General features: G+C 50.5%; 54 protein-coding genes and 1 tRNA gene (2 of these 55 cut by a window edge). 20 read left to right on the top strand and 35 right to left on the bottom strand.

Going from position 1 to position 57,263, the window contains the following annotated elements:
• A protein-coding gene (fdhD, locus tag LVQ76_RS12475; RefSeq protein ID WP_232921767.1) for a formate dehydrogenase accessory sulfurtransferase FdhD crosses the window boundary here: on the bottom strand, positions 1-670 show its 5' portion. 155 nt of this gene lie to the left of the window's left edge; only the first 670 of its 825 coding nucleotides appear in the window; its start codon is at positions 668-670; its stop codon lies off the left edge, out of view.
• Between the two features lie 172 nt (positions 671-842).
• Between fdhD and fdnG the strand changes: the two genes are divergently transcribed.
• The 4 genes from fdnG to fdhE are packed head-to-tail and all read left to right on the top strand — an operon-like array spanning position 843 to position 6,369.
• Complete coding sequence (gene fdnG, locus LVQ76_RS12470) at positions 843-3,893, top strand: formate dehydrogenase-N subunit alpha (RefSeq protein WP_232921766.1); 3,051 nt, start codon at positions 843-845, stop codon at positions 3,891-3,893.
• Between the two features lie 12 nt (positions 3,894-3,905).
• The gene (gene fdxH / locus LVQ76_RS12465; protein ID WP_232863826.1) at positions 3,906-4,811 is read left to right on the top strand and encodes a formate dehydrogenase subunit beta; all 906 of its coding nucleotides are present in this window, start codon (positions 3,906-3,908) and stop codon (positions 4,809-4,811) included.
• Positions 4,808-5,443, top strand: coding sequence for a formate dehydrogenase cytochrome b556 subunit (gene fdoI / locus LVQ76_RS12460; protein WP_232863825.1), 636 nt, complete (start codon positions 4,808-4,810; stop codon positions 5,441-5,443). The genes fdxH and fdoI overlap by 4 nt, the downstream gene beginning before the upstream one ends.
• Positions 5,440-6,369, top strand: a complete 930-nt coding sequence (fdhE, locus tag LVQ76_RS12455) for a formate dehydrogenase accessory protein FdhE (protein ID WP_232904825.1) — start codon at positions 5,440-5,442, stop codon at positions 6,367-6,369. Before fdoI ends, fdhE begins: the two co-directional genes overlap by 4 nt.
• 32 nt (positions 6,370-6,401) lie before the next feature.
• Here fdhE and LVQ76_RS12450 read toward each other — a convergent pair whose 3' ends face one another.
• Entirely contained in the window at positions 6,402-6,734 is a 333-nt protein-coding gene (locus LVQ76_RS12450) for a type II toxin-antitoxin system PemK/MazF family toxin (protein WP_232921765.1), read from the bottom strand.
• Positions 6,735-6,989, bottom strand: a complete 255-nt coding sequence (locus LVQ76_RS12445) for an AbrB/MazE/SpoVT family DNA-binding domain-containing protein (protein WP_083963253.1) — start codon at positions 6,987-6,989, stop codon at positions 6,735-6,737.
• A gap of 282 nt (positions 6,990-7,271) precedes the next feature.
• On the opposite strand from LVQ76_RS12445, the gene LVQ76_RS12440 reads away from it, so the two are divergent.
• Entirely contained in the window at positions 7,272-8,180 is a 909-nt protein-coding gene (locus LVQ76_RS12440; protein ID WP_232921764.1) for an alpha/beta hydrolase, read from the top strand.
• A gap of 87 nt (positions 8,181-8,267) precedes the next feature.
• On the opposite strand, the gene LVQ76_RS12435 is transcribed toward LVQ76_RS12440, so the two are convergent.
• The 8 genes from LVQ76_RS12435 to LVQ76_RS12400 all read right to left on the bottom strand — a co-directional run bounded on the left by LVQ76_RS12435 (position 8,268) and on the right by LVQ76_RS12400 (position 12,293).
• Positions 8,268-8,828 carry an RNA polymerase sigma factor gene (locus LVQ76_RS12435; protein ID WP_232921839.1) on the bottom strand — a complete coding sequence of 187 codons (561 nt, stop codon included), beginning with the start codon at positions 8,826-8,828 and terminating at the stop codon, positions 8,268-8,270.
• Positions 8,829-8,833: 5 nt separating this feature from the next.
• Positions 8,834-9,310, bottom strand: coding sequence for a hypothetical protein (locus LVQ76_RS12430; RefSeq protein WP_232921763.1), 477 nt, complete (start codon positions 9,308-9,310; stop codon positions 8,834-8,836).
• A 147-nt stretch (positions 9,311-9,457) separates the two neighbouring features.
• Entirely contained in the window at positions 9,458-9,835 is a 378-nt protein-coding gene (locus LVQ76_RS12425) for a type II toxin-antitoxin system VapC family toxin (RefSeq protein ID WP_370640077.1), read from the bottom strand.
• Positions 9,836-9,837: 2 nt separating this feature from the next.
• Positions 9,838-10,080, bottom strand: a complete 243-nt coding sequence (locus tag LVQ76_RS12420; RefSeq protein WP_232863819.1) for a ribbon-helix-helix domain-containing protein — start codon at positions 10,078-10,080, stop codon at positions 9,838-9,840.
• A 219-nt stretch (positions 10,081-10,299) separates the two neighbouring features.
• Complete coding sequence (locus tag LVQ76_RS12415) at positions 10,300-10,521, bottom strand: YgdI/YgdR family lipoprotein (RefSeq protein WP_232863818.1); 222 nt, start codon at positions 10,519-10,521, stop codon at positions 10,300-10,302.
• Between the two features lie 172 nt (positions 10,522-10,693).
• Positions 10,694-11,053, bottom strand: coding sequence for a hypothetical protein (locus LVQ76_RS12410; RefSeq protein WP_232921761.1), 360 nt, complete (start codon positions 11,051-11,053; stop codon positions 10,694-10,696).
• A 274-nt stretch (positions 11,054-11,327) separates the two neighbouring features.
• The gene (locus LVQ76_RS12405) at positions 11,328-11,672 is read right to left on the bottom strand and encodes a type II toxin-antitoxin system HicB family antitoxin (protein ID WP_232921760.1); all 345 of its coding nucleotides are present in this window, start codon (positions 11,670-11,672) and stop codon (positions 11,328-11,330) included.
• A 90-nt stretch (positions 11,673-11,762) separates the two neighbouring features.
• Positions 11,763-12,293: a hypothetical protein gene (locus LVQ76_RS12400; protein ID WP_232921759.1), complete on the bottom strand. Its 531-nt coding sequence runs from the start codon at positions 12,291-12,293 to the stop codon at positions 11,763-11,765.
• A 132-nt stretch (positions 12,294-12,425) separates the two neighbouring features.
• On the opposite strand from LVQ76_RS12400, the gene LVQ76_RS12395 reads away from it, so the two are divergent.
• Entirely contained in the window at positions 12,426-12,620 is a 195-nt protein-coding gene (locus LVQ76_RS12395; protein WP_232921758.1) for a toxin-antitoxin system HicB family antitoxin, read from the top strand.
• Positions 12,621-12,643: 23 nt separating this feature from the next.
• Here the strand turns inward: LVQ76_RS12395 and LVQ76_RS12390 are convergent, their stop codons facing one another.
• From LVQ76_RS12390 to LVQ76_RS12350, 9 genes are all read right to left on the bottom strand, one after another.
• Positions 12,644-13,468 (bottom strand): DUF2971 domain-containing protein, encoded by an 825-nt coding sequence (locus LVQ76_RS12390; RefSeq protein WP_232921757.1) that lies wholly within the window; start codon positions 13,466-13,468, stop codon positions 12,644-12,646.
• Positions 13,469-13,641: 173 nt separating this feature from the next.
• On the bottom strand, positions 13,642-14,454 hold the full coding sequence (locus LVQ76_RS12385; protein ID WP_232921756.1) for a hypothetical protein: 813 nt from the start codon (positions 14,452-14,454) through the stop codon (positions 13,642-13,644).
• Positions 14,455-14,966: 512 nt separating this feature from the next.
• Positions 14,967-17,297 (bottom strand): primase-helicase zinc-binding domain-containing protein, encoded by a 2,331-nt coding sequence (locus LVQ76_RS12380; RefSeq protein WP_232921755.1) that lies wholly within the window; start codon positions 17,295-17,297, stop codon positions 14,967-14,969.
• An 11-nt stretch (positions 17,298-17,308) separates the two neighbouring features.
• Complete coding sequence (locus LVQ76_RS12375; RefSeq protein WP_232921754.1) at positions 17,309-17,632, bottom strand: DUF5375 family protein; 324 nt, start codon at positions 17,630-17,632, stop codon at positions 17,309-17,311.
• Positions 17,629-17,886, bottom strand: coding sequence for a hypothetical protein (locus LVQ76_RS12370; protein WP_232921753.1), 258 nt, complete (start codon positions 17,884-17,886; stop codon positions 17,629-17,631). Before LVQ76_RS12370 ends, LVQ76_RS12375 begins: the two co-directional genes overlap by 4 nt.
• Before the next feature lie 67 nt (positions 17,887-17,953).
• Positions 17,954-18,391: a hypothetical protein gene (locus LVQ76_RS12365; RefSeq protein WP_232921752.1), complete on the bottom strand. Its 438-nt coding sequence runs from the start codon at positions 18,389-18,391 to the stop codon at positions 17,954-17,956.
• Between the two features lie 3 nt (positions 18,392-18,394).
• Positions 18,395-18,694, bottom strand: a complete 300-nt coding sequence (locus LVQ76_RS12360) for a derepression protein (protein ID WP_232921751.1) — start codon at positions 18,692-18,694, stop codon at positions 18,395-18,397.
• On the bottom strand, positions 18,687-19,241 hold the full coding sequence (locus LVQ76_RS12355; RefSeq protein WP_232921750.1) for a host cell division inhibitor Icd-like protein: 555 nt from the start codon (positions 19,239-19,241) through the stop codon (positions 18,687-18,689). The genes LVQ76_RS12360 and LVQ76_RS12355 overlap by 8 nt, the downstream gene beginning before the upstream one ends.
• The gene (locus LVQ76_RS12350) at positions 19,238-19,504 is read right to left on the bottom strand and encodes a helix-turn-helix transcriptional regulator (protein WP_232921749.1); all 267 of its coding nucleotides are present in this window, start codon (positions 19,502-19,504) and stop codon (positions 19,238-19,240) included. Before LVQ76_RS12350 ends, LVQ76_RS12355 begins: the two co-directional genes overlap by 4 nt.
• A 559-nt stretch (positions 19,505-20,063) precedes the next feature.
• Here LVQ76_RS12350 and sid point away from each other — a divergent pair.
• The 3 genes from sid to LVQ76_RS12335 are packed head-to-tail and all read left to right on the top strand — an operon-like array spanning position 20,064 to position 21,631.
• Positions 20,064-20,801: a capsid size-determining scaffold Sid gene (sid, locus tag LVQ76_RS12345; RefSeq protein ID WP_232921748.1), complete on the top strand. Its 738-nt coding sequence runs from the start codon at positions 20,064-20,066 to the stop codon at positions 20,799-20,801.
• Positions 20,798-21,037 carry an ogr/Delta-like zinc finger family protein gene (locus LVQ76_RS12340; RefSeq protein WP_064544248.1) on the top strand — a complete coding sequence of 80 codons (240 nt, stop codon included), beginning with the start codon at positions 20,798-20,800 and terminating at the stop codon, positions 21,035-21,037. Before sid ends, LVQ76_RS12340 begins: the two co-directional genes overlap by 4 nt.
• A gap of 18 nt (positions 21,038-21,055) precedes the next feature.
• Complete coding sequence (locus tag LVQ76_RS12335; RefSeq protein ID WP_232921747.1) at positions 21,056-21,631, top strand: phage polarity suppression protein; 576 nt, start codon at positions 21,056-21,058, stop codon at positions 21,629-21,631.
• Positions 21,632-21,915: 284 nt separating this feature from the next.
• On the opposite strand, the gene LVQ76_RS12330 is transcribed toward LVQ76_RS12335, so the two are convergent.
• From LVQ76_RS12330 to LVQ76_RS12315, 4 genes are all read right to left on the bottom strand, one after another.
• A complete protein-coding gene (locus tag LVQ76_RS12330; protein ID WP_232921746.1) occupies positions 21,916-23,607 on the bottom strand; it encodes an ORC-CDC6 family AAA ATPase in 1,692 nt (563 codons plus the stop codon).
• Position 23,608: 1 nt separating this feature from the next.
• Positions 23,609-24,775: a tyrosine-type recombinase/integrase gene (locus LVQ76_RS12325; protein ID WP_232921745.1), complete on the bottom strand. Its 1,167-nt coding sequence runs from the start codon at positions 24,773-24,775 to the stop codon at positions 23,609-23,611.
• Between the two features lie 162 nt (positions 24,776-24,937).
• Positions 24,938-25,032, bottom strand: a tRNA-Sec gene (locus LVQ76_RS12320).
• 239 nt (positions 25,033-25,271) lie between these two features.
• Positions 25,272-26,087, bottom strand: a complete 816-nt coding sequence (locus tag LVQ76_RS12315; protein ID WP_232864021.1) for a helix-turn-helix transcriptional regulator — start codon at positions 26,085-26,087, stop codon at positions 25,272-25,274.
• Between the two features lie 166 nt (positions 26,088-26,253).
• Here LVQ76_RS12315 and LVQ76_RS12310 point away from each other — a divergent pair, with 166 nt between their 5' ends.
• The gene (locus LVQ76_RS12310; protein ID WP_232921838.1) at positions 26,254-27,693 is read left to right on the top strand and encodes an MFS transporter; all 1,440 of its coding nucleotides are present in this window, start codon (positions 26,254-26,256) and stop codon (positions 27,691-27,693) included.
• Positions 27,694-27,789: 96 nt separating this feature from the next.
• On the opposite strand, the gene LVQ76_RS12305 is transcribed toward LVQ76_RS12310, so the two are convergent.
• A complete protein-coding gene (locus tag LVQ76_RS12305; RefSeq protein ID WP_034460330.1) occupies positions 27,790-28,383 on the bottom strand; it encodes a YhgN family NAAT transporter in 594 nt (197 codons plus the stop codon).
• A gap of 143 nt (positions 28,384-28,526) precedes the next feature.
• On the opposite strand from LVQ76_RS12305, the gene asd reads away from it, so the two are divergent.
• The 6 genes from asd to glgP all read left to right on the top strand — a co-directional run bounded on the left by asd (position 28,527) and on the right by glgP (position 39,461).
• Positions 28,527-29,633: an aspartate-semialdehyde dehydrogenase gene (asd, locus tag LVQ76_RS12300; protein ID WP_232921744.1), complete on the top strand. Its 1,107-nt coding sequence runs from the start codon at positions 28,527-28,529 to the stop codon at positions 29,631-29,633.
• Between the two features lie 348 nt (positions 29,634-29,981).
• Entirely contained in the window at positions 29,982-32,168 is a 2,187-nt protein-coding gene (gene glgB / locus LVQ76_RS12295; RefSeq protein WP_151993690.1) for a 1,4-alpha-glucan branching enzyme, read from the top strand.
• A complete protein-coding gene (gene glgX, locus LVQ76_RS12290) occupies positions 32,165-34,147 on the top strand; it encodes a glycogen debranching protein GlgX (protein ID WP_232921743.1) in 1,983 nt (660 codons plus the stop codon). Before glgB ends, glgX begins: the two co-directional genes overlap by 4 nt.
• A 14-nt stretch (positions 34,148-34,161) precedes the next feature.
• The gene (glgC, locus tag LVQ76_RS12285) at positions 34,162-35,445 is read left to right on the top strand and encodes a glucose-1-phosphate adenylyltransferase (RefSeq protein ID WP_232921742.1); all 1,284 of its coding nucleotides are present in this window, start codon (positions 34,162-34,164) and stop codon (positions 35,443-35,445) included.
• A gap of 112 nt (positions 35,446-35,557) precedes the next feature.
• Positions 35,558-36,991, top strand: a complete 1,434-nt coding sequence (glgA, locus tag LVQ76_RS12280; protein ID WP_151993687.1) for a glycogen synthase GlgA — start codon at positions 35,558-35,560, stop codon at positions 36,989-36,991.
• 22 nt (positions 36,992-37,013) lie between these two features.
• Positions 37,014-39,461, top strand: a complete 2,448-nt coding sequence (gene glgP / locus LVQ76_RS12275) for a glycogen phosphorylase (protein WP_232921741.1) — start codon at positions 37,014-37,016, stop codon at positions 39,459-39,461.
• A gap of 101 nt (positions 39,462-39,562) precedes the next feature.
• On the opposite strand, the gene LVQ76_RS12270 is transcribed toward glgP, so the two are convergent.
• The 3 genes from LVQ76_RS12270 to glpE form a co-directional block, all read right to left on the bottom strand.
• Entirely contained in the window at positions 39,563-40,321 is a 759-nt protein-coding gene (locus LVQ76_RS12270; RefSeq protein WP_151993685.1) for a DeoR/GlpR family transcriptional regulator, read from the bottom strand.
• Between the two features lie 22 nt (positions 40,322-40,343).
• A complete protein-coding gene (glpG, locus tag LVQ76_RS12265) occupies positions 40,344-41,174 on the bottom strand; it encodes a rhomboid family intramembrane serine protease GlpG (protein ID WP_151993684.1) in 831 nt (276 codons plus the stop codon).
• A gap of 66 nt (positions 41,175-41,240) precedes the next feature.
• The gene (gene glpE / locus LVQ76_RS12260) at positions 41,241-41,570 is read right to left on the bottom strand and encodes a thiosulfate sulfurtransferase GlpE (RefSeq protein ID WP_134186019.1); all 330 of its coding nucleotides are present in this window, start codon (positions 41,568-41,570) and stop codon (positions 41,241-41,243) included.
• Positions 41,571-41,764: 194 nt separating this feature from the next.
• Between glpE and glpD the strand changes: the two genes are divergently transcribed.
• A complete protein-coding gene (gene glpD, locus LVQ76_RS12255; protein ID WP_232921740.1) occupies positions 41,765-43,273 on the top strand; it encodes a glycerol-3-phosphate dehydrogenase in 1,509 nt (502 codons plus the stop codon).
• A gap of 41 nt (positions 43,274-43,314) precedes the next feature.
• Here the strand turns inward: glpD and malT are convergent, their stop codons facing one another.
• Positions 43,315-46,023 (bottom strand): HTH-type transcriptional regulator MalT, encoded by a 2,709-nt coding sequence (malT, locus tag LVQ76_RS12250; protein WP_232921739.1) that lies wholly within the window; start codon positions 46,021-46,023, stop codon positions 43,315-43,317.
• 376 nt (positions 46,024-46,399) lie between these two features.
• Here malT and malP point away from each other — a divergent pair, with 376 nt between their 5' ends.
• Together malP and malQ are read left to right on the top strand one after the other, a co-directional pair.
• Positions 46,400-48,802: a maltodextrin phosphorylase gene (gene malP / locus LVQ76_RS12245; RefSeq protein ID WP_232863807.1), complete on the top strand. Its 2,403-nt coding sequence runs from the start codon at positions 46,400-46,402 to the stop codon at positions 48,800-48,802.
• 8 nt (positions 48,803-48,810) lie between these two features.
• Positions 48,811-50,892 carry a 4-alpha-glucanotransferase gene (gene malQ, locus LVQ76_RS12240; RefSeq protein ID WP_232921738.1) on the top strand — a complete coding sequence of 694 codons (2,082 nt, stop codon included), beginning with the start codon at positions 48,811-48,813 and terminating at the stop codon, positions 50,890-50,892.
• A gap of 747 nt (positions 50,893-51,639) precedes the next feature.
• Here the strand turns inward: malQ and nfuA are convergent.
• Together nfuA and gntX are read right to left on the bottom strand one after the other, a co-directional pair.
• The gene (gene nfuA / locus LVQ76_RS12235) at positions 51,640-52,215 is read right to left on the bottom strand and encodes a Fe-S biogenesis protein NfuA (protein ID WP_064542768.1); all 576 of its coding nucleotides are present in this window, start codon (positions 52,213-52,215) and stop codon (positions 51,640-51,642) included.
• A 58-nt stretch (positions 52,216-52,273) separates the two neighbouring features.
• The gene (gntX, locus tag LVQ76_RS12230; protein ID WP_232921737.1) at positions 52,274-52,945 is read right to left on the bottom strand and encodes a DNA utilization protein GntX; all 672 of its coding nucleotides are present in this window, start codon (positions 52,943-52,945) and stop codon (positions 52,274-52,276) included.
• Positions 52,946-52,983: 38 nt separating this feature from the next.
• Here gntX and bioH point away from each other — a divergent pair, with 38 nt between their 5' ends.
• Positions 52,984-53,751, top strand: coding sequence for a pimeloyl-ACP methyl ester esterase BioH (gene bioH / locus LVQ76_RS12225; RefSeq protein WP_232921736.1), 768 nt, complete (start codon positions 52,984-52,986; stop codon positions 53,749-53,751).
• A 39-nt stretch (positions 53,752-53,790) separates the two neighbouring features.
• On the opposite strand, the gene feoC is transcribed toward bioH, so the two are convergent.
• The 4 genes from feoC to LVQ76_RS12205 all read right to left on the bottom strand — a co-directional run.
• A complete protein-coding gene (gene feoC, locus LVQ76_RS12220; RefSeq protein WP_232863803.1) occupies positions 53,791-54,030 on the bottom strand; it encodes a [Fe-S]-dependent transcriptional repressor FeoC in 240 nt (79 codons plus the stop codon).
• A 9-nt stretch (positions 54,031-54,039) separates the two neighbouring features.
• The gene (gene feoB, locus LVQ76_RS12215) at positions 54,040-56,361 is read right to left on the bottom strand and encodes a Fe(2+) transporter permease subunit FeoB (RefSeq protein WP_232921735.1); all 2,322 of its coding nucleotides are present in this window, start codon (positions 56,359-56,361) and stop codon (positions 54,040-54,042) included.
• Positions 56,362-56,415: 54 nt separating this feature from the next.
• Positions 56,416-56,640: a ferrous iron transporter A gene (gene feoA / locus LVQ76_RS12210; protein WP_064514348.1), complete on the bottom strand. Its 225-nt coding sequence runs from the start codon at positions 56,638-56,640 to the stop codon at positions 56,416-56,418.
• A gap of 511 nt (positions 56,641-57,151) precedes the next feature.
• Positions 57,152-57,263, bottom strand: the 3' end of a protein-coding gene (locus LVQ76_RS12205; RefSeq protein ID WP_232921734.1) for a Tex family protein. 2,222 nt of this gene lie beyond the right edge of the window; 112 of the gene's 2,334 nt are visible here — the last part of the coding sequence; the start codon falls outside the window, past its right edge — the gene reads right to left on this strand; it ends in the stop codon at positions 57,152-57,154.

Below are 57,263 nucleotides of genomic sequence, written 5' to 3'. Positions count from 1 at the left end.
GCACCATCTCATAGCTTGCGCGGCTTGAGACTAAAACCGCACCGTTGTGCCAGCCCTCACGCCCGCGTGCGCCGAGCAGTTTATCCAGCGCCACATGGCGGCCTATATCTTCTTTACCTTCCAGAATCTGGCCATTTTCGTTAAGCCACAATGCTGCGTGCGTACACCCTGTGAGTTGCCCCACCGGCTGGTAGTCGCGCATCTGGTTTAAGGCTGCATCAAGATTATTCAAATCGAAGGTTTGCGTGAACGGCAGAGGGGTAATCGGGCGACCAATATCGTTGAGTTGCTCAACACCGCAGACGCCACAACCGGTACGTCCAGCAAGTGAGCGGCGGCGTTCTTTCAGCCCCATAAAGCGGCGGCTTGAGAGCTCTATTTGCACTTCCAGGCCGTTACAGACTTGTGAAACATCAATTCCGTAAATGTCTGATGGGGATTCAATTATTCCTTCTGATAAGGAAAAACCTAACGCAAAAAGCTCCAGATCTTTGGGCGATGCCATCATCACGACATGGGAAATGCCATTGTAGACCAGGGCTACCGGCACTTCTTCAGCCAGCCAGTCGCCTTTTGCCTCGAGCAAATCATGGCGTTGCCATAGTTCGATCGTCCGCGCACCAGTGATGGTGTTCACAATTTTGTTCTGATTTGAGTTGGAATTGTTCACTTTGTCTTAACCTGATTGGAACAGCCTTAATTCTAATGTGGTATTCTGGAAACATTACCCCTTTGGGATTAGGGGCAATAGCCAGTACGGGCTTGATTGTGAACCTTCTCAGTCAATACCGCAAAAAATACACCTAATAATAATGTGAAAAATGTCGAAAAAAGGAGCATCCATGCAGGTCAGCAGAAGACAGTTCTTTAAGATCTGTGCTGGCGGTATGGCAGGGACTACGGCAGCGGCACTGGGCTTTGCACCAGGCGTTGCACTCGCGGAAACACGGCAGTACAAACTGCTGCGTACCCGTGAAACGCGTAATACCTGCACATACTGTTCCGTCGGTTGTGGGTTATTAATGTATAGCCTCGGTGACGGTGCGAAAAATGCCAAAGCATCTATCTTCCATATCGAAGGTGACCCGGACCATCCGGTAAACCGCGGCGCGCTCTGCCCGAAAGGTGCAGGACTGGTGGATTTCATCCACAGCGAAAGCCGTCTTAAATTCCCGTCTTACCGCGCGCCCGGCTCGGATAAGTGGGAGCAAATCAGTTGGGAAACGGCATTTGACCGCATCGCCAAACTGATGAAAGCTGACCGCGATGCCAACTTTATTGCCCAGAACGACCAGGGAACCACGGTTAACCGTTGGCTTTCCACCGGTATGTTGTGTGCATCCGCTTCCAGTAATGAAACCGGCTATTTAACCCAGAAATTTTCCCGCGCCCTCGGCATGTTAGCCGTGGATAACCAGGCGCGTGTCTGACACGGACCAACGGTAGCAAGTCTTGCTCCAACATTTGGTCGCGGTGCGATGACCAACCACTGGGTTGATATCAAGAACGCCGATCTCGTTATTGTGATGGGTGGCAACGCGGCAGAAGCGCATCCAGTCGGTTTCCGCTGGGCGATGGAAGCCAAAATCCACAACGGCGCGAAGCTGATTGTTATCGATCCGCGCTTTACGCGAACCGCTTCGGTGGCGGATTTCTACACCCCAATTCGCTCTGGCTCAGACATTGCTTTCCTGTCTGGCGTACTGCTGTACCTGATAGACAACAATAAATTTAACCGCGAGTATGTCGAGGCTTACACCAACGCCAACTTGATTGTGCGTGAGGATTACAGCTTCGATGACGGCCTGTTCTCGGGCTACGATGCGGCAAACCGTAAATACGACAAAACCACCTGGAACTATGAGCTGGACGAAAAAGGTTTCGCCAAACGCGACCTGACGCTGACTCACCCACGTTGCGTGTGGAACCTGCTCAAAGAGCACGTTTCTCGCTACACGCCAGAAGTGGTTTCCAATATTTGCGGCACCCCGAAAGATGATTTCCTGAAAGTTTGTGAATACATCGCAGAAACCAGCGCAAAAAATAAAACCGCGTCGTTCTTGTATGCGCTGGGCTGGACGCAACACTCCGTGGGCGCGCAGAACATTCGCACCATGGCGATGATTCAGTTGCTGCTTGGCAACATGGGAATGGCAGGCGGTGGCGTGAACGCCCTGCGCGGTCACTCCAACATTCAGGGTCTGACGGACCTCGGCCTGCTGTCGCAAAGCCTGCCGGGCTACATGACGCTGCCGAATGAAAAACAAGCCGATCTCCAGACTTATCTTGCCGCCAACACGCCAAAACCGCTGCTGGAAGGCCAGGTGAACTACTGGGGTAACTACCCGAAATTCTTCGTTTCGATGATGAAAGCCTTCTTCGGCGACAAAGCCACAGCGGAAAATAGCTGGGGTTACGACTGGTTGCCGAAGTGGGACAAGGGCTACGACGTCCTGCAATATTTCGAGATGATGAACCAGGGCAAAGTGAACGGTTACATTTGCCAGGGCTTTAACCCGGTGGCGTCGTTCCCGAACAAAAACAAGGTCATTGCGTCACTGTCGAAGCTGAAATTCCTCGTGACCATCGACCCGCTGAACACCGAAACCTCGAACTTCTGGCAAAACCACGGCGAGTTTAATGATGTCGACCCGTCGAAAATACAGACCGAAGTGTTCCGCTTGCCATCCACCTGCTTTGCCGAAGAAAACGGTTCTATCGTTAACTCCGGCCGCTGGTTGCAGTGGCACTGGAAAGGTGCGGACGCCCCAGGGGAAGCGCTGAACGACGGCGAAATTCTTGCGGGCATCTTTAGCCGTATGCGCCATATGTATCAGAGCGAAGGCGGTGCGCTGCCTGAGCAAGTGCTGAACATGACCTGGAACTACCTGACGCCAGATAACCCGGCACCGGAAGAAGTGGCGATGGAAAGCAACGGTAAAGCGTTGCAGGACGTTGTCGACCCGGCAACTGGCGCGGTTCTGGTGAAAAAAGGCCAGCAACTTAGCTCGTTTGCACAACTGCGCGACGACGGCACCACTTCCAGCGGTTGCTGGATTTTTGCCGGTTCCTGGACGCCAGACGGCAACCAGATGGCACGTCGTGATAACGCCGACCCGTCAGGTTTGGGTAACACGTTAGGCTGGGCCTGGGCATGGCCGCTCAACCGCCGCATTCTGTATAACCGTGCCTCTGCTGATCCAGCGGGTAAACCGTGGGATGAAAAACGCCGCCTGATTTCCTGGGATGGCGCGAAGTGGAGCGGTGCGGATATCGCCGACTACAGCACTGCCGCACCGGGCACTGACGTTGGGCCATTCATCATGCAGCCGGAAGGTTTAGGGCGCTTGTTTGCTATCGACAAGATGGCAGAAGGGCCGTTCCCTGAGCACTACGAGCCGTTTGAAACACCGCTTGGCACCAACCCGCTGCACCCGAACGTGGTTTCTAACCCAGCGGCACGCGTGTTTAAAGGTGACCTGGAAGCGATGGGCAAGCACGACAAATTCCCGTATGTCGGCACCACTTATCGCCTGACCGAGCACTTCCACTACTGGACCAAACACGCGGTACTGAACGCCATCGCGCAGCCAGAGCAGTTTATCGAGATTGGCGAGAAGCTCGCAAATTCACTCGGCATTGCTCACGGCGACACGGTGAAAGTCTCCTCCAACCGTGGCTTTATTAAAGCCAAAGCGGTGGTGACCAAGCGTATACGCCAGCTCGATGTGAACGGCCAGAAAGTCGATACCATCGGTATTCCGATTCACTGGGGTTATGAGGGCGTGGCGAAGAAAGGCTTTATCGCTAACACCCTGACGCCATTTGTCGGTGATGCCAACACGCAAACGCCTGAATTTAAGGCGTTCCTGGTCAATGTGGAAAAGGTGTAACGGAGACGAATTATGGCTTATCAATCTCAGGACATTATCCGTCGTTCCGCCACTAATGGCCTCACGCCCGCGCCTCAGGCGCGGGATCATCAGCAAGAGGTTGCGAAACTTATCGACGTCACCACCTGCATTGGCTGTAAAGCCTGCCAGGTGGCCTGTTCAGAGTGGAACGACCTGCGTGATGAGATCGGCAGCAACGTCGGCGTTTACGACAACCCGGCGGATTTAACCGCGAAATCGTGGACGGTTATGCGTTTCTCGGAAGTGGAGCAAAACGACAAACTGGAATGGCTGATCCGCAAAGATGGCTGTATGCACTGCGCGGATCCGGGCTGCTTGAAGGCGTGTCCGGCGGAAGGTGCCATCATTCAGTACGCCAACGGCATTGTCGATTTCCAGTCCGAGCAGTGCATCGGCTGTGGTTATTGCATCGCCGGTTGCCCGTTCGACGTGCCGCGCCTGAACCCGGAGGACAACCGTGTCTACAAATGCACCCTGTGTGTAGACCGTGTGACCGTCGGCCAGGAGCCTGCTTGCGTGAAAACCTGCCCAACCGGGGCGATTCATTTCGGATCGAAAGACGACATGAAAACCCTGGCGGGCGAGCGCGTGGCTGAGCTGAAAACGCGCGGTTACGACAACGCCGGTTTGTACGACCCGGAAGGCGTTGGCGGCACACATGTTATGTATGTGCTGCATCATGCGGACAAGCCGACGCTGTATCACGGCCTGCCGGAAAATCCGTCCATCAGCCCAACCGTGAAATTCTGGAAAGGTGTCTGGAAGCCGCTTGCTGCTATTGGCTTTGCTGCGACCTTCGCCGCCAGCGTGTTCCACTATGTGGGTGTCGGCCCGAACCGTGCCGAAGAAGAGGACGACAACTTGCACCATGAAGACGACGAGGTGCGCAAACCATGAAAAAACAAGTGACCATTCAACGTTACAGCGCACCTGAGCGTATCAACCACTGGGTGACCGCCTTCTGCTTCATTCTGGCGGCGGTGAGCGGGTTGGGGTTCTTCTTCCCCTCCTTTAACTGGCTGATGCACATTCTGGGTACGCCGCAGCTGGCGCGCATCCTCCATCCGTTCGTCGGTGTGGTGATGTTTGCCTCGTTTATCATCATGTTTTTCCGTTACTGGCACCATAATCTAATCAATCGGGATGATATCTTTTGGGCGAAGAATATTCGTAAGATCGTCGTCAACGAGGAAGTAGGTGACACCGGACGGTATAACTTCGGCCAGAAATGCGTGTTCTGGGCGGCGATTATCTTCCTGGTGCTGTTGCTGGTGAGCGGCGTGATTATCTGGCGTCCGTACTTTGCTCCTGCTTTCTCAATCCCGGTGATACGCGTAGCCCTGATGGTGCATTCATTTGCCGCAGTGGCCTTGATTGTGGTTATTATGGTCCACATCTACGCCGCCCTTTGGGTGAAAGGCACGATTACCGCGATGGTGGAAGGCTGGGTCACGACGTCCTGGGCGAAGAAACACCATCCGAAATGGTACCGTGAAGTTCGCCAGAAACAGGAAAAACGATCGGAATGAGTATTCGCATAATCCCGCAAGATCAGCTGGAGAAGAGCGACAAACGTACGGCGGAGATGATTCCGCCGTTACTGTTCCCTCGGCTGAAAAATCTCTATAACCGCCGTGCAGAACGCCTGCTCGAACTGGCGACGGATAATCCACTGGGCGATTTCCTGCGCTTTGCCGCGCTGATCGCCCACGCGCAGGAAGTGGTGCTTTACGACCACCCGCTGCAAATGGACTTAACGGCGCTGATTCAGAAGTCTTCTGAGACGGGCAAACCACCGTTGGATATTCATGTGCTGCCGCGTGACCCACACTGGCAGCGCCTGCTGAATTCACTGATTGCCGAGCTGAAACCAGAAATGGACGGCCAGGCATTAGCGGTTATCGAAAACCTGGAAAAAGCCTCTTCGCAAGAGCTGGAAGAGATGGCCACCGCGCTATTTAATTCAGACTTTGCGCTAGTTTCGAGCGACAAAGCCCCGTTCATTTGGGCTGCGTTGTCGCTCTACTGGGCGCAAATGGCGAGCTTGATTCCGGGCCGTGCGAAAGCGGAATACGGCGAGCAACGCCAGTTCTGCCCAGTTTGCGGCTCGATTCCGGTATCCAGCGTCGTGCAAATCGGCGGCACCAGTGGCTTGCGTTACTTGCACTGCAATCTGTGCGAAACCGAGTGGCATGTGGTGCGCATTAAATGCAGCAACTGCGAGCAAACCCGCGATTTGAACTACTGGTCGCTGGAAAGCGAACAGTCAGCAATTAAAGCGGAAAGCTGCGGCGACTGCGGCACTTACCTGAAGATCCTCTATCAGGAAAAAGACGCCAAAGTGGAAGCCGTGGCCGACGATTTAGCCTCGCTGGTGCTGGATGCACGCATGGAGCAAGAAGGCTTTGCCCGCAGCAGCATTAATCCTTTCCTGTTCCCAGGGGAAGGCGAGTAACAAATAGGCGGGGTGCTTTGCATCCCGCTGAACTATTCAAATAATACCTTCACTCTGGACAGCGCTTCTTCTGTCACTTCATCCGGTGCTTTTTCAATGAAACGCATTTGTCTGGCCCGGAAATCAATCGATTTCACATGATGGCAAATGATAACTCCCTGCGTGTGAGTTTCTGTCAGATGTACTTCAAACGCATTGCCACGAACACGAGATGTTATTGGTGCCACAATCGCCATGCCAGCCTTGCGGCTAAATTCGACTGGTGACAATACTAGCGCAGGCCGAGTTTTGGCTTGTTCGTGACCTGCGGCAGGATCAAAATCGAGCCAAACTAAATCGCCTCTATCAGGCATATAAAGACTCACCTAATCGATCTCCTTGCCAACAGGAGGAGAATTCAGCCACTCACGGTCTTCATCATCAAGCTCGAAACTTCCTTCAGGTGATTGGGCCAGTAACTCACTTAGCGTGTATATCGGCTTTGCGACTCGCAACATAATTCCTCCTTCAACGGCTTCAATATCCACTTTGTCACCTATTCTCATCCCAGCTTTCTCCAGAACAGCAGCAGGAATAATGGCCCCTGCGGAATTACCCCATTTACGAATCAGCGTTTTCACAATGATTACCAAATTAAACAATGTTTAAACTCATTTTAACACGATGGGTAAATCGCACAATGTTTAACCATCTACATTATTTACGGTATCTAATGTTGTTTTGTGAATGAGCTTGTCGGGTAATATAAACCGCAAAAAGCGTACTGTTATCTGCATTTTTCTGGTGGTTTTCATTTGTTCGAGGCGCCTTCCAGAATGCTGAAATAGTAAAAAAACTCGGTTCACGCGATCCCATAAATACGATATAACTGTTCATCCATACAGCATAAAAGGAATTCCTCTATGTCCCTCGAACCCGCAATCGCCGGGCTGGTTGATGAATTCATCGACTCTGGCCGTCCTTCTTCACGCCAACAAACATTTGCCGAACGCCGAGCCGGGTATATCGCCAGCACTGTTTTAGCGGGTGAAACTGAAACTCGAGTCGACGTGAAAGACATCTGTCTGAATGGGTGCACGTTACGCATATTTTCCCCGCTAAATGCCACCGGATCGCTTCCTGCCGTGATCTACTACCACGGCGGTTGCTTTGTTAGCGGTGGGTTTGAAACTCATGACAATCAGTTACGCCAGCTTTGCTATCACAGTGGCTGCCGGGTGGTTGCCGTTCAGTATCGCGTGGCACCAGAGCACACTTATCCGGCAGCACATGATGATGCTGAACGTGCAGCGGACACTATCTGGCAAGTGGCTGATCAGCTGGAAGTGGATCGTGAACGAATCACGCTCGCTGGCGACAGCGCTGGTGGGCACATTGCCCTGGTGACTGCCCTGCGCCTGAAAAGTGCGGGAAACTGGTTGCCTGCGCGGCTGATGCTGATTTACCCGATGCTGGACGCGACGGCGGAATCTGTCAGCTATCAGGAAAATGGCTACGACTACATCATCACCCGCGACACGCTGCTTTCCGGCTACGAAGCCTATATGCCCGATCTGGACGCAATGGATGATGAAGCCAGCCCATTATTTCGCGAAGATTTTGCAGGCTTGCCACCGGTGCATATCATCACCGCTGAATACGACCCCCTTCGCAATGAAGGCGAGGTGCTGCATGAGTGCCTGATGGACCAGGGCGTTGAGTCCACCTGCCAACGCTATCTCGGTGTGATCCACGGCTTTTTCCAGCTTGGTGGTATCAGCCAGGCAGCGCGCGACGCCATGCGTGATGTTGCGTGGCGGGTAGGTCAATAAGCTCAATCATCTCAATCAAGCTCTCGCACCACTCCGGTCAGTTATGCTGGCCGGGGCTATTGTTCAGAGAAACTCGATTCACCCGACTCAGCCTTCCGTTAGCTCATCATAAAGATTGCGAAGACGGGTTCGTAGATAAAGCACGGCCTTGTGCTTGCGGGATAACAGTGCCTGAACGCTAATGCCGGTTTCTTCTGCTAACTCTTTAAAGCTGTAGCCGTGTAGTTCGGTTTTCTCGAACGCTTCACGCTGCGCCACAGGAAGCTCCGACATCGCATCTTCCAGCTCATCCCAGAGCAGTTGACTCAAATATTTTTCTTCCGGTGACTGCGGCACGCCAAACAACGTTTCCGCGAGTTCGTCTTCAGGAAGAAAACCCTCATCGTCATCAGAATAATAGTCAGAAAGCGGAAGCTCGCGCTTTTTACGTGCCCTGTCGGTCATTTCATTACGTGCGGCGCGAAACAACCAAGCGGCGACGTTCTCCACCGGTTGCTCCACTTTCATCAACTGCCATGTCACTTCTTGCAGGATATCGTCTGCGTCATCACGTACCGGCGTGCGGCCAACGATAAAAGCTTTCAGCTTCGAGCGACACGCATTGAGCGCCAACATGACTCGAGAATGTCCTGCTGTCCCGGCTTTCATTACGGTCACTCAGCCTGCGTCGGTTTCTGGGCGTTATCTTCCGGTTTCTGACGGCAATGCTCATTCTCACCGTGCCGCTCATGGCTATCACCATGATGCTCATCGCGATGATGGCAATGCCCGCGACCATGACGCCAGAATCCACCGCGGCGCTGCTGAACAAACTGTTCGCGCTGCTCTGGTGTCATTTGCATCCAGCGTTCATGCATACGACGGCGCTCCCGGCCCATACCGAACATCCCAGGACGCAGCCCAAGACCGCCGAACAGAATACGGCACAGCACCAGCAAGCCAAGTGCCTGCCAGAAACCAATGCTTTTCACGCCGATAATTGCAGGCAACAGTGCGTTCCACAAAGACATCACCAGCAGGCTCAACGCTGCAATAAACACAATGCCGATTAGCAGTGGTTTAGCCATCGGATGACCACCGAAACCGTGGCCGCGCTCCCGGCCTGGTCCACGCATATCAAAATCTCTCATCGTTTTTACTCCTCATCAGATTAGTTAATTATTGCTTCTGATGAGGTAGACGAATGAGAAGTAGAAATATTGTCAGAAAAATGAAATTTTTTTGCGGGATGGAATGAAGGTGCGTTATCGGCAGCCGATGTTTTGCAATGTAAGGAGTTATTTATCCAGGGAATAAGGCAAAATAATGCCTGGCAGATCCTTAAAGTCTTTTGAATTTCGAGTGATGAGTTTCCTGGCACTGATTTGCGTACTGGCCAAAATAATTGCATCAGGTAATTTCATTCCATATTGCTGACGTAGCGCTACAGAGTGTTCTGCCACCGCCTGATTGACCGGCAAAATTTCAAATCCACTCAGGAAGTGCCGGGTCTGCTGCTCCTGATCGTGGTGTTTTGCCCCTGCCATGATTTCCATCCAGGTCACAATGCTAATTGACGGGGAATTACCGTAGCTTTCAATGGTTGCACGCGCTTGTGGAATCCCTTTCAGATAATCGATTAAAATATTGGTATCAAAAACAGCAGATTGCATCATCTTCACCATTTCTCGCGAAGTTTGCGTTCATATTCCAAACCATCAGGTGCATCTTCGCCCCAAAGACCAAATGCTTCTTTGATACTGGTTTGAGCCTGCCTTTCCAGATACTCCTCGACTGCTTCCCGTAAAAGCTCTGCTCGCGGTAAATTGCGTTTCTGTTTAAGGCTATCAAGGCGGCTGATTGCCTCATCAGACAGATCCAGAAGAATTCGTCCCATCATCTCTCCAAAAATCGTAGCCATATATCACCTCAATATATCATCCCTGTTTAATTTTTCACCTTTCTTGTGCGTAAATAATACACAGATCAATAGGGGTTATTAACACATTGATTTGGCGAGTTTTCGTTTTTACGAGCCGCATTCCAGAACGTTTACTTTCGGAGTTTGTCTGCCAGGAAAGGGAAATAATGGGGGATGAAAATACCAGCCAGCATGTACTGGCTGGTATAAATGGCAAAATCAGTCCTTCTTAATCATTTGCACGATTTGGTCGTCATTAATCTGGTGCTCGTTACCTTGCTGGTCGGTGTAACTAATCAGGCCAGTATCTGAATCCACTTGCGGTTTCCCCTGCGTCACAATCATATCGCCTGTTTTGGTCGACATAACGTAATCGCTCGAACACGCCGTGACCGAAAGCGCCACACCGCTTAACAGCAGCACTGCCATAAATTTTTTCATGCTGAAATATCCCTTTTAAATAAGAAGGGGATTCTACCTGTTGCGCTCAAGACAGATTGTTAAGGTGTATGACGAAGGGTTTTTGGAGCTATGGCGCTGCTTTGCTACAAAACAAAAAAACCGCATGGTTTTTCCATACGGTTTTTTTACCTGTTCAAGGTGTTAGCGCTTTTTAAGAGCTCAAATGAGCTTGTTTTCTACGCGCGACGTCGATATACAAAATGCTGGCAGCAAAGGATAAACAGGACGTAATAATTAGCACCAGAAGGTATGAAGTGACGTAGTTATATTCTTTGTCTAAATGGGCTAGCTGTTCTGATATCAGGTCGATGTTATCAATGGTGTAGCTCTTACAGGCATATAACCCGTACCAGAAAGCGCTGAAGGCAATCATGCAGGTGTAACAGAACCAGGTGAGCTTTTTATCTATGTATTCCAGATAAAATTTCGGGTCTGAGTAGGCGACTTTGAGAAGTCCAAAAAAACAGCCAAAGTAGATGCCAATCAACCACTTCAACACATCCCAATTCATAAAAACCTCTTCATTTGCTGCCTGCTTTATCAGGCATTAAAAAAGGGCTACGCATCACGTAACCCCTTGTTTTATTTCGTTTACGCCAGGTAAGTCTAACGGACTGATTCTTTTGCTTATGTGGCGGAAATAATATCGGCGCAGTATCTCACATGCTGCGGTGACAAAGAAGAGCGTGCAGGAGGCGTGTGGATGAAGGCGTTGCTTTAAAAAAATGGCGGATATCGCGAGCTAATCTGCCCTACAAAACCTGATTAATTCCTGGCACCGCTAATCACGCATCATGTTGCTTAATGATTAATTTTGCGCCCTGATTGAGTAACTGATTAATACGCTCGCCGCATGCCAGCGCGATAAGTTCAAGAGCTGCATGGTCTTCAGGCGTTAGACGAGCAGAAATCCTCCCGCTGTATGATTTATAAGGCTCAATGTTTTTTGCACGACATGTATCAAGAAAGAATTTCAGAGATTCGGCTCCCTCTGTTTTCAGTTCCTGCACACTATAGGCGTAAAAATCTGCACCGCCGTTTAAGGCAACGAACTCGCCGCGAAACATTTCAATGTCTGGGTCGAAGCTAAAAATGGCGGTGTGGCCGTCAATTTTAATAATGTTATTCATGGTTTGATTCCCGGACCAGTATTCGTTGGGTGGATAAGGGTCATCCACCGTTTTTGGCGAGTGACGCTGTACTTAACCGTCCTACAAAATCTAGTGAATTTCTGGCACTGCCTCGCCACTAATCATGGCCAGCCCACCATCGGTGCGAACAAAACGCGGCGTTTTCAAATCCTCGACCAGAAGGTTAATCAACTCGAACAATAAACCGGTGATCTGTTCTTCCTGCTCAGGCGACTGCTGGCGTTGCAGCAGCAAAATGGTGAGTGCGGAACAGTACTCGCGCAGAGTTTCGGAATCAGTTGAAAGCGGGCCGCGATAATTATTGGGTTCTGCCACATCCACCGTCAGGCGCTCGATTAAATGAGCGGGTAACGGTGTTTTTAGCGCAACTTTCAATACTTCAAGAGCGGCAAGCAAGCGCCCACACAATGCCATACGTTCGGTGTTGTCATCGTTTTCAATCAGCGCATCAACATAATGCTGGCAGGCGTCGAGCATCTGGAAGAGATCGTGCGTGGCACCGAGCGGGGTTTTTAAAAGCGTTGTGATTACGGATTCAATAACTGGTTGAGTGCACAGGATTTCAGTGCGAGCGGTTGTGGTAGAATTGGTGTTAGCCATTGCGTTATGTCCTTAACGTTAGTGGTGAGCCCCCGACTGGTACTCGTAATACCTTTCGGGGGCGTTTTTTTTCAGGTAACCCTATGATAGGGTGTGTACCTTAACGACTACACTATTCCTAAGGGTACATACATGTCAACGGTCAAATATGATACTAAACAGTCCGCTTCCGGTAAAAATCCTGCTTTTCAGATCAGGATCTCACCAGAGCTGAAAGCTCAGTTTGAAGTTGCAGCGAAAGATGCTGGTATGAGTTTAGGGAATTGGTTGAAGACGCTTGGACGGAAGGAATTAGAGCGGTTAGGGATTGATATTAAATATCCGTAGTTACTGATGCGCGATAGTTAAGTTCAATCGACTTCTACCGCGAATGTTAATTTAGATTTTTTAGCTTTTTTTATAATTACATGTGAATACTTTTTATTAGACATCAACGTATTATACATAGACTCTTCGAATTGATGAGTCACTTGGCAACCAAGTATTACTCTTTTTATTGATTCTGGAGGTAATGGATATAAATCATAAGTATTGTCTATTTTAGTCGTGGCATCCTTTTCCATTGCAAATATTCTCCACTCTTGTTCGTATTCCCACTCTTTACTTTTAACTAAGTAGTGCTTGGCAATATCATGTGAAATAGGATCGAGTTTTGGAATCTCATCCAAATAATCTACCTTTCTTAAATGTCCATACTCATCTTTTAAGCTTCTTCCTTTATGAAAAAAATCATTTTTTTGATCAAATTCAATTACAAATCCGGTGTGAGAGGATGCGTAATGAGCCCACATTAAAAGATTATTAGGCTTTTCGGTAAAACATAAGACTCTTGTTATTCTTATAAATTCTTCATTAAACTTGGTCAGACTTTCAGATGTTATACTAACTATATTATTTCTGTTTGCGTTAAATTTTGAGTTCAAAAATAGTTTAGTACTTTCAAGAACTAGTTTTTTATGTTCGGGAGTAAGGCTTTCAAGTAATAATCTCTGCTCCAAATTTAGATTTTCTATGATATTGAGGCTTTGAATACGTTCCTGCAGGTTTTGCATGAACCCGTCAAGGTCATATAAAGAATGAAACTCAAATGGATCATTAAATTGTCGAGGGTTATTAAAGCAAATTAAGTTATTTTGTAATACATCAATACGTTCCGGTGGAAAGTATTTGAACATTTTCTGTCCTTATTACTAATAATTTTTATGCAAAAATGGCGGAAGATCACAGGAGTTCTAAATCATATGTAGCATGTTGTTTTTATTGTATTATTTATTGTTTTAATTTTTGTGTTATACACATTGCTATACACATGAGATCACGACACAGTGTATAGCAATGCGGTACTAACTTAGTCCAGCTTGGTCACTACTTCATTCATTGTGTAGTGTACAAATTGTTTCCCCAGTTCGGTCAAAACGTAGGGTTTTGTGTTTTCAAAGGCTGACTCCATCGTTGAGGTTCCTTTCTTGACCTGCGTTGTTTGCCTTTGCTTGAGAAATTGACCATCTTCAGTGGTATTGCGTGCTTGCCTGATTACACCACCTGTAGATAAATCCCTTATTAACATTTTGTAGAGGTCGGCTTCTGCTGAATCTTCCCGTGGGATGCTGTCATGTAATTGCATCCATATATCATAACGAGTAAAACCAGGGTTTTGATATATTATTCGGATAACGTGGAAGTGAACTTCGTGGTAAATGTTTAGCCAGTCAATAAAAAGACGTATAATATCATCTGAACATATTTTTGAACTTACGGCATTAGTGATCATATTTGATACTAGCTGTCTTTTTTCTTCAGTATCAGCGTCGTTCCATACTCGGAAACTTTTACGAACTAAATCTAAATATTCTTCAGATTCAAGTCGATCATTTATATCTTCTCCAAGTTGCTCAAATCTTTTGGCAATAATGTTAAGTGTTGCATTTAAATTCTCGAGCTTTTTATGATGCTCTTCTAGCCATTTAGTTTGCAGTGAATTTAGTTTTATATTTCCTTCTTCGCTTTTAAAATTAGCAACAGCACCTAAGAAACCACCAATCCACGGAATGCTTCCTAAAGCGGCTAAAGCAAATTGTTCCGCTAATCTTTTTTTGTTCGATGGATTTAAACTATCTATTTCATTTCTGATATTAATGACATCGAAATTATCATCATCCATTTGAAAAGTTCCTGTTATCGCTTCGTCGAATTATCACATTAAACATATGGATATTTATCATGATCATTAATCTAACACTGAGACTCACATCAAAAATCAACTGTTCCATAGTCATGAGTCGCCTTTGTTGCAAAATTGTTGGTGTCTCAACTGATTTAACGCCATTTAAGAAAAAATCTTTTTTTCCATTTAACTGTTCACTCTGTTCACCATGTATTTTTGTTATTTAAAATCATAATGTTAGATGGTGATCGTACGGTGAAGGGTGAACAGTCCATTGTTCACCTTCTATGGAATGACCTGGCTCGAGGGGTTGTCGGGTTTCGATGCACCTGGATCATTTTCAGGAAAAAAACTTTTTTTTGGTTTAACTGTTCACTCTGTTCACCCTGCATTTTAATTATTTAAAATCATTATGTTAGGTGGTGAACAAACGGTGAAGGGTAAACAGTCGATTGTTCACCCCCACCATGTTCAGGCGTAAAAAAACCGGCTTGCGCCGGTTATGTGGGTTAAATCGCGAGGGTGTCATCGCACTTGGGTAGCCAGTCGGGATTGCTGTCCTCTGTCAGCATCAGGTTGGTCTGTGTTCCCTGTTTCGTGTGCCGCTTTTCATAGTCCAGCCCGTACTCCTTGAGCATCATCGGCAGTCCCAGCCCGAACATTTTCAGGCTCAGCACGTTCTTGTACCCGTTCGCCTCCATATAAGTGAGGTAGGCATGGTAAAGATAGTTACGGGGTTGTCGCGGGACGATATTGGCGTTACCCATAAACATGCCGTTTGGCTGTGCCAGCGCTTCGAGGTAGCCGCAGAAATCAAACACCGGATCGGCATCGCGCTTGATGCTGATCGCCTCGTCAGAGTTTTGCTGTGCCTGGAGCAAATTGCGCGCCGTCGCAGGCTGGCTGAACTGCTGCATAAGCTGGCGCACAATCACGGCCAGTTCCTGCGAGATTTTATTCCTGAGCTGCGGGTCGCGTTCCTCCGGGGCAATCTGCTCCGGGAAATGCAGAATAACCCGGCGACGGGAAACACCGCCGCTGCGGTCGGTAAAGCGCATCGGGTTATTGTTCACCGCCAGAATCACCGCCGGGATATGCGTCGAGTAGGCGTCGCGGTATTTCGGGTCGACCGAGACCGCATCGCCGCCGGTGATGGCTTTAATCCCCGCACCGTCACCGCTCCATTTCTCCTGGTCAGGGAGAATTATCAGCGAGTAGCCAATCACCGCCGCACGTTCGCGGGAGGATTCCAGCGTCTCGATGGTGGCTGAGGTGGTGTTGTCCTTCCCCGCGAGCATGGTGGCAATTTCGGCCATGATACTTTTGCCGCTGCCACCTGGCCCGGTCACTTCGAGAAAAAGCTGCCAGTCGTAGCGGTTCGCCAGCACCATAAACAGGGCGGCGAGAATAATGTCGCGTTTCTGCGCGTTCCGTCCTGCGGCACGGTCGAGCCACTGCCAGAAATGCGGCGCATCGCGCTCCAGCGTTTCACCGGCCACCGGCGGGGTGAAATCCACATCACACAGGGTGCGCAGCCAGTGCGTTTTGCTGTGCGGATTAAAGATGCCGCTGGTCGTATCGAGTACGCCGTTACGAAAACCGATTAAACGCCGTGCCGGGGCTTCATGCTGCGCGAGTATCAGTTTCAGGGTATCGACTACCGCCGAGATTTTCCCGGACGAGAAGCCTGCACCGATACGCTGGAACAATGCGGCCACATCGCGGGCAAACTGCGTGGACGGCAGCACTTTCCAGGCACCGGCTTCATAGCGGGAAATAATCTCGCCATTCGGGTCAACGGCCAGCGCATGGCCGTAATGCTCGCTGACACGCATCGCCTTTTCACTGGTACTCATGGCGGTAAATTCGGCCTCGCTCATCTGCTCAAACGGACTTGCCGCCGGTGTCCTGACTGCCTCGTTTAGCGCACTGCGGGTGGTCTCCTCGCCGTGCTGCATAAACGCATCATTCCAGTCACCAAATACCGGCGGCAGAGCGACAACGCCCTGACAGGCATTTGCAGCGGCTGCGGCTTTGGTCTGCCCGTCGCCGTTGAGGTCACGGTCGGCAGCAATGATGAGCTGGTGCGCCGGGTGGCGTTCCCGGACAAGGCTTGCCAGAGAAAGAAGGTTCACGGACGAGAGCGCCACCAGAACGGTATCGCCGGTGAGCTGGTTCACCGTCAGCCCGGTGGCGTAACCCTCCACTAACCAGAGCCGTTTTGAGGCGGTGTTTTTCCCCACGATGGTGTGGCAGGTGCCCTTCACCTGACCGCCTTTGAGCGTGCGTTTAGTGCCACCGGCGTTGATAAGCTGGAGGTTAACCAGTTCCCCCTCGGGGGTGTGCAGCGGCACAAGCACATCACCGGCGCGGTAAGTGATGGTTGCCACTTTATGCGTGGTGGTCAGCACCTGACAGGCCAGAGGTGCTAACCCTTTGCGGGTGAGATAGGCATTGCCGGTAGCCGTGCGGCTGGTCTCAAATAAACGGGTAGCCAGTGCCGCCGCTTCCTTCATGGTTTTCTCACTGTCCGGAGCAGTGGCGACTTCATCCGCTGGCACCGGCGGCAGATTGCCGGTCACGCTGTTGACCTGGCTTGCCGCTTCCGCAACCGACACGGCCAGCGCTTTTGAAACCAGGCTCAGGCCGTCACCGGCTCCGCATTGATTACAGAACCAGGTGCCGCGCCCGTCTTTATCGTCAAAGCGAAAACGGTCTTTACCCTGGCAGACCGGGCAGGGCTGATGCCGGTTAAGCACCACATTCACGCCCAGCGCCGGGAGGATGTGCGGCCACTGGCCTTTAGCGGCATTCACGGCTTCGGTAACTTTCATGTTCATTATTTTTTTCCTTACGGCTGCGCCGGTTGCGTTAAGTGACGGGTGCAAAGTTCATCCATGACGGCCAGCCCGAGAAACGACAGCGCCGGTGTGGTTTTCAGTGCGCCGCTTTCCAGTAAATCCTCCAGTAATGCGCAGGCAATTTCCCGGCCTTTCTCCAGTCCGTGCTGGCGCAGATAAAACCCCTCCAGCTCACCGGCAATGGCATCTTCCAGTGTGGTGAGAGTGAGTTGCGGATAACGTTGCTGTTGCTGGCAGATATTCAGCCAGGCACAGGCCACGGTGCGACGGTAAAGCGCTGCGCGCAGAACGGGTGAAAGTGGCATTCTTTTCATTGGTTTTTCTCCGGAGCCATCCAGCTCATGTGGCAGCGTTCGACCACGCCGTCGAGCTGGGTGGTCATCAGAAACAGCAGTGAAGCGAGTTGTGTCTGTTGTGCCGGGGGCTGTTTCAGCACGGTGCATTCCTGATGCTCCAGCAAATCACCGGCGAACTGGCCGACACGTAATAAATGTTCAAGGCAACGCAGGTCATCCAGCGTAATGGTGGCGTTAATTCCTGACGGGGTTACCGGCTGGCTGATCTTCATGATTCGGTCTCCTTGGGGTGTGCGAAGCCCTGTGCAGATACGCACATAATTTGAATGAGTGATTTAATTACAGGTAATGGCGGTAGCTGGTATCCGGCTCAGGGCGAGGAATATCACGCCACGAATACACCACCGGGATATTTTTTATTACCGGTTTATTCTCTTCCGGATAAATATCAATATTCCTTTCACGCCAGCGCTGTAATACCGGGTCATTCGTTATTATTTTCAGCACGGTATAGCGGTTCTCAGGGTTTCGCTTAAACACGTCAGGGCGAATACAGGTAAATTCCCGTAGGAAATGCCCGAGCGGTATTTCAATCACCTGCCCGTCAGACTCAATACGAATAAGGATGGTGTAAGGCTTGCGGAACGGGTTACAGACCATATCCGGGCAGCGGTAAGGCACATCCCACGGAATGCCATCGGCCAGAATACCCACCACCGTCACAGCGGCATAAATATCCGTGCGGTATTTTTCACCCGGCTGAGGAAAATCAAACATGGTTTATTCCCCGCCGTGTAATTCAGACAGACCACCCTGCGACAGAAATTCCTGGCACAGCCCTTTCGCTTTTAATTCCTCCAGCACAAAACTGATGTCCTCGTGCAGATAGCTGAATATCTGCGGAATATAGAGCTGGTGTAAGCCGCTCATTTCCCGGCGCTGTAAATCATCGCCGATAAACTGCGATACGGTACTGGCGCGGTTGAGTTTGTGGTACGCCTCGATACTCAGGTGAGCAATGACGGGTTTCTCGCTACCACGACGGGCAGAGACATTTTTAATGGGGGTTGCGTTATGCATGCGCCACCTCCGCAACAGGCAGACGGGCGGCAAAGGAAAGAATGTAATCACGGACAAGGGAAAGACGGGCGGCTTGCTCATCACCGGCGACGGTACGGAGCATGGAAACGCGGCTGGTACGTTCGGTGCGACGAACGGCGGCAAAGACAAAGACGAACTGCGGGTGAGTCGGGGCGAGGGTCGAAGCCATAAGGGCAACCTCCAATAAGTAGCTGATACAGCTATCACCGGAAACGCCAATTTCACTGGTGGTAGCCCGGACGAGGTTGGCGTAACCGGCCTTATTGGAAACCGGCCAGCCCGAAGGCTGCCCCGCCCGGGCCACCATTATCTGACAGGAACCACGGTGTAAAAACCATAGCCCGGAAAATGGGTAAGCCTGAGCAACGACGTAAAAAAACACGCATGGCGCGTGTCGTGTCGCCAATAAGTATAACAGGACGCCAATCCCGGCTGTCGATTTTGCGACAGCGGAAAAACTATAACCGCAAACCTGGAAGGGATGCAAGCCAGGGAAAGGGGCTTTTTGAAAACGGAGCTGATTCATGCGTCACATCCCCGGTTACGTTGTGCGATACGTTCGCCCATCCACGCTGTGACTTCTGACTGAAGCCAGGCGACATTTTTTCCGCCGAGGGAGACCTGTGCCGGGAACGCATTGCGGGCGATTAAATCGTAGAGCGTGGAGCGGGACAGCCCGCACTGGTGAATGACTTCCGGGAGTCGTAAAAAACGCTCCTGAGTCGGGGCGGAAACTGGCGGCAGATGCGCGGCTGGCGCGGAAGATGGTGCGGAAAAAGCGGTGTGCATAAAGCTACCTCATAACAGTCCATAGAGATCCGGTCGTGTCCGTCCGGCTTCGGGTAGCTCTCTATTTTGTGAATATTTTCACTGAGGGCAATGTTTGATTTTTCGAAAACAAACATTGACTTATTTCAAAGAAACAAACTGGCAAACACTGGCAATCGTAGGCAATACGGTGGAACAAAATGGCAAATCAAAGATTCCATATGGTTATATAAAAAAATATTTTATTTCAAATAAATCTAATGAATATCAAAAGCCATCACGCTGTCGAAAATAATCAGGGTGAACAGTGGTGAACAGTCGGTGAACAGTCGGTGAACAGTCAGACCTCGATTGTTCACCCTCTAATATACTGTATTACTTATCTTTTTTTTAAAGGTGAACAGAGTGAATAGTTAATAGTAAAAAAATAATAAAAGAGGGGGGTATGTTCCTGCGACCTTTCCTCTGGCAAGCCTGTTTTCAGGTCTGCTTGTGTCAGGGCTGGTACATCCACAACCGATCCTCTTGTTGTGTGGCGCACGGCAGAATAGCCACTCATTGAAATGACGGAGAGGCACTCATGACCCAGACCACAACTATTCCTGAATCCCTGAAAGCCGGTATGCAGCGTCTTGAAGCGGCAAAGGCGGCTCATCTTGAGAACGCCCGCAAAATTGATGAGACCGAAACGGCCATCAACCGTGCCCGCGAACAGAAATCGGAGCTGGAGCAGGAAAACGGTGAGGACACGAATAGCTGGCGCAACCTGTTCCGCGCTGGTGGTGCCGTGCTGACTGATGACCTGAAAAAGCGTCACATTGAACGTGTGGCACAGCGTGAGCTGGCACAGGAATGCGACAATCTGGCTCAAGTGCTGGAGTTTGAACGGGAAAAGCTAAAGGGAGCCTGTGATTCGACCGCAAAAGCGTACCGACAGGCTCATCTGTCCGTTTTGCGTGACTATGCCGAAGGTGAACTGAAACTGGCACTGGAAACTTCCTGCGGCGCACTTGTCCGGGCAATGAAGCTAAAAGGCCTGGTATTAGATAACCCCCTGGCTAACAACACCGGTCATCAGGGCTACGTCGAACCGGATAAAGCGGTCATGCATCAGGTCACCCTGTTTCTTGAGCAGAAAATCAGTGGGTATAACCTGCGTCTTACCGACGAACCGGTGCTCTACAAAACCGGGCTGTCATCCCTGACGCTGCCACATATGGATCATAATGTGGCGGGTACGCCATTCGCCAATAAGGCATTTTACGAGCGCATGCAGCAACTGGAAGCGCAGCTCAAGGCGAAAGGGTTACTGTCATGATGCACTGTCCGTTCTGTAAAACCTCAGCCCATTCCCGTTCAAGCCGCTATCTGTCTGACAGCGTCAAGCATCGCTATTACCAGTGCCAGAATGTGCTCTGCTCTGCGACCTTCCGGTCGATGGAATCGGTTGAGTCGATTATCCGCCAGCCGGTGGCCAGTGATGAGCCTGATGATGATTTTATTCAGGCTGAAATGGATAAAGAGCCGAAACAGCGACCATCAGCGACACAATGACCAGGCGGGGACGAATCAATGAGCGACACACCATTACAGCAGGCCTTTGCAGTGTGTCAGGCGAATAAAACAGCCTGGCAGAATAAAAAAGATGAGCTGGCCGCAGCAGAGACGGAACTGGATGAACACCTCGCACCGGGAGCACCCCGGAAGGCAGAGAAAATCCGCTACCTGAGCGAATACATCGACATTAAGCAGTGGGAAATTACCTGTGCGGCTGGCCGCTATATCCGTTCACATGAAGCGGTGCAACACATCAGCATCGGGAATGCCCTGGGTGCTTTTATGACGCAGAACGGGGCTGCACTGGTCAATACACTGGCACCGGAATTAATGGGTATTAATCAGTTTCCTGCGGCAGTCAGAGAGCTGGCGATACGACGAGCGACGCATTACATCGGTGAAGCCCTGCGGGGCTATCTGACCACGAGTCAGGAAATCAATTACACGGCTGAAAACAACGACATTTTAACGGCCATCGGATTCAGGCCTGATGCGGCTTCCCGTGTTGATAATCAGCAAAAATACACACCGGTACAGAACCGTGTTTATGCGCACCGACAGGCAGAACTGAGCCAGCAAAACCCCGATTAAAATACGCCAAAAAATACTGCTATTTAATTCAATTAAACCATGCATTACGGTGCATGGTTTTGCATGTAAAACCCCGTATTTTTCACACCTCAACACCCCAGAGCTGGCACGGCTCCGGGGTGTTCATGCATATGCATTAAAACCCACCCATGAAGCGGGCAGGCGTGGCGGGGATAGCATTGCGCGCGGAGTAAATTATTTAATTTGTTGTAGATAACTGCCCCAATGAGGAGCAGTAGAGGCTTATTCAAATTATCGCCGGGGTACAACTTGGGCATAAGTAATCATGTGATTTTTTCCCAACAGTTATTACAAACATTTTGTTTAATATAAACTGGATGATTTACATCAATTGCTTGTTTGCAATTGGGATTAGGACAATAGAAAGCCTCTCCGATATTAATTAAAAATCTTTGGAAGAAATCTTTTTCAAGAGATATACGTCTTATAGCTCGTAAGTCCTTTACGTTTAAATCTCCTTCCATCAAAGATTCTAATTTACTTTTTGCTATGTTTAGAGAGTTGTAGCATCCATAATCAACAGAGTATACGTTGTAAGAAATCCCTGCGTGATCTTGATGGGAATATCCATTCTTTCTCAAGTGTATGACTCTGAAATCAATTAAATTCTGAATGTGTTTGTTATTGGAATACTCCTCTGGAATCAAGAAGTGCATTGACTTCTTCTTATGAACAACCTCTTTGACAATCTCGGTCAACAAGACTCTTTCTGTTGGGTTCTTATCAACTTGGTCTTTTTTATCCTTTTCATACCACTCAGAGTTGGCAGCCCTCATACATTTAACATTTATTCTTTTAGCAGAAGATGTTGACGATAATAAAAATCTGTCATAACTGTTTAAAAACAAATTAATAAAGTCTCGAGGGATTCCTGCACAAGCGACAAGTATTTCATTCAGTGCAACGTTAGCAAAAAGTAGGTTGATGAAGCTTGAAGAACTACTTTTTCCATTGCTAATAAAATTATCAATGGTTTCTTTATCGATGGATGTTAAGTGGCGATATAATAGGTCATTAAAGAAATCCCGTGTTTGAGTCTTGTTTACTTCAAAAACATACCTTAAATCAAGATGATAGCCAAATATATCGCCACCGTCCTCTAAGCCTATGAATTTCTTTTCACTTTTATGACCTAGTGCTGTTCTGTTTGGTATGGCTGCAATTTTCAAATAAACATTTATTGCTGAAAAGGTTTTTTTCAAAATTTCAGCAAGAGAGGGTTGTATATCACTGCTAAGTTCTGACCACTCATCAATTAATAACATTATACCATTCAGATTTAACTCTTTTAATAAATTTTCTAAAGAATTTGTAATGTCTAAAATTGAAATGTGTGAGCGATGTGATGTCTCTTTTGTTGTTTTTTGATTGTTGCCAGTGCCAAGTGTAATTCTAGGGTCTCTTGATATGTCTAGACCTGTATTTAAAGATCGAACTTCCTCTTCAGAAACTTTCAAATCTGTGGATTTTCTTAATGTACGACCTTCAATCTCTAAATAAATTTTAGAGAAGTAATCGGTAACTAGTTTTCCATTGATATCTTTTACTAACGATTTAGAACTATCGAACTCATTAACATCAAGGATAAAATTAAGGTTCTCATATAAACTATATGAGATCTCCCCCATGATGTATTTAAAGATAAGTATAGCATCTACGTCGGCTAAGCCATCAGATGATAATAGTGGAATAATTCTTCTTAAATCTAAGTAAATAGGGAATATGCGCTTTTCTTGAAATTCTTCTGAAATAACCTCGGCAAGTGCTTTAAGGAGGTGTGTCTTACCTGATCCTCTCCGGCCATAAATAACACTGTTCATGATGTTCTTTATGTTACTGATATTTTCATATCCAGAGTAAATTTCTAAAAAACTTCCATAGCTTATTCTTTCAGCTCGGATGTTATTAGCAAGAGATTTGATAACTTCCTGTAGCTTTTCATCTGTTAATTTCATTTTAGTAACCAACCTTTTTTGTATACCATTCAAGCATATCCCTGCGCTGTTCTAAATATTGTGCATGGTTATACGTGCCGCGAATACTGTTCTTATCTACATGTGCCAACTGCATTTCAATCCATGCACTATCAAATCCCTGTTCATGGAGGATTGTCGACATTGTATGTCTGAAACCGTGACCTGTAGCACGTCCTTTGTAGCCAAGTAACTCAATCACTTGCGTCACACTTTCCTTGCAGATTGGTTTGCTGCGGTTATTCCTGCCAATAAAAATGTAGGGATAATGACCAGTAATAGGCTTGAGCTGCTTAAAGAGGTCAATCACCTGAGTAGATAAAGGAACGACGTGAGGCCTACGCATTTTCATCCGTTCTGCCGGTATTTCCCATAACCCTTTTTCAAGGTCTACTTCATCCCACGTAGCAAAGCGTAACTCTTGCGTTCGCACACCAGTAAGTATGATTATCTTTGTCGCATTCTTCGTAATAATGCTACCCGTGTACGCTTCAAGATCACGGATAAAATGTGGCAATTCTTCGGCAGATAAAAATGGATGATTCTTTTGCTTTGGAACGGCCAGCGCAATAGCTAAATCAGGTGCAGGGTTGTATTCAGCTCTGCCGGTGATTATGGCGTAGCGGAAAACCTCGCCACAACGTTGACGCACTTTCCTTGTTTTCTCTAATGCTCCCCGCTTTTCGATACGACGTAGCACCTCGAGCAATTCCAGCGGCTTAATTTCCGAGATTGGACGGTTCCCTATGAACGGGAAAACATCCTGCTCAAAGGTCTTAATGATTTCTTCCCGATAGGCCACAGTCCAGCGGTCAGCTTTATTTGTATGCCATTCCCGGCTGATAGCCTCGAAAGAGTTTTCTGTTGAGAGCTGCTGTGCCAGTTTTTGAGCTTTACGTTCTTCTACGGGGTCGATGCCGTTTGCTACCTGCTTACGCGCTGCATCACGTTTCTCGCGAGCCTCAGCAAGTGAAACAAGACTGTATGAACCGAAGGACATGAGGCGGGCTTTACCTGCGAACCGGTAACGGAACCTCCAGCCTTTGCTTCCGTCGGGATTGATGAGCAGAGATAAGCCTTGTCCATCGTTTAGGGTATAGGCCTTGTCTTGCGGCTTAGCGCGGCGGATTTGTATGTCAGTCAGGGGCATGTGTATAAGTGAATTATGTGTATAAAAATTTTATACACAATACTATACATATTTTTCACGGATTTAGGGAGATTGCCTCGGACTTACACGGACGGTGAGGTGAGCTAACTTGATGAATTTAATGATTTTAAAAGACTTTTTCGGATGTGTCCGGACAATGAGTGGCGGAAGATCACAGGAGTTGAACCTGCCCGGCACCGCTGGCGGCACCAACTGGATTTGAAGTCCAGCCGCCTCACCGGAGACGACGATCTTCCTAGCCTCGATTGCTACATGGAGGCGGTGCGCAGTATACCTGGTTTTTCGCTTGTACCAAACAATGCTTTCCCCTTTCCCCAATGAATCCTTCAATACTATTAGCACGATCAATTAAATCGTTCACTTACCACGCGTTTAGCACTTCTTAGCCTCTTTGAATGACCTACCCGCCCTTTATTTCTCACAACCTTAAAAAGCCGGTTTTCGCGATCATAAAAATAGTTTGAAGCAGGAATATTCAGCAGAATCTCGATAGCTGTTCCAACTGCCGTTCCCCTTCTTCATCCACCGGTAAATACACCAGTAGGCGCGCGCCATCACGCGGGGCTGAATACCAGTTCGTTTGCTGCATCTGGATGGTGCCGATTTGTGGGTGAATAAATTGCTTCCGATGGTTTTCAATCGCGCGTACTTCATAACGCTGCTGCCACAGGGCTTTAAATTCTGCCGAGACAGAGAAAAAGCACTCCAGTAATGCCTCCCAGCGTGGCTCGCCTCGGTGTTCTGCCATCCCAGCCCGGAAGTAGCCGACAAATAACGGCAAAATGTACTCTTTGTCACCAAGGCGGCGGCTCCAGTTATCGTTAGTCAGATACTGGTAAATGCAGTTGCGTTCATCAACCGGAACGGCATCCAGATCCACTCCCATTAGCAGACAAAAATTGCGGTTGTAACCAATAAGATCGAAGTTGGGCTTTTGCATGCTGGCCGGGTTTGGCATCAGTGCATCAAGTAAGCGGCGAGATGCGGGGCTGAGATTTTCACACAGCGCAGCGGCGGGAATCTCTGCCGGTGATAAGCCCGCGAGAATAAATAAATGACGTGTCTCAACGGGAGAGCATTGCAACGCGCTAGTGATAGCCGTCATCACGCTGACGGAGGGGTTCACATCCCGTCCTTGCTCAAGCCAGGTGTACCAGGTCACACCAACGTCTGCCAACAGCGCGACTTCTTCACGGCGCAGCCCTGGCGTGCGGCGGCGGCCACTGCGGGGTAAACCGAGACGTTGAGGGTCAAGACTTTCACGTCGGGTGCGTAAAAAAGCCGCCAACATTTTTCGATTGTCTTCCAGGGTGGTAGTGCGCTGGTCAAGTTTTGTGATGGTTGTCACGGAAAACTCCAGAAGGGTAGTTCCAATACCAGTATAAGCAAGAACTGGTACCCGTTTAAACATTGGGGGATGCTACGCCGGTATCCTGAACCGTGCAATGGAGCACATGATGAGAATTCCCCCTTTTTCCCTTGGACGAGCAGGTTTGATTTTGCTTCTGACAAGCCAGATGTTGCCGCTTATTGATACGTCGATTACCAACGTGGCCCTGGACTCGATCACCCAGTCATTGGGTACCAGCCATACAGAGTTGGAACTTATTGTGGCGCTCTATGGGGTGGCCTTCGCCGTTTGTCTGGCTGTAGGCAGCAAGCTTGGAGATAACCTGGGCCGCAGGCGTGTTCTGATGTGGGGTGTAGCGTTGTTTGGTATTGCCTCTTTGCTGTGTGGCATTGCCGGCTCTGTTGGAACGCTGCTTGCTGCACGCACGTTGCAGGGCATGGGGGCCGCATTAATTGTGCCGCAGATTTTGGCAACACTTCACGTCACGTTAAAAGGCACCGCTCATACCAAAGCCATTAGCCTTTATGGAGGCATCGGAGGTATTGCTTTTATTATTGGGCAAATGGGTGGGGGATGGCTGGTATCATCAGATATCGCCGGGCTTGGCTGGCGTAACGCTTTTTTTATTAATGTCCCGATTTGCATCTTTGTATTGATGGTAGGAAAGCGTTATTTGCCGGAAACCCGTAGTGAAAGCGTTTCGCGTATCGATTGGCAGGGGACTTTTTGCCTGGCGTTAATACTCTGCTGCCTGCTCTTTCCTATGGCACTTGGCCCAGAACTACACTGGCCATGGCAGATGCAAGCTGCGTTGATAGCGATTATTCCACTTGGTTGGTGGATGCGTTCCGGAGCATTAAGCCAGCAACAACGTGGCCTACAGCCTTTGCTTCCACCGCGATTGCTTAAACTCACCAGCATTCGTTTTGGCATTTTGATAGCCGTTATGTTCTATACCTGCTGGTCGGGCTTTATGTTTTGCATGGCTTTAACGCTACAGGCTGGGCTGGGAATGGCTCCGTGGCAGTCGGGTAACAGCTTTATTGCCCTTGGAGTAGCCTATTTTATTTCAGCTTGTTATGCCCCAAAACTGATTGCACGCCATTCCATGAGCACGATTTTGCTGGCTGGCATTGTGGTGCAGGTGGCTGGGCTATTGGCGCTCATTGCTACGTTACAACACTTTGGTCACAGTGCTGGCGCGTTAGCTGTCGCCCCTGCAACATTGTTGATTGGCTACGGGCAGGCGCTGATCGTTAACAGTTTTTATCGCCTCGGGATGCGTGACATCGCCCCTAATGATGCCGGCGCGGGGAGTGCGATTTTAAGTACGCTGCAACAATCAACGCTTGGACTTGGCCCGGCAATCCTCGGTGCGTTGTTCCTGCATTTCCGTGTGCTGAGCAATGGTGACTATGTGGAGGCGATGATGGGATTCTTGCTGGTCGAAGCGTTGGTTATGCTGGTATTGGCGGGGGTGACGCTGATGAGCCGTCGCCAGCTTCATTCTCCTGTGCTTTGCAAGCCCGTGATTTCAGAGAAGTGATACGCAGGACGTTACGATAATAGAAAGCCGCCTTTTATGAAGGCGGCTTTCTTGTTTGTGCTGATACTGAAAGGGAGTTAGCGGAATGTCTACGCCTTATCCCTTCATCCAAATTCTAAGCCCATCGAGGAACATTTGAGTTGCCAGCATGACCAATACCAGGCCCATCAGGCGCTCCAGCGCGTTAACGCCTTTTTCCCCGAGTAAGCGTAAGAACAGCGATGATTGCAGCAAAATTACCACGGTGCCGCCCCAGGCCAGCATCAACGCAGCAACCAGGTGCCCCATCTGGTTTGGATACTGGTGTGATAACAGCATTAATGTTGCCAGTAACGTTGGCCCGGCAACCAGCGGAATAGCCAGCGGCACGATAAATGGTTCTTCGCCAGCAGGCAGGCCAGAGGCGTTGCCTTCATGGCTTGGGAAGATCATTCGGATGGCAATCAGGAACAGGATAATCCCGCCGGAAATCGACACGCTTTCCGCACGCAGGTTAAGAAACGCAAGGATTTTTTCCCCGGCAAACAGGAAGATCAGCATGATGATCAGTGCAATAAGCAGTTCGCGGATCATGATGGCCCGGCGGCGCTTCGGCTCAGTATGCTTGAGCACTGACATAAAAATCGGCAGGTTCCCCAACGGGTCCATAATCAGGATTAACAATACTGCCGCAGAAATGATTTCGGTCATGAATAGTTGTCTCTAATAAGTTGTATTTCTAATAGCTTGCAGATCATTGATTAATTTCACTTGCGACTTTGGTAGCATTTTGTAATGTGGGACATATTCCCTTGAATGCACTCAACGCAAATACCTCTGCAGGATTAGTCGCTATGAAAAATGTTGGTTTTATCGGTTGGCGCGGTATGGTCGGTTCCGTTCTCATGCAACGCATGGTTGAAGAACGCGATTTTGACGCCATTCGCCCAGTTTTCTTCTCCACTTCTCAGTTAGGCCTCCCGGCCCCATCTTTTGCAGGCCAGAACAACGGCACGCTGCAAGATGCCTACGACCTGGAAGCGCTGAAGGCACTGGACATTATCATTACCTGCCAGGGCGGCGATTATACCAACGAAATCTATCCAAAGCTTCGTGAAAGCGGCTGGCAAGGTTACTGGATTGATGCTGCATCTTCACTGCGTATGAAAGATGACGCGATTATCATCCTCGACCCGGTTAACCAGCACGTTATTCAGGAAGGTCTGAATAATGGCGTGAAAACCTTTGTTGGCGGCAACTGCACCGTTAGCCTGATGCTGATGTCCCTTGGCGGCCTGTTTGCAAACGACATGGTTGACTGGGTTTCTGTTGCGACTTACCAGGCGGCATCCGGCGGTGGCGCGCGCCATATGCGTGAACTGTTGACCCAGATGGGCCAGTTGCATAGCCACGTTGCCAGCGAGCTTGCTGATCCTGCATCTGCCATTTTGAACATCGAACGTAAAGTGACTGACCTGGCTCGTAGCGGCAGTCTGCCAACGGATAACTTCGGTGTGCCATTGGCTGGCAGCCTGATCCCATGGATCGACAAGCAGCTTGATAATGGCCAGACCCGCGAAGAGTGGAAAGGCCAGGCTGAAACCAACAAAATCCTTAATACCGGCACTATCATTCCAGTTGATGGCCTTTGTGTCCGTGTTGGCGCGCTGCGCTGCCACAGCCAGGCATTCACCCTCAAACTGAAAAAAGATGTCTCTTTGCCAACCATCGAAGCGATGCTGGCCGGGCATAACGATTGGGTCAAAGTCGTGCCAAACGACCGTGATATCACTATGCGTGAGCTGACGCCTGCTGCGGTAACTGGCACGCTCACTACTCCAGTCGGACGTTTGCGTAAACTGAATATGGGTCCTGAGTACTTGTCTGCCTTCACTGTTGGCGACCAGCTGCTATGGGGCGCTGCCGAACCGTTACGTAGAATGTTGCGCTTGCTCGCATAATTACACTTACTCACTAAAGGGGCATTGCAGCCCCTTTTTTTATCACGTCATATACCCTTCATACTTCACGTTATGGGTGTGTTGGTTGCACTCCGTCACCCCAGTCACTTACTTAAGTAAGCTCCTGGGATTCCTGAGTTTAACGCCTTCCCATAACTCGAATTATTTGGGTATACATGAAGCATATGACTTTAGTTGATTAATTTTCGGGAGCAAAACAGAGCGTTGGCTATGCTTTATTCAGGGCGATAAACCGCCATGAAGATTAGTTGGGCGGAACGGCTTGCAGGAAAACAATGTTATTGCCGTCCGTTAGGGTCAATGAATGACAAAAAACAGGACGAAACCATGTCTGTTCATCCAGAAAAAGACGTGATAAATGCGCTAATTGCGGGTCATTTTGCTGATCCTTTTTCTCTGCTGGGAATGCATAAAACTGAAGCCGGGCTGGAAGTTCGTGCCCTGTTACCGAACGCGACAGAAGTGTGGATTATCGACCCGAAGACCGGTGGGAAGGTCGGCAAGTTAGAGTGTATTGATTCACGTGGTTTCTTTTGCGGGGTTATCCCGCGACGTAAAAATCTTTTCCGTTATCAACTTGCTGTTGTCTGGCATGGCCATGAAAATCTTATTGATGATCCCTATCGCTTTGGGCCGCTAATTCAGGAGATGGATAGTTGGCTGTTGTCCGAAGGCACGCACTTACGCCCCTATGAAACGCTCGGCGCGCATGCCGACACCATGGACGGCGTGACCGGAACGCGTTTCTCCGTTTGGGCACCTAACGCCCGCCGTGTCTCAGTTGTTGGGCAATTTAACTATTGGGATGGCCGTCGCCACCCGATGCGTTTGCGCCGTGAAAGCGGTATCTGGGAACTCTTTATTCCTGGCGCTCATCCTGGGCAACTCTACAAATTCGAACTGATTGATACCGAAGGGCATCTGCGCCTGAAGGCTGACCCGTATGCGTTTGAGTCGCAAATGCGCCCGGAAACCGCGTCGCTGATTTGTGGCTTGCCTGACAAAACTACCCTTAGCCCTGCGCGCCAGCATGCGAATGGCTTTGATCAGCCAATTTCAATTTATGAAGTACATCTTGGTTCGTGGCGTCGCCATGCCGACAATAATTTCTGGCTCAGTTACCGCGAATTGGCAGATCAACTGGTGCCGTACGTCAAAGAGATGGGCTTTACTCACCTCGAGCTGTTGCCGATTAACGAGCACCCGTTCGATGGCAGTTGGGGGTATCAACCACAAGGTTTATACGCGCCAACACGCCGCTTCGGTACGCGTGAAGACTTCCGCTACTTTATTAATGCCGCGCATGCTGCGGGCTTAAACGTTTTACTGGACTGGGTTCCAGGGCATTTCCCGACGGACGACGCGGGCCTGGCGAAATTCGATGGCACTTCGCTGTATGAACACGGCGATCCGCGCGAAGGTTATCACCAGGACTGGAACACGCTGATTTATAACTACGGGCGGCGCGAAGTCAGCAACTATCTGGTGGGTAACGCGCTGTACTGGATTGAGCGCTTCGGTATTGATGGCTTACGCGTTGATGCGGTGGCATCGATGATTTATCGCGATTACAGCCGCCAGCCTGGCGAGTGGATACCTAACGATAAAGGCGGGCGTGAAAACCTCGAAGCGATTGAATTCCTGCGCAATACCAACCGTATTATTGGCGAGCAAACGCCGGGTGCGGTGACCATGGCTGAAGAGTCTACCGATTTTACTGGCGTGTCGCGGCCACCTTCCATGGGGGGTTTAGGTTTCTGGTTTAAATGGAACCTCGGCTGGATGCACGACACGCTCGATTACATGAAACTCGACCCGGTGCATCGCCAGTATCATCACGACAAGATGACTTTTGGCATGTTGTACAACAGCACCGAAAACTTCGTACTGCCTTTGTCGCACGATGAAGTGGTACATGGCAAAAAATCCATTCTCGACCGTATGCCGGGTGATGCCTGGCAGAAATTTGCCAACCTGCGTGCTTACTACGGTTGGATGTGGGCTTTCCCCGGCAAGAAACTGCTGTTTATGGGCAATGAATTTGCCCAAGGGCGAGAGTGGAACCACGACAGTAGTCTCGACTGGCATTTGCTGGAAGGCGGCGACAACTGGCACCACGGCGTGAAACGCCTGGTACGCGATTTAAACCACACATATCGCCACCACGCCGCGATGCATGAACTGGATTTTGACAGCTATGGTTTTGAATGGCTGGTGGTGGAAGACAACATTAATTCCGTCTTTATCTTTGTACGCCGCGATTCAAAAGGTAACGAAATTATTGTCGCCAGCAACTTCACGCCGGTGCCGCGCTACAACTATCGCTTTGGCATTAATCAGCCAGGTCGCTGGCGCGAGGAGCTGAATACAGACTCAATGCATTATCACGGCAGTAATGCCGGAAACAGCGGTGCCGTGCAGAGCGATGCTATTCCAAGCCACGGTCGCGAGCACTCCCTGAGTCTGACACTACCTCCGCTTTCGACTATCTGGTTGGTACGGGAGGCTGAATGACGCAACTCACTGCCGGGAACCCGGCTCCGTATGGTTCGTTTTTTGATGGCAAAGGCGTCAATTTCACGCTGTTTTCGGCTCATGCAGAAAAAGTCGAACTCTGCGTTTTTGACGAACACGGCCACGAGCGGCGTTATGACTTGCCGGTGCGCACAGGCGACATCTGGCATGGTTATTTGCCCGATGCAAAGCCTGGCCTGAAATATGGCTATCGCGTCCATGGCCCGTGGGATCCGCAAAACGGGCATCGTTTTAACCCGGCAAAACTGCTGCTAGACCCTTGCGCTCGAGTGGTTGTTGGCGGTGTCGATAACCACCCGCATCTTCACGGTGGCTATGACGAGCCGAATCTGGAAGACAGCGGCCCACACATGGCGAAATGCATGGTGGTGCGCGATAAGTTTGACTGGGAAGGCGACGAACACCCGCGTACCCCTTGGGGTGACACCGTTATTTACGAAGCGCATGTTCGTGGGTTGACGCTTCTACACCCTGAAATACCCGAAGAGCTGCGTGGTACTTATGCCGCACTCGGCCATCCGGTGATGATTAACTATTTCAAACGCCTCGGGATCACGGCGCTTGAACTGATGCCGGTCGCGCATTTTGTTACGGAGCCGCGCGTCGCCCATTTAGGGTTAAGCAACTATTGGGGCTATAACCCGCGTTCGTTTTACGCCGTCGAAGGTTATTACGCTGTGAATCATGATCCACTGGCGGCCGCCAACGAGCTGCGTGGTGCGGTGAAAGCGCTGCACGAAGCGGGCATTGAGGTGATTCTCGACATTGTTCTTAACCACAGCGCGGAACTTGATCGTGACGGTCCAACCCTCTCGCTGAGCGGAATCGATAACCGTAGCTATTATTGGTTAATGGACAATGGTGATTACCAGAACTGGACTGGTTGCGGTAACACCTTGAATTTGAGTACGCCAGGTGTGGTGGCGCAGGTGGTGGATTGCCTGCGTTATTGGGTCGACAGCTGCCATATTGACGGATTCCGTTTCGATCTTGCCTCGATCATGGGGCGTACGCCAGAGTTCCGTCAGGATGCACCATTGTTTGAGGCGATCAAAAACGATCCGGTTTTGTCGCAGATAAAGCTGATTGCTGAGCCGTGGGATATTGGCGCGGGGGGGTATCAGGTCGGCAACTACCCGCCGTTATTTGCGGAATGGAACGATCATTTTCGTGATGGCATGCGGCGTTTCTGGCTGCGACAAGATTTATCGTTAGGTGGATTCGCTTGCCGCTTTGCCGGTTCAAGTGATGTCTATCGACATGGGGAGCGTCTCCCTTCGACCAGCATCAATTTAATCACGGCTCACGACGGTTTTACCTTGCGCGATTGTGTCAGCTTCAACCAAAAACACAATGAAGCGAACGGTGAAGACAACCGTGATGGCACCAACAATAACTACAGCAATAACTATGGCTTCGAAGGGCTGGAAGCCTCGCTTTATATTAAAGAACGGCGGCGCGACAGTGTTCACGCCTTGCTCACATTGTTACTGCTTTCTCAGGGTACGCCGATGCTTTTGGCCGGTGATGAACACGGTCACAGTCAGCATGGTAATAACAATGCTTATTGCCAGGATAACCAACTGACATGGCTTGACTGGGAACACTGCAACGATGGCTTAACCACTTTTACCGCGGCATTGATTCATCTACGCAAGACGATTCCGGCATTAACCCGGAATGTCTGGTGGGAGGAAGGCGATGGCAATGTGCGCTGGTGGAATAAAGAGGCTCAACCTCTGAATGCTGACGAATGGGAGAACGGGGTTCATCGGTTACAAATCCAACTCTCAGACCGTTGGCTAATAACGATTAACGCTACCGAAGAAGTGGCCGACATCGTTCTACCCGAAGGGGAATGGCGTGCTATTCCTCCGTTTGCCGGTGAAGACAACCCGGTGGTGATGGCTGTATGGCATGGTCCCGCGCACGGAGTATGCGTTTTCCAGAAATCATAAAAAAGGAGTCAGTCATGGTTAGGCTTGATAAGAACGATCCTCTGATGTTGGCAAGACAACTGCCAAACAAATCTGTCGCCCTGATTCTGGCTGGTGGGCGCGGTACCCGATTGAAAGATTTAACCTCAACGCGCGCCAAGCCTGCTGTCCACTTTGGTGGCAAGTTCCGCATTATTGATTTTGCGCTGTCCAATTGCATTAACTCGGGTATTCGCCGTATCGGCGTGATTACGCAATATCAGTCGCATACGTTGGTTCAACATATCCAACGTGGCTGGTCATTTTTTAGCGAAGAGATGAACGAGTTTGTCGATTTGCTCCCGGCACAGCAACGTGTACATGGTGAAAACTGGTATCGCGGCACGGCTGATGCCGTTACGCAAAACCTCGATATTATCCGCCGCTACAAAGCCGAGTACGTGGTTATCCTCGCGGGTGATCATATCTACAAGCAAGATTACTCACGCATGTTGATAGACCATGTGGAGAAAGGTGCGCGCTGTACCGTGGCATGTATGCCTGTTCCACTCCATGAAGCTTCTGCATTTGGCGTAATGGCGGTTGATAGCGAAGAGAAAATTATCGAATTCGTTGAGAAACCGGCAAATCCGCCGTCTATGCCGGGCGATGACACGAAAGCGCTCGCCAGCATGGGTATCTACGTTTTCGATGCCGATTACTTGTACGAATTGCTGGAAACTGACGACAAAAACGAAAACTCAAGCCACGACTTCGGGAAAGATATCATCCCGTACGTCATGAAATCAGGTTCGGCGTTTGCCCACCCATTCCCGCTTTCTTGTGTGCAATCAGACCCGGATGCCGAACCGTACTGGCGCGATGTTGGTACCCTGGAAGCTTACTGGAAAGCCAACCTCGACCTCGCCTCGGTGACGCCGGAACTGGATATGTACGACCGCGACTGGCCGATTCGCACCCACATGGAACCGTTGCCTCCGGCGAAATTTGTGCAAGACCGCTCCGGCAGCCACGGTATGACGCTGAACTCGCTGGTGTCTGGCGGCTGCATTATTTCGGGCTCCGTGGTGGTTCAGTCAGTGTTGTTCCCCCGCGTGCGCGTTAACTCGTTTTGCAATATTGATTCCTCAGTATTGTTGCCAGACGTCATCGTCGGGCGTTCGTGCCGTTTACGCCGTTGCATTATCGACCGCGCCTGCGTCATTCCTGAAGGGATGGTTGTCGGGGAAAACGCCGAAGAAGATGCACGCCGTTTCTACCGTTCTGAAGAAGGCATTGTGCTTGTCACCCGTGAAATGCTGGCCAAGCTGCCTGGTTAAGTTTTAAAGGATTGATCACCGTGCAGCAAGGGTTGCACGGTGAAGTTTTATCGTTTGGCGCTCCTGAAGTTTACTTGATGAGAGCGCTGCGACTTTCCATATGGGAGCGATAATGCAGGTCTTACATGTATGTTCTGAAATGTTTCCACTGCTGAAAACGGGTGGTCTGGCAGATGTGCTTGGCGCGTTACCGGCGGCACAAATTGCAGGCGGTGTTGAGACGCGAGTCTTGCTGCCTGCTTTCCCTGACATTCGTCGTGGCATTGTTGATGCGCAGGTTGTGGCACATCGCGACACCTTCGCGGGTCATATGACTTTGTTATATGGCCACTTCAACGGCGTGGGAATTTACCTGATTGACGCCCCACATTTATACGATCGTCCCGGTAGCCCATATCACGACACCAATCAGTTCGCTTACACCGACAACGTGCACCGTTTTGCATTGTTGGGTTGGGTCGGCGCTGAGATGGCATGTGGTCTGGACCCCTTCTGGCGCCCGGATATTGTGCATGCGCATGACTGGCATGCGGGCCTGGTACCTGCGTACCTGGAAGCGCGTGGTCGCCCGGCAAAATCGGTATTTACTGTCCATAACCTGGCGTATCAGGGGCTGTTTTACGCCCATCATATGAATGAAATTGATCTGCCCTGGTCGTTCTATGACATGAACGGCCTGGAGTTCAATGGTCAAATTTCGTACTTGAAAGCTGGCCTTTACTATGCTGATCATATTACGGCGGTCAGCCCGACTTATGCCCGCGAGATAACCGAACCGCAATTTGCTTACGGCATGGAAGGGCTGTTGCGCCAGCGCCACCGTGAGGGAAGGCTGTCAGGTATTCTTAACGGCGTGGATGAGAAAATTTGGGACCCGGCTCATGACTTGCTTCTGGCTGCTCGCTATACCCGCGACACGCTGGAGGAAAAGGCTGAGAACAAACGCCAACTGCAGGTGGCGATGGGACTGAAGGTTAACGATAAAGCACCGCTGTTTGCAGTCGTCAGCCGTTTAACCAGCCAGAAAGGCCTGGATTTGGTGCTGGAAGCGTTGCCGGGGTTACTCGAGCAAGGTGGGCAACTGGCGTTACTCGGCGCGGGTGATTCGGTGATGCAGGAAGGATTCCTTGCGGCGGCGGCAGAGCATCCCGGGCAGGTGGGTGTTCAAATTGGTTATCACGAAGCTTTCTCGCACCGCATTATAGGCGGGGCAGATGTCATTCTGGTGCCGAGTCGTTTTGAACCTTGCGGCTTAACGCAATTGTATGGCCTTAAGTACGGCACATTGCCATTGGTGCGGCGTACAGGCGGGCTTGCAGATACCGTGTCTGACAGTTCGCTGGAAAACCTGGCTGACGGTATCGCCAGTGGATTCGTGTTTGAAGACAGTAATGCCTGGTCGCTGTTAAGAGCGATCCGGCGTGCCTTCGTGTTGTGGTCTCGCCCTTCGCTGTGGCGATTTGTTCAACGTCAGGCAATGGGCATGGATTTTAGCTGGCAGGTAGCGGCGCATTCCTACCGCGATCTGTACCAACGTTTGCTGTAGCCATCCACCAGGAATCACTGATATGAACGCACCCTTTTCCTATGCTTCACCGACGCTCAGTATTGAGGCTCTAAAGCACTCAATCGCCTATAAACTGATGTTTACGGTTGGGAAAGACCCTGCCATTGCGAACAAACATGAGTGGCTAAACGCCACGTTGTTTGCGGTTCGTGACAGGTTGGTAGAGCGCTGGCTGCGTTCTAACCGTGCTCAGCTATCCCAGGAAGTTCGCCAGGTTTACTATCTGTCGATGGAGTTTTTGATTGGCCGCACGCTCTCTAATGCGCTGCTTTCATTAGGTATTTATGAGGATGTCAAAAACGCACTGGAAGAGATGGGGCTGGATCTTGAAGAGTTGATTGACGAAGAGAACGACCCCGGCCTCGGTAATGGCGGGCTCGGTCGTCTCGCCGCCTGTTTCCTCGATTCACTGGCAACGCTCGGTTTGCCGGGCCGTGGTTATGGTATTCGCTACGACTATGGCATGTTCAAACAAAATATCGTTGATGGCCGGCAGAAAGAGTCCCCGGACTACTGGCTCGAGTACGGTAACCCGTGGGAGTTCAAGCGCCACAACACACGCTACAAAGTGCGCTTTGGTGGGCGCGTGCAGCTTGAAGCCAAAAAATTCCGCTGGGTAGAAACTGAAGAAATACTTGCGGTCGCGTATGACCAGATAATCCCTGGCTACGATACCGATGCAACAAACACGCTGCGTCTGTGGAATGCGCAGGCCAGTAGCGAAATTAACCTCGGTAAATTTAACCAGGGCGATTATTTCGCAGCGGTAGAAGATAAAAACCATTCGGAAAACGTCTCGCGCGTGCTCTACCCGGATGACTCGACCTATTCAGGCCGTGAACTGCGTTTGCGCCAGGAGTATTTCCTGGTCTCATCAACAGTGCAGGACATTCTTAGCCGCCATTTCCAGCTACATAAAACCTATGACAATCTGGCGGATAAAATCGCCATCCACCTCAACGACACACATCCGGTATTAGCGATTCCTGAGCTGATGCGTTTGTTAATCGATGAGCATAAGTTCAGCTGGGAAGATGCCTTTGAGGTTTGCTGCCAGGCATTCTCGTACACCAACCACACCTTGATGAGTGAGGCGCTGGAAACCTGGCCGGTAGATATGCTGGGCAAAATTCTGCCGCGCCATTTGCAGATAATCTTCGAGATTAACGACTACTTCCTGAAAACTCTTCAGGAGCAGCATCCAAACGATACCGCTCTACTGGGGCGCACTTCGATTATTGATGAATCCAATGGCCGTAAAGTTCGTATGGCATGGCTTGCAGTGGTAGTCAGCCACAAAGTGAATGGCGTTTCTGAACTGCACTCCAACCTGATGGTTCAGTCGTTATTTGCTGATTTTGCTGCCATCTTCCCGATGCGTTTTTGTAATAAAACGAACGGCGTGACACCACGTCGCTGGCTGGCTTTGGCTAACCCACCGCTTTCAGAAGTGTTGGATGAAAATATTGGCCGCACCTGGCGTACCGATCTTAGCCAGTTGAACGACCTGAAACAGCATATTGATTACCCAACGGTGCATCAGGATGTGCGTAAGGCGAAGCTTGCCAACAAGAAGCGTCTGGCAAGTTACATCGGCCAGCAGCTCAATGTGGTAGTCAACCCAAATGCGCTGTTTGATGTGCAGATCAAACGTATTCACGAGTACAAACGTCAGTTAATGAACGTGCTGCATGTGATCACGCGCTACAACCGCATTAAGGCCGATCCGACAGCCGATTGGGTGCCGCGCGTGAATATCTTCGCTGGTAAAGCGGCGTCAGCTTATTACATGGCAAAACACATTATTCACCTCATCAATGATGTGGCGGCGGTGATCAACAACGATCCGGTAGTCAAAGATCGTTTGAAAGTGGTGTTTATCCCGAACTACAGCGTTAGCCTTGCGCAGATCATTATCCCTGCGGCGGATCTCTCCGAGCAGATCTCTCTGGCGGGAACTGAAGCATCCGGCACCAGTAATATGAAGTTTGGCCTGAACGGTGCGCTGACTATCGGCACGCTTGATGGGGCAAACGTCGAAATGCTGGAGCATGTGGGGGCAGATAATATCTTTATCTTTGGTAATACGGCGGAAGAGGTCGAAACGCTACGGCGTAAAGGCTATCAGCCGCGCGAATATTATGAAAAAGATGAAGAGCTGCACCAGGTGTTGACGCAAATCGGTACGGGCACGTTCAGTCCGGGCGAACCGACGCGCTACCGTGACCTGCTGGATTCACTGATTAACTTTGGTGACCACTATCAGGTATTGGCAGATTACCGCAGCTATGTGGATTGCCAGGACAGAGTAGATGAGCTGTATCGCCAGCCGGAAGAGTGGACCATTCGAACCATGCACAATATTGCCAACATGGGTTATTTCTCGTCTGACAGGACGATTCAGGAATACGCCGATGAGATTTGGCATATCAAACCGGTGAGATTGTAATCCATGGGCGGATAAGTAGTGGCGGATGACGCTGCGCGTATCCGCCCTACAATTCTGAACGTAGGGTGGATACGCAACGCGTCATCCACCGCAAAACAATCTCAGCACAACTCCAGTTGCACATTATTCTCAGCAATCACCTGCATCACGCCTGCTGGTGGAATGGCATCGGTATATACCGCATCCACCAAAGCAATACTGCCCAGATTCACCATCGCATTACGGCCGAATTTAGAGTGATCCACCACCAGCATTACGCAGCGCGAGTTTTCAATGATGGCGCGTTTGGTGCGAACTTCGTGATAATCAAACTCCAGCAGCGAACCGTCACCGTCGATGCCGCTAATCCCCAGAATGCCGAAATCCAACCTGAACTGAGAGATAAAATCGAGTGTCGCCTCGCCGATAATGCCACCGTCGCGGCTGCGTAATTCGCCGCCGGCCAGAATAATGCGGAAGTCTTCTTTAACCTTGAGCGTGTTAGCCACGTTCAAGTTATTGGTTACCACGCGCAAATTGCTGTGATTCAACAACGCATGAGCGACGGCTTCCGGTGTGGTGCCGATATCAATAAACAGCGTGGCACCGTTAGGGATCTGGCTGGCAACCTTTTGCGCGATACGCTCTTTTTCCGCCGTCTGGGTCGCCTTACGATCGTGCCACGGCGTATTCACAGAACTTGAAGGCAGAGCGGCGCCACCGTGATGGCGCATGATCAGATTCTGGTCTGCCAGATCGTTTAGATCGCGACGAATAGTTTGCGGGCTGACTGCAAACTGTTCGACGAGCTCTTCGGTACTGACATAGCCTTGTTTTTTAACCAATTCGACAATCGCATCATGACGTTGTGTTTGCTTCACGCTGTTTTATTCTCCTGAAATGCTATGTTCGTTTTCGCGCATGCATTGTATCAACCAGCGCCATCGCGAGCCCAACAACCAGGCCGGTGATGTGTGCAGCATTGGCGATCGACATTCCTAAAACATCGAAAAATCCTATCACAATCCACAATAACGCAAAGCCCATCAGGCCGCGCTGCATATAGATGCCGCTTTCTGGATCGCGTTCGCCACGTAGCCAGACATAACCCATCAGCGCATAAACCACGCCGGATAAGCCACCAAACAACGGGCCGCCGAATTTCGCCTGCACGAAACCGCTCAACAGTGCAGAAACCAGCGTTAATGTAATGAGTTTCCCGCTGCCGAGGCGCTTTTCCACCGGGCCGCCGAGATACCACCACCACAGCAAGTTAAACGCGATATGCATAATAGAAAAGTGCATCAACGCATGGCTGAAATAGCGCCACAATTCATAGTGCAAACTGTCTTTGTATGGCCAGGCTAACCAGGTCATGACCGCACGATCGCCTACGATTTGCATCAGCAGGTAGACCAACACACAGGCGGCCATAATGACCATCGTGAAGGGGCCCGCTTTTTGCGAAATTGTGGCCAGGAAAGGGTAGCGCTGATAACGCAAACCACCACCTGTATGACCTGTATTCCAGCTTGCTGCCAGATAGCGTGAGTCACCAGGGTTTGCGAGGAATTGTTCAAGCTCGGCACGAACACGGGATTCCTGGCTGTCGTTTGCCAGCCAGATATCCGTTTGTTCATGGGTTTGAATTGTGAGGATAATCCCCTGCGTCGCCATATAGTCGACAAATGCCTGCGCGACTCGCGGGTTGGCAAACGAGGTAATCATGATCATAGGTTTTCTACTAAATCCGTACAGAAAAAAATGATTATACCCGCAACGTCTCTATTCCCTGACGATTTAAGATGCGCCATGTTCGACTTCAGCCGGGAAATGACGGTGCCATGCGTCAAAACCACCATCGACGCTATACACCTGATCGTATCCTTGTTGCAGCAAATACTGCGCCGCACCTTTGCTGCTGTTGCCGTGATAGCACATCACCATCACCGGCGTTTCAAAATCGGTTTGCTGCATAAAAGCGACAAGACGGTCGTTGGTCAGATGGAACGCGCCTGGCGTATGGCCCATCGCAAAGCTTTGTGGATCGCGGATATCCACTAACACAGCGTGTTTTTGCTGCAATTTCTGGTGTGCTTCTTCCACACCAATACACTCAAAAGTTTCCATGAATTTACTCGTCACTCTATTGAATCGGCTTACGCCATATTAAGGGAATCAGCCCTTTGCCCGCTGATATTAACGTCATTATGTTATCCATATCACGCAGTAATGTTTTTTTTTCGTTACAAACCGCGCGTAGTCTTGCTAGTATGAGCGATAACGAACATATTTGAACTTTAACGAAAGCGTGTGAGGGCAACATGGAAACTAAAGATCTGATTGTGATTGGCGGAGGAATTAACGGGGCAGGTATCGCCGCTGACGCCGCAGGCCGTGGTTTATCCGTGTTGATGCTCGAAGCGCAGGATCTGGCCAGTGCTACATCATCTAATAGCTCTAAATTGATTCACGGTGGCCTACGCTACCTGGAACATTACGAGTTTCGTTTAGTGAGCGAAGCATTAGCCGAGCGCGAAGTGCTGCTCAATATGGCGCCACATATCGCCTTCCCGATGCGCTTTCGTTTGCCACATCGCCCACATCTGCGCCCGGCGTGGATGATTCGAATTGGCCTGTTTATGTACGACCATCTCGGTAAGCGCACCAGCTTGCCTGCATCTACCAGTTTGCGTTTTGGCTCAGATTCCGTTCTAAAATCAAATATTGTGCGCGGTTTCGAATATTCTGACTGCTGGGTAGACGATGCTCGCCTGGTTCTGGCGAACGCACAAATGGTGACGCGTGAAGGTGGGGAAGTGAAAACACGTACCCGCGCAACCAGCGCTCGCCGTGAAAATGGTCACTGGATTGTTGAAGCCCAGGATATCGATAGCGGCGAAACCTTTACCTGGCGCGCTCGTGGCCTGGTAAATGCCACCGGTCCGTGGGTGAAGAACTTCTTTGATGATGGTCTGCAACTGCCTTCGCCATACGGTATCCGATTGATCAAAGGCAGCCATATCGTGGTGCCACGTGTGCACAACCAGAAGCAGGCTTACATTCTACAAAACGAAGATAAGCGTATCGTGTTCGTGATTCCGTGGATGGATGAGTTTTCTATTATTGGTACCACCGATGTGGAATATAAGGGCGATCCGAAAGATGTTCACATCGACGAGAATGAAATTAATTACCTGCTGAATGCTTATAACGCGCACTTTAAAAAGACGCTGAGCCGCGAGGATATCGTCTGGACATATTCGGGTGTGCGCCCACTTTGCGACGATGAGTCTGATTCACCGCAGGCGATCACGCGTGACTACACGCTCGATATCCATGACGAGCAGGGCAAAGCACCGCTGCTGTCTGTGTTTGGCGGCAAGCTCACAACGTATCGTAAACTCGCCGAACACGCACTGGATAAACTGAAAGGCTATTACCCAAAAATGGGCCCGGCCTGGACCAAAACTAGCACCTTGCCGGGTGGCGATATTCGTGGCGATCGTGATGACTACGCCGCACAGTTGCGCCGCCGTTACACGTTCCTGACAGAAAGCCTGGCACGCCGTTTCTCACGTACTTACGGTAGCAACAGTGATTTGATTCTGGGCAGAGCCACCAGCATCAGTGATTTAGGTGAAGATTTCGGACATGAGTTTTACGAGGCCGAATTGCGCTACCTGGTTGAGCATGAGTGGGTGCGTGGTGTTGATGATGCCATCTGGCGTCGTACCAAATTAGGGATGTGGTTGACCGAAGAACAGCAGGCGCGGGTGGCGCAGTGGCTAGTAAAGCGGGGCGTTAAGGCGAAGTTATCGCTGGCGTCTTAAAACTCTTAAACAGTCCTCTCCCTTAGGGAGAGGATTATTTCTTAAACTCCGTAACCCATCATCTTCAGCAATTTCTGCGCATGCTGCACCGCATCCTGACGATGCGCGACACCCAGCTTCTGATACAAATTACGAATGTGCGTTTTAATCGTCGTGGCCGCAACATCCAGCTCTCCGGCGATTTGTTCATTGCTATAACCTGAATAAATCAGCCCTAAAACTTGCCATTCGCGCTGAGTCAGTGGACTGGTACGAATAAGCTCCGGTACTTCAGGGTGCGTCAGTAAACGGTTAACAAAGTTCTCATCAAAATGGGCGAACTTATGGCGATGATGCTGGTTAATTTCACGCAAAATGCGCTGCGCGCGGTGTTGATCCAGCTCAGGCAGTGTGTTGAGTTGGATTAACTGGCGCAACTGCTGCGCCATCGCTTCACCTTCAATGACGAAGTGGCTGATAAACCCTGTGCGGTTAGCTAAAGCAAGTGCTTCCAGCAACACGCGCTGCGCATCGCTTTTACGCCCCGCCTGCCAGTAAAGCTGGTTCAACAACAGCAGGTTGCGGTTAAGATCGCTCATTAAACGCAGGCTGTGCGCATTTTCGTTTAACTCTTCCAGCACCATTTCAGCCGGTTCGAAATCACTCAGCAAAATTTGTGCGCGGGCGATATTGCGCCACTGGCTTTGCAGGAAATGGTTATTGGCAAATTCTGGTTTCGGCGTCAGGCGCAGCCAGTTGGCGGCAGATTTTTTATCCCCCGTCATTTGCCAGTAAATCACCCGCACTTTGTCGGCGTTGGAAACCCAGTCGCTATGGAACGCACCATTGCCCAGCAAGTTTTCAAGTCGGTTCAGGTGATTACGCGCATTGTCCAGGTCGCCTCGCGCCAGTGAACATTGCACTAATAACGCCATGCACTGTAATTGCTGTTGTGGTTGATAACCTGAAAGTACTTCCAGACCCATGCGAGTGGTTGCTTCCGCTTCATCCAGGCGCGACCATGCCCACAGGAGTTGCGCACGAATACGCAGCAGGAACTCATGTAAGGGGAGTTGCTCAAGGTGCTGCTCTTCAATCAGCGCAAAGGCTTTTTCCTGGCATTCCCAGGCGGACTGAAGAAAGCCCTGCGCCAGCAAAATTTCACTCTGCTGACATAAGCCCCATAACGCGTAATGCCACATATCGTGGCGGCGCGCCATCTGCTCAGTTTGCTGCATAACAGACAACGATTTGGTGAGCTCACCTTTGCAGTGCAGCACTTCACCATGAACTGATGTTGCGACAATGCGGCTGTAGAAGCTAGCAAGCGGCAGCATGTCGAGAGCAATCATGGCCAGACGTTCTGCTTCCTCCGGGTTGCCGTCATTAATGGCAACCTGGGCACGCAGGGCGTTGAATTCGCCATGCATGACATCGTCCATCACGACATTCATTTCTTGTTCAGCTCGCGCCAGAAGCGTGTTCACTTCGCTGTAGCGATGTTGGCTTTGCATCAGCCACGCCTGAAGCAAAACAAGTTTTGGGTTTTCCAGCAGGCTTTCCCACGGCAGCGCTTTTAACGACTCTTCCAGCAACGTGAGTTCGCTGTGATTAAACAGTGCCCAGGCATGATGCAGCAAGATGTCGCGCAGCAGGGTGGCGTCACCTGCGGCAAGGGCGTGGTGAATAGCTTCGCTTGGGAAGCCCTGCGCCATCCAGCTTTCTGCGGCGGCGCGATGAATATCCGGAAGTTCTGTCGCCAGTTCCCATTGGCAGCGCTGACGCAAGAAATTGCCAAACAGTGGGTGAAAACGGAACCACTCGCCGCTGTCATCCATGCGTTGAATGAATAATCCCTGTCGTTCGGTTTCTTCAAGACGCATCTGGCCGTTCTCTTCGCCCGTGACACGCACAATCAATGCATCGTTCATCGAACGCAGGACTGAGCTACGCAGCAGGAAGTTACGCGTTTGCGCATCGACATTATCCAGCACTTCATCGGCCAGATAGTCGGATAAGTGGCTGGCATTAATGCCCGAAAGACGACGCGCAGAGTGATGCGCCGATGAGTTGCTGTTCTGGCGTGCGGAAAGCGCGATTAATTGCAGTGCGGTTGCCCAGCCCGCGACATCATCACACAGGCTGTTGCTGTCGGTATGTTCGAGTGGAGAATTCAGTCGATGGTCAAAGAATTGTTTCGCTTCCGAATGTGTAAATGCAAGTTGCTGGCTACCAATTTCCAGCAGCTGATCGCGCACGCGTAAATTGGCGATTCCCAGCTGTGGCAAATTGCGCGACAACACGACCAGCGTCATATTTTCTGGCTGGTGGCGAATGAAAAAGCGCATAGCTTCATGAATTACAGGGTTAGTAATTAGATGATAATCATCAATCACTAAAAATAGTGGGCGATGCCATTCCACCATTTCAATAAAGAGCTGTGCGAATAAGGCTGTCAGACTTGAGTATTGGCGTTTTTGCACCATCACTTCGCTGGTCACACAATGACCAGATGTAGCTTGTTGAATAGCCGCTATCAAATAGCTGGCGAATCGTTCTTGTTGGTTATCACCCTCATCCAGAGAGTACCAACCTAGCTCATTTTTCCCTGCCGCCCACTGAGAAATCAGTGTGGTTTTCCCATAACCCGCCGGGCTGGTTATTAGCGCCAGCCGATAGTTATTAGCTGTTGATAATTTCATCAACAGCCGGTCGCGGACCACTGTATTTTCCAGACGAACTGGACGACTTAATTTGGAGGGGATCAGCATGGTCAATCACTTCACTGTGTATGAGATATGCACGAATGCGATTTTTTTCACGCTTCGTAATTAATACTAACTACAAGGTCGACCAGATTGCGGCTTATTGCAAGATTGTTAAGGGTTTCAGACGTTGTAAGTTGCACTTTGTCACAAATCTATTGATTAGATGAATCCAATCGAGGCGTAGAGTTGGTCGAAGCAAAAATTCAGTGCTGGTGGGCATTCTGCCAGCAAGCACCTACCGTTAAGTGGCGGCGATCACATTTCTAGCTACTCCCCGCTACTCCTCCCTCCCTAATCCCCCTCAGGAGGAGGAATAAGCCCAGGCCACCCGGCACACTAACGGGTAATGAAATTAGAACATCACAGGACCCGAGCCCCTATGTCACAGACGACCTTCAATAAAGCACAATTTCAGGCTGCACTGACACGTCAGTGGCAGCGATATGGACTGCACTCAGCCTCAGAAATGACCCAGCAACAGTGGTGGCACGCCGTGAGTGGTGCGCTGGCAGAACTGTTGGTGTCGCAGCCTGTGGCTAAACCTGAGAAGAAGCAGCGCCACGTTAACTACATCTCAATGGAGTTTTTGATTGGTCGTCTGACGGGCAACAACTTGCTGAACCTTGGCTGGTATCAGGAAGTGGCGGATGAACTGAAAGCATTCGATATCAACCTGACTGATTTGCTGGAAGAAGAGACCGACCCGGCGCTAGGCAATGGTGGCCTGGGGCGTCTTGCTGCATGCTTCCTGGACTCTATGGCAACGGTTGGCCAGTCTGCGATTGGTTACGGCCTGAATTACCAGTACGGCCTGTTCCGCCAGTCGTTCAAAGACGGCCAGCAGATGGAAGCGCCCGACGACTGGAAGCGCGGCAGCTACCCGTGGTTCCAGCATAACTCGGCGCTCGACGTGCAGGTCGGCGTCGGCGGCAAAGTGTTGAAAGACGGTAAAACCGTGCGTTGGGAACCGGCGTTTATATTCCATGGCGAAGCCTGGGATTTGCCGGTGCTTGGCTATCGTAACGGCGTGGCGCAACCGCTGCGTTTGTGGCAGGCAAAACATGCGCATCCTTTTGACCTCACCAAATTCAATGACGGCGATTTCCTGAAAGCAGAACAACAGGGTATCGACGCTGAAAAACTGACGAAAGTACTCTACCCGAACGACAACCACCTGAACGGCAAGAAGCTGCGCCTGATGCAGCAGTATTTCCAGTGTGCGTGTTCAGTGGGCGATATTTTACGTCGTCACCATCTTGCGGGCCGCAAACTTTCTGAACTGGCGGAGTTTGAAGTCATTCAGCTTAACGACACGCACCCGACTATCGCCATTCCTGAACTGCTGCGCGTATTAATCGACGAGCACCAGATGAGCTGGGACGACGCCTGGGCCATCACCAGCAAAACCTTCGCGTACACCAACCACACGTTGATGCCGGAAGCGCTGGAGTGCTGGGACGAGAAACTGGTGAAGGCGCTGCTGCCGCGTCATATGCAGATTATCAATGAGATCAACGCACGCTTTAAGAAACTGGTGACTAAAACCTGGCCGGGTGATGAAGCAGTTTGGGCGAAACTGGCGGTGGTTTACGACAAACAAGTTCGCATGGCGAACATGTGCGTGGTCAGTGGCTTTGCGGTAAACGGTGTGGCGGCGCTGCACTCCGATCTGGTAGTGAAAGACCTGTTCCCGGAATATCACCAGTTGTGGCCGAACAAATTCCATAACGTCACCAACGGCATCACGCCACGCCGCTGGATTAAACAGTGCAACCCGGCGCTTGCTGCATTGCTGGATAAGAAGCTCAAGAAAGAGTGGGCTAACGATCTGGATGTGCTCGAAGGGCTGGAAAAATACGCTGACGACGCGAAATTCCGCAAAGAATATCGCGACATCAAATACCAGAACAAAGTGAAACTGGCGGCATTCGTCAAAGCGCGCACTGGCATCGTGATAAGCCCGGATGCGTTGTTCGACGTGCAAATCAAACGCCTGCACGAATATAAACGCCAGCACTTGAACCTGCTGCATATCCTGGCGCAGTACAAAGAGATTCGTGAAAACCCAGGTGCTTCCCGTGTACCGCGTGTGTATCTGTTCGGCGCGAAAGCGGCACCGGGTTACTACCTGGCTAAAAATATTATCTTCGCGATCAACAAAGTCGCGCACGCAATCAATAACGATCCGATCGTTGGCGATCAGTTGAAAGTGGTGTTCTTGCCGGACTACTGCGTTTCTGCGGCGGAAGTGATGATCCCGGCGGCGGATATTTCTGAACAAATCTCTACCGCAGGTAAAGAAGCTTCCGGTACCGGCAACATGAAACTGGCACTCAACGGTGCACTGACAGTCGGCACGCTGGATGGCGCGAACGTCGAAATCGCCGAGAAAGTGGGTGAGGAAAACATCTTTATCTTTGGTCACACCGTGGAACAAGTGAAAGCGCTGAAAGCTAAAGGCTATGACCCGGTGAAATGGCGTAAGAAAGACAAAGCGCTGGATGCTGTGCTCAAAGAGCTTGAGAAGGGCATTTACGCTGATGGTGATAAACACGCCTTTGATCAGATGCTGCACAGTATCGGCAAAGAAGGTGGCGATCCGTATTTAGTGATGGCCGATTTCACCGCCTATGCAGAAGCTCAGAAATTAGCTGATGCGTTGTATCTCGACCAGGAGGCATGGACTCGCGCTGCGATTCTGAACACGGCACGTTGCGGCATGTTCAGCTCCGATCGCTCTATCCGTGATTATCAGCAACGCATCTGGCAGGCAAAACGCTAAGGGAACGCATGGACAGCAAACGTCTTGATAACGCCGCTCTTGAGGCGGGAATTAGCCCAAACTACATTAACGCCCATGGCAAACCGCAGGCTATTCCTGCGGACACCAAGCAGCGTTTGCTGGAAGCCATGAGCCGTACCACCACCTTGAAAAAGGTGGCGGTTACGCCGGTCGCAAATGTGCTGGTGTTTACCTCCGGCACTCGCATGGCGACGGTGCTGGAAGGCAACGGTGATTACACCTGGCAACTGACTACCGAAGACGGTAAGCAGCACAAAGGTCATGTTCTGGCGGGCAAAAAACTCACTCTCCCTTCTGTTCTGGCGGAAGGCTATCACGACCTCACGGTCAGCCAGAACGAACACCACTGGCAGTGCCGCGTGATTGTTGCGCCAAAGCGCTGTTATGAACCTGCGGCTCTGATGCAGGATGAGAAACTGTGGGGTGCATGCGTGCAGCTCTACACCTTACGTTCCGCGCATAACTGGGGAATTGGCGATTTCGGTGATTTACAGCGCATGCTGGTGGATGTGGCAAAACGCGGCGGTTCGTTTATCGGCCTGAACCCAATCCACGCGTTGTATCCTGCAAATCCGGAAAGCGCCAGCCCGTACAGCCCGTCGTCTCGTCGTTGGTTGAACGTGATTTATATCGATGTGAACGCGGTTGATGATTTCTTGCTCAGTGATGAAGCGCAAGACTGGTGGAAAATGCCGGTCACGCAGCAAATGCTGAAAGAAGTTCGTGATGCACAGTGGGTAGATTATTCCACCGTTACCGTGCTGAAGATGGCTGCGCTGCGGATGGCGTGGAAGCAATTCTCGCGGCGCGGGGCGCGTGATGAGCAAGTTGTTACCTTCCAGAAGTTTGTGCAGGAAGGCAGCGACAGCCTGTATTACCAGGCGGCGTTCGATGCGCTGCATGCCTATCAGGTCAAAGAAGATGAAATGCGCTGGGGCTGGCCGGTGTGGCCGGAAGGTTTCCGCGACGCGCACAATCCTGAAGTAAAAGAGTTCTGTACCGAACACAGTGACGAAGTGAATTTCTATCTGTGGCTGCAATACCTTGCCTACGTTCAGTTCGATGCATGCTGGCAAACCAGTCAGGGCTTTAAAATGCCAATCGGCCTGTATCGCGACTTAGCGGTAGGTGTTGCTGAAGGCGGTTCTGAAACCTGGTGTGACCGTGAGCTTTACTGCCTGAAAGCCTCAGTTGGTGCACCGCCGGATATTCTTGGCCCGCTCGGCCAGAACTGGGGTTTGCCGCCGATGGACCCGCATGTGATTACTGCGCGCGCCTATCAGCCGTTTATCGAGCTGCTACGCGCCAATATGACCAGCTGCGGTGCATTGCGTATTGACCATGTGATGTCGATGCTGCGTTTGTGGTGGATACCGTATGGCGAAACCGCAGACAAAGGCGCATACGTGCATTACCCGGTTGACGATCTCCTGTCGATCCTGGCTCTGGAAAGCAAACGCCATAATTGCATGGTGATCGGTGAAGATCTGGGTACTGTACCGGTTGAGATCGTCGGTAAGCTGCGCGATAGCGGGGTTTACTCTTACAAAGTGCTCTATTTCGAGCATGACGACGAAAAGCAGTTCCGCTCGCCAAAAGCGTGGCCGAAGCAGTCGATGGCGGTTGCCACCACCCACGATTTACCGACGCTGCGTGGTTACTGGGAAAGCGGTGATTTGACGCTGGGTAAAACGCTTGGGCTTTATCCTGATGAAGAGATGCTGACGGAGCTGTATCAGGATCGTGAGCGTGCGAAACAAGGTTTGCTGGATAGCCTGCACGAATATGGTTGTTTGCCTAAACGAGCAGGGCACAAAGCCTCGCTGATGGCGATGACTTCAACGCTTAATCGCGCAATGCAGCGCTACATCGCCGACAGCAACAGTGCGTTGTTGGGTCTGCAACCGGAAGATTGGTTAGGTATGGCGGAGCCGGTGAATATTCCAGGCACCAGCTACCAGTACAAAAACTGGCGGCGCAAGTTGTCGACATCGCTCGAAGCAATGTTCGCAGACGAAACTGTGAATAAGTTGCTGAAGGATTTGGATAAGCGACGTAAGAAAAGGTGAAGGTGTAATACGCTCTCGCTCTAACTTTCTCCCGAGGCCAGTCTCTTATATACAACTCGCCCTGGCAATCTTGTCGGGGCGAGATCTGTAAGCCCCGCAGGTTTTCCGTTCACCCGTGCGTTCAGTTATCTCTTTAATTCCCGAAAATGGTGAACGTATTAAGGAGTTAACGCCAACTCCTTAATAATCCAGGCGCCCGGCAAATCAATCGCCGCTAAAGCGGTAAACACCGTTTTTCACCCAACATTCGGGGTCGTTCGCGATTCGTTCCAGACGATCGCTCTCTCACGTGGTTCCCGACCACGTGACCCCAACTGAAGGGTAAAAAACGGTGCGATTGAAGCCGGGAACAAGGTCAAAACCGATCTGGCTTTTGACTTTGACTTTCGGGTCCGGCTTAAATCGCCTCCATTTTGACTCCAGGTGGCAGGGGCCAGCCGTCGGGAACGGCTGGAGGGCGCGATCGTCGGGAACGAATCGCAACCGACCCTGACACGGAGGCAAAATGGAGGTTTACCGCTTGCGGCGATTTATTTGCCGGGAGTCCGGGTTCTTAGGGTGGCGACGGTGGCCACCCTAAGACGTTCACCTGTTCCGAGGCGACATAAATATACTTTCGCCTGGTGAACGGAACCTTCTCCGAATTGGCAGGAACTGCCCTTCAAAGTTGCGTATAAGAAACATCCCAGAAGAGCGAACTTGCTTTGCTCCCTCTCCTGCGGGAGAGGGCCGGGATGAGGGTGAAAATCAGTAGTACGAGTGTTCGCCACGCTGGTGTTCGGTCAAATCACGAACGCCTTTCAGTTCAGGGAACTCTGCCAGCAGTTGCTTCTCGATGCCTTCTTTCAGGGTCACGTCTACCATTGAACAGCCGTTACAACCGCCGCCAAATTGCAGAATCGCAAAACCTTCGTCGGTAATTTCCATCAGCGTAACGCGACCACCGTGGCCTGCCAGCTGCGGGTTTACCGTCGCTTGCAGCATATATTCAACGCGCTCCATCAAAGGCGCATCATCGGAAACTTTACGCATTTTCGCGTTTGGCGCTTTCAGCGTCAGCTGCGAACCAAGCTGGTCGGTAACGAAATCAATTTCAGCATCTTCAAGATAAGGTTTGCTCAATTCATCGACATATGCGGTCAACTGCTCGAATTTGAGGGCAGTATCTGATGCTTCTACCGCATCCGGCGGACAGTAAGAAACCCCGCACTCCGCATTTGGAGTACCAGGATTGATGACGAATACGCGAATTTGCGTCCCTTCTTCCTGACCTGCCAGCAGTTTGGCAAAGTGGGATTGTGCTGTATCGGAAATACGGATCATAACGATTGCTCAATAGTTGACTATTTTAGTCGGTTATAATACGCCCATCATCGAGGGTCTACAAGGTTCGACAAAGGCACCACACCTGGATAGTCGCCGCGCCCTGCTTTTTCAGCATTCGCGCAATTTCCGCCACCGTACTGCCCGTCGTGACGACATCATCCACAATAATTATATGGCGGCCTGCCACCGGAAAATCAACCCTGAAAGCTCCTTTAAGATTGTTGCGTCGCATTCGGGCGTTAAGCTGATGCTGTGTTTGCGTGGCTCGGGTTCGTTTGATGCCCTGTGGGAAATAGTCGCATTGCAGCCAGTGTGAGAGGCGTCTTGCCAGCAGGTCACTTTGATTAAAGCCACGGCGCCAGACGCGGCGTGAATGCAGCGGAACACTAACGATGCAATCCGCTTTCTGGTTTCTGGTCGCCAGCACTTTCAGCAGCAGTAAACGCGCTAAAGCCGGAGCCAGCGCCACGGTGGCGTTAAATTTAAAATGCTGAACGAGCTGCTTTAACGGCGAACAATAATCGGTGACAAACACCAGTGAATCCCACGCGGGCGGTTTTTGTAGGCAGCGACCACAGGCCACACGCGTATTGGCGCTGGGCAAACCACAACACGGGCAACAGGGCGGTGGAGAGGGTAATGCTTTGGCGCAGCATGAACAAACTCCCCAATGTGCGCACGCGAGTGGCATCCGGCATAGCCAACACAACCCTGGGATTGTTAGCATATTCGCTTCCTTGCGTAGAAAAATGAGAACAGTAACTGATGAGCAAGCTTTGGTGGCAGACAAAAGGTGAAGGAAAAGTCGATCTTGTGCTGCTGCACGGATGGGGACTGAACGCGGAAGTGTGGCATTGCATTACCGAGGAACTCGGCTCGCATTTTCGCCTTCATCTGGTCGATTTGCCAGGCTATGGCCGCAGCCAGGATTTCGGCGCGCTGACGCTTGAAGAGATGGCTGAAGTTGTCCTGGCGCAAGTGCCGGAACGCGCAATCTGGATGGGCTGGAGTTTGGGCGGGCTGGTGGCGAGTCAGATTGCGCTGGGTAATCCCGAACGTGTGAAAGGGTTAATCACGGTTGCATCGTCCCCCTGTTTTGCTGCAAATGACGACTGGCCGGGAATCAAACCGGAAGTGTTGGCGAACTTTCAGCACCAACTAAGCGAAGATTTCCAGCGTACCGTGGAGCGTTTTCTGGCGCTGCAAACGCTGGGTACAGAAACCGCGCGGCAAGATGCTCGCCGTCTGAAAGCGGTTGTGCTTGAGCAGCCTATGCCGACTGTAGAAGTGCTAAACGGCGGCCTGGAAATCCTGAAGACGGCAGATTTACGCGATTCGTTGAGTCAGCTTACGGTGCCGTTCTTGCGCTTATATGGGCATCTTGATGGGCTGGTACCACGTAAAATCGCGGGCTTGCTGGATGAGCGTTGGCCGCAAAGCAAAGCGGTGATTTTCCCGAAAGCAGCACACGCGCCGTTTATTTCGCATCCGCAGGAGTTTTGCCAGGTGATTGAGGAATTTAAGGTTTTGTAGGGTGGATAAGCCGCAGGCGTCATCCACCATTTACAATATTTACGCCCGCAACGCCCACACTTCCCGAACACATTTCTTACCTTCCGGGCAGCTTTTACAGCTGCCTGTCAGACAATCGCTTGGGTCTTCGGTGATGCGCATCGCTTTGCCCATTGCTTCAAGACGACCTAGCATGGCGTTCACCAGCGGCAAAGGCGTGGCGAGCTGTTGGCTAATTTGCGTCGCATCCAGGCGGCCTTGCAGCGCCAGCGCATCACGAATCTCAATTAAACTCGCCATACCTTCTCCCTAGTGGCAGTCGCTAGCACTGCTTTTACAGCAGGGCGCGGTGACTGTTTTACGAGTCGACATGATGCTGACATCAACACGGCTACGGGCGCGGCGCAGGCCGCCAATCAACAGCACGTTGAACAACACTACCGCAAGAATACAGACCAGGCTGAATTGCGGATGGGCGCTGAACGTCACTGTCTGGTAGTAAAGCGTGGAAAGTGAGTAAGCGATATTCAGCCCCCACAGTACCGAGAACATCATCCAGCCACGGCTTGATTCACGGGCCACTGCGCCCATCACCGAAATACATGGGATGTAGAGCAGAACGAAAATCAGGTAGCTATAGGCCGCAGCCGGGCTGCCAAATTTGCTGCTCATCACGCCCATTGCGCCGCTTGCCATTTCACCATCGCCTTTGCTGGCTTCGATTGGGTTGAGCAGCACGCTCAGGCTAAAGGTGTCTTTCAGGCTTTGCCAGGTTTCACCGGCAGCACTGCCTAACTCGTCGAGCAAGTTGAAGCTTGCAGCATCAAACGGTTCTTCATGCATGTCTTCGGCGGTGTAAAGCGTGTTCAATGTACCGACAACCACTTCTTTCGCCATTGCGCCAGTAAACAGGCCAACGGTCGCCTGCCAGTTATCTTCGTGGACGCCAATCGGTTTGAGCAACGGGGTCAGCACGCGGCTAACCGATGCCAGCGCCGAATCATTGATGTTGTCCACTTCTTTACCGCTAAACGAGAAGCTATTTAGCGCACCAATGAAAATACTGACGATGACGATAACTTTACCGGCACGCAGCACGAAACCTTTCAGGCGTTGCCAGGTTTGCAGCAGCAGGCTTTTCAGGTGCGGAACGTGATACACCGGCAGTTCCATCACAAACGGTGTTGCTTCACCGCGCATGATGGTGTGCTTGAGCATCAGGCCGGTCAGAATCGCCATTACGATGCCCAGAATATAGAGCGAGAAGACAACCAGCGCGCCTTGCTGCCCGAAGAACGCGGCGGCAAATACTGCAAAGATGGCAAGACGCGCACCGCATGACATAAACGGCGCCATCATGATGGTCATCAGGCGTTCACGCGGGGCATCGAGCGTACGCGCACCCATCACCGAAGGCACGTTACAGCCAAAGCCGACGATCAACGGGACAAATGATTTACCCGGCAAGCCGAGGGACTGCATCAGGCGGTCCATAACGAATGCCGCACGCGCCATGTAACCGGAGTCTTCAAGGAATGAGAGGAACAGGTACATCATGCCGATTTGCGGCACCAGTGGCAGCACGGTGTTGATACCACCACCGATACCTTGCGCTAAGAAAATCGTCAGCCAGCTTGGGAAGTGAAGTGTGGCCCCAATCCACTGAATACCGTGGATAAAAATGGCCGCTGAACCGCCGTCAAAAATGGGCTGCAATGCGCCACCGATATTAATCGCCAGCAGGAACATCAGGTACATCACCAGCAGGAACACAGGCAAACCGAGGAAACGGTTAAGGATGATTTTATCCATCATTGCCGTTAAACGATGCGGCTCGGCGGTCAGACTGTTGCTGATGGAATCACAGATAGCGGCGATGGTTTGATAACGTGCATCGGCAATCAGCAGTGCTGGATCTTCGTTCTCTTCAGCGAGCTGTGCACGCACCGCGTCCAGTTTGTCAGCGGCATGACCGGCATATTCACGGCTGTAAATATCGCCCTCCAGCATTTGCAGTGCTAACCAACGGCGCTGCTGTGCGGGCATATCGGAAGGCATTTCAGTGGCCAGTTTGTCGGCTTCTTCAATTAATTTTGGCGGATAAAGCACTAAATCGCTATGCGTGTTTGGCTGGCGGCGGTCGATTGCCAGTTTCAGGCCTTCCATACCACGGCCACGAGTGGAAACCAGCGGTACAACCGGACAACCCAGTCGGGCGGCCAGCGCGTCGATATCAATGCGAATATCTTGCTTCTCGGCGATGTCGAGCATGTTAAGCGCGACGACACACGGAATGCCGAGTTCGAGCAATTGCAGCGTCAGATACAAATTGCGTTCAAGGTTGGATGCATCGACGACATTTATCAGTAAGTCTGCATCACCACTCAGGATGTAGTGGCAGGCAATTTGTTCATCCAGAGAAGTTTGCGATGAAATGGTGGTCAGCGAGTAGGTACCCGGCAGATCAACAAGTGTGACCTGATGCGCAAGCGTTGAAAACTGACCTTCTTTACGTTCTACGGTAACGCCCGCCCAGTTACCCACTCGCTGGCGTGAACCGGTGAGCTGGTTGAACAACGTGGTTTTTCCGGAGTTAGGGTTACCGATTAAGCCGATAGTTAATTTTTTCATTTTTTTCGTGAACTTAAAGAAAATAGCAACGAGCGCGAGCGCTCACCCCGCCAATCAGGCAATGGCTTCAACATGCAGTAATTCGAGATCTTTTTTACGTAGTACCAAACTGACGCGACGTGTTTCGATATGAATCGGATCGCCTAACGGCGCAACACGTACAACGTTGAATGAAGAACCAGGCAACATACCGAGTGATAATAATTTTTGGCGGTATGACGGACTAATTTCGCTGGAAAAGCCGGTAATCTTCCACGCACTACTTGGTAAGAAACGCATAGGACCTACTTAGAGTTGGGCTCGGGTATTTAAAAATATCGTTGGGCATTGAGGAGAAATAACGAACAAATCAATGATAATGAGAATGGTTTCTCTCTTCAATAATTATTTTTGTGGCGAATGACTCGTTTGAATTTATTTTTTCAGGGAGATTTTATTTATTAGAAATGTTGGGCGTATATGCTGTTTTTATATAAAATTGATTAATAACAGTATGTTATGTTTATTTTAAAATGCTAATTTTATTATTTTATCTCTGGTAATGTTGTCATGATATTTCATGTGTTACATGTTTGATAAATATTAGTGATGTTTTTAAATTTTTGCGAAAATTGATCTATCGCAAACTCACTCTATTTTCTGAAGAATTATCGCGGATGCTAAAGAAATGTTATTCATTAGCTGCCGGGCATGAAAGAGGCAAATTGTGCTGAATTTAACGCTGGGGAATAGATGCAGGTTTATTCCGCCCCCTCCTGATGAAAGGAGAGGGGGAAATCAGCATTAAGAGTTAACGTTTCTTACCCAATGCTGCTGCCAGTGCATCACTCATCGCGCTGTTGCCTGCGCTACTGCTGTTGGCGTTGTCACGCCCACGAGGTTTCTGCTGTTGTACCGGGCGG

Source organism: Buttiauxella cochleicola, from assembly GCF_021283185.1.
Taxonomy (GTDB): Bacteria; Pseudomonadota; Gammaproteobacteria; order Enterobacterales; family Enterobacteriaceae; genus Buttiauxella; species Buttiauxella massiliensis.
Note: the sequence above shows the minus strand (reverse complement) of the source record. Positions and strands in the feature narration are given on the sequence as shown.

Bases quoted from the DNA above. Each gene is read 5' to 3' on its own strand.
- fdxH (WP_232863826.1), top strand. From the start codon at position 3,906: ATGGCTTATCAATCTCAGGACATTATCCGTCGTTCCGCCACTAATGGC.
- fdoI (WP_232863825.1), top strand. From the start codon at position 4,808: ATGAAAAAACAAGTGACCATTCAACGTTACAGCGCACCTGAGCGTATC.
- fdhE (WP_232904825.1), top strand. From the start codon at position 5,440: ATGAGTATTCGCATAATCCCGCAAGATCAGCTGGAGAAGAGCGACAAA.
- LVQ76_RS12440 (WP_232921764.1), top strand. From the start codon at position 7,272: ATGTCCCTCGAACCCGCAATCGCCGGGCTGGTTGATGAATTCATCGAC.
- LVQ76_RS12435 (WP_232921839.1), bottom strand. From the start codon at position 8,828: ATGAAAGCCGGGACAGCAGGACATTCTCGAGTCATGTTGGCGCTCAAT.
- LVQ76_RS12430 (WP_232921763.1), bottom strand. From the start codon at position 9,310: ATGAGAGATTTTGATATGCGTGGACCAGGCCGGGAGCGCGGCCACGGT.
- LVQ76_RS12425 (WP_370640077.1), bottom strand. From the start codon at position 9,835: ATGATGCAATCTGCTGTTTTTGATACCAATATTTTAATCGATTATCTG.
- LVQ76_RS12420 (WP_232863819.1), bottom strand. From the start codon at position 10,080: ATGGCTACGATTTTTGGAGAGATGATGGGACGAATTCTTCTGGATCTG.
- LVQ76_RS12415 (WP_232863818.1), bottom strand. From the start codon at position 10,521: ATGAAAAAATTTATGGCAGTGCTGCTGTTAAGCGGTGTGGCGCTTTCG.
- LVQ76_RS12410 (WP_232921761.1), bottom strand. From the start codon at position 11,053: ATGAATTGGGATGTGTTGAAGTGGTTGATTGGCATCTACTTTGGCTGT.
- LVQ76_RS12405 (WP_232921760.1), bottom strand. From the start codon at position 11,672: ATGAATAACATTATTAAAATTGACGGCCACACCGCCATTTTTAGCTTC.
- LVQ76_RS12400 (WP_232921759.1), bottom strand. From the start codon at position 12,293: ATGGCTAACACCAATTCTACCACAACCGCTCGCACTGAAATCCTGTGC.
- LVQ76_RS12395 (WP_232921758.1), top strand. From the start codon at position 12,426: ATGTCAACGGTCAAATATGATACTAAACAGTCCGCTTCCGGTAAAAAT.
- LVQ76_RS12390 (WP_232921757.1), bottom strand. From the start codon at position 13,468: ATGTTCAAATACTTTCCACCGGAACGTATTGATGTATTACAAAATAAC.
- LVQ76_RS12385 (WP_232921756.1), bottom strand. From the start codon at position 14,454: ATGGATGATGATAATTTCGATGTCATTAATATCAGAAATGAAATAGAT.
- LVQ76_RS12380 (WP_232921755.1), bottom strand. From the start codon at position 17,297: ATGAACATGAAAGTTACCGAAGCCGTGAATGCCGCTAAAGGCCAGTGG.
- LVQ76_RS12375 (WP_232921754.1), bottom strand. From the start codon at position 17,632: ATGAAAAGAATGCCACTTTCACCCGTTCTGCGCGCAGCGCTTTACCGT.
- LVQ76_RS12370 (WP_232921753.1), bottom strand. From the start codon at position 17,886: ATGAAGATCAGCCAGCCGGTAACCCCGTCAGGAATTAACGCCACCATT.
- LVQ76_RS12365 (WP_232921752.1), bottom strand. From the start codon at position 18,391: ATGTTTGATTTTCCTCAGCCGGGTGAAAAATACCGCACGGATATTTAT.
- LVQ76_RS12360 (WP_232921751.1), bottom strand. From the start codon at position 18,694: ATGCATAACGCAACCCCCATTAAAAATGTCTCTGCCCGTCGTGGTAGC.
- LVQ76_RS12355 (WP_232921750.1), bottom strand. From the start codon at position 19,241: ATGAATCAGCTCCGTTTTCAAAAAGCCCCTTTCCCTGGCTTGCATCCC.
- LVQ76_RS12350 (WP_232921749.1), bottom strand. From the start codon at position 19,504: ATGCACACCGCTTTTTCCGCACCATCTTCCGCGCCAGCCGCGCATCTG.
- sid (WP_232921748.1), top strand. From the start codon at position 20,064: ATGACCCAGACCACAACTATTCCTGAATCCCTGAAAGCCGGTATGCAG.
- LVQ76_RS12340 (WP_064544248.1), top strand. From the start codon at position 20,798: ATGATGCACTGTCCGTTCTGTAAAACCTCAGCCCATTCCCGTTCAAGC.
- LVQ76_RS12335 (WP_232921747.1), top strand. From the start codon at position 21,056: ATGAGCGACACACCATTACAGCAGGCCTTTGCAGTGTGTCAGGCGAAT.
- LVQ76_RS12330 (WP_232921746.1), bottom strand. From the start codon at position 23,607: ATGAAATTAACAGATGAAAAGCTACAGGAAGTTATCAAATCTCTTGCT.
- LVQ76_RS12325 (WP_232921745.1), bottom strand. From the start codon at position 24,775: ATGCCCCTGACTGACATACAAATCCGCCGCGCTAAGCCGCAAGACAAG.
- LVQ76_RS12315 (WP_232864021.1), bottom strand. From the start codon at position 26,087: ATGTTGGCGGCTTTTTTACGCACCCGACGTGAAAGTCTTGACCCTCAA.
- LVQ76_RS12310 (WP_232921838.1), top strand. From the start codon at position 26,254: ATGAGAATTCCCCCTTTTTCCCTTGGACGAGCAGGTTTGATTTTGCTT.
- LVQ76_RS12305 (WP_034460330.1), bottom strand. From the start codon at position 28,383: ATGACCGAAATCATTTCTGCGGCAGTATTGTTAATCCTGATTATGGAC.
- asd (WP_232921744.1), top strand. From the start codon at position 28,527: ATGAAAAATGTTGGTTTTATCGGTTGGCGCGGTATGGTCGGTTCCGTT.
- glgB (WP_151993690.1), top strand. From the start codon at position 29,982: ATGTCTGTTCATCCAGAAAAAGACGTGATAAATGCGCTAATTGCGGGT.
- glgX (WP_232921743.1), top strand. From the start codon at position 32,165: ATGACGCAACTCACTGCCGGGAACCCGGCTCCGTATGGTTCGTTTTTT.
- glgC (WP_232921742.1), top strand. From the start codon at position 34,162: ATGGTTAGGCTTGATAAGAACGATCCTCTGATGTTGGCAAGACAACTG.
- glgA (WP_151993687.1), top strand. From the start codon at position 35,558: ATGCAGGTCTTACATGTATGTTCTGAAATGTTTCCACTGCTGAAAACG.
- glgP (WP_232921741.1), top strand. From the start codon at position 37,014: ATGAACGCACCCTTTTCCTATGCTTCACCGACGCTCAGTATTGAGGCT.
- glpG (WP_151993684.1), bottom strand. From the start codon at position 41,174: ATGATCATGATTACCTCGTTTGCCAACCCGCGAGTCGCGCAGGCATTT.
- glpE (WP_134186019.1), bottom strand. From the start codon at position 41,570: ATGGAAACTTTTGAGTGTATTGGTGTGGAAGAAGCACACCAGAAATTG.
- glpD (WP_232921740.1), top strand. From the start codon at position 41,765: ATGGAAACTAAAGATCTGATTGTGATTGGCGGAGGAATTAACGGGGCA.
- malT (WP_232921739.1), bottom strand. From the start codon at position 46,023: ATGCTGATCCCCTCCAAATTAAGTCGTCCAGTTCGTCTGGAAAATACA.
- malP (WP_232863807.1), top strand. From the start codon at position 46,400: ATGTCACAGACGACCTTCAATAAAGCACAATTTCAGGCTGCACTGACA.
- malQ (WP_232921738.1), top strand. From the start codon at position 48,811: ATGGACAGCAAACGTCTTGATAACGCCGCTCTTGAGGCGGGAATTAGC.
- nfuA (WP_064542768.1), bottom strand. From the start codon at position 52,215: ATGATCCGTATTTCCGATACAGCACAATCCCACTTTGCCAAACTGCTG.
- gntX (WP_232921737.1), bottom strand. From the start codon at position 52,945: ATGCTAACAATCCCAGGGTTGTGTTGGCTATGCCGGATGCCACTCGCG.
- bioH (WP_232921736.1), top strand. From the start codon at position 52,984: ATGAGCAAGCTTTGGTGGCAGACAAAAGGTGAAGGAAAAGTCGATCTT.
- feoC (WP_232863803.1), bottom strand. From the start codon at position 54,030: ATGGCGAGTTTAATTGAGATTCGTGATGCGCTGGCGCTGCAAGGCCGC.
- feoB (WP_232921735.1), bottom strand. From the start codon at position 56,361: ATGAAAAAATTAACTATCGGCTTAATCGGTAACCCTAACTCCGGAAAA.
- feoA (WP_064514348.1), bottom strand. From the start codon at position 56,640: ATGCGTTTCTTACCAAGTAGTGCGTGGAAGATTACCGGCTTTTCCAGC.